Genomic DNA, 57,671 nt, shown 5'->3' on the forward strand with positions numbered 1-57,671 from the left:
AACACGATAAACGCGGGCGATTTGCATATTTTGAACACCGGGTAGTAGATTCGCTTCATAATTTTATCATTGCCACAAATATCACCGCTGCGAATGTTCCAGGACATCGTAAATTAATTGAACAAATTGAGGGATTAAAGAAATTATTTGGGAAGTATGCGGGAGAAATCGCCCTTGATTCAGGCTACTACAACGCTTCCCTCGCACGCAGATTGTTTCAACGACAATTCTTTGTCTACATATCTTATCGACGATTCACGACAAAAGACCATCCGAATTGTCGTCGTTATCACTTTACACAAGTGAACAGCGATCTTTATGCCTGTCCTTGCGGTGTACCATTTAATTATAAAACAACAAATCGTCAAGGGTATCATGAGTTCAAACCACCTAAAGGAAGCTGTCAATTCTGTCCATTTGCAAAAAAAGAAAATCAAGATCGTGTGTTACGAATTTCGATTCATCAAGACATTTACGATCAATTAAGAGAACAGCGCCTATCCATGAGAGGGAAAATTCTCCGTTCTGTTCGTCCATCTACAGTGGAACTGAGTTTCGCACATAGTAAAGAACTCCACGGTTTGCGCTATGCGCGATACCGTGGAGTTCAAAAGGTTAAAGCACAAGTTTTGATGACGGCCATCATACAAAACTTAAAAAAGTGGACCAAACTTCGCTCACTTAAGCAAGTTGGTTTACACCTAACACATCAAATTATAGAAGAAACTACTTTATAAAACAAATAGAAATCAAAGAAAATGCCAAAGAAATTTGGCATTTTCTTTGACAGAATCTTTTTTCAACAAAGTGAAAAAAGCCCTGCAAATGCAGGGCTTTTTTACTTTTCTAATACAAGTGCTTTATTATTGCGATCAATCATGCGTTGTAAGTGATGCTCGTATAGCGGTACTTCATCTACTGTCAGCTGTGACGGCGTTAATTGCGGCGTAAAACGCTGTAATGTTTGTAAAAGGCGCATCATTAAATCTTGTACAGTAATTTCTTCACCAAGTAGTTCAGATAGTGAAGCCATTGTACCTGGGACAATTTCAGGATACGTAAATCTAGTTTCTTCACCTTGAATTGCTAGGTTGTAAAAATCACGAACAAGTGCTGCACGTGCAGAGCCACTTTCGGTAGCACATAAATAAATTTGTACTGCGACACCTCCGCGAATACGGCGCTGTGAAATACCAGCAAATTTTTTATCGTTAATACTTAAGTCATAGCTTCCAGGACAGTAGGAACCAACGATTTCTTTTGCCTCAATATGAACAGGATAATCTTTCAGCATTTCTTTAATTAAATGCCACATTGTATCATAGCCAAGGTCGATATCGATACCTTTATCTGTTTCCTGGAATAGAAGAGAAATGTTTAGAACTCCCTCATCTAATACAACAGCGAGTCCGCCTGAATTGCGGACAATAACATGGAAATCTTTCTTTTTTAAAAATTCAACTCCCTGCTTTAAATAAGGTAATCGTGTATCTTGAATGCCAAGAACAATTGTATTGTGATGAACCCAAGAGCGCATTGTTGCAGTGGACGTACCGTTCCCAACTGTTGTACATAACGTATCATCCATTGCGAAAGACTGCAGCGCATGAAATTGTGGACCTAAACTTGACTGATCAACAATGCGCCACTCTGGCTGAGATAAAATCGAACGAGAATCGCTCATGTAAATAACCCCTTATCTATAAAATGACAATATTTATTATAGCAAAAAAGAGTGAGTCTATATAAATACAAGTTGAAAACAGACATAAAAGCCCTTTTCTTTTGGGAGGGTGAGAGGAACTGGCCGTGCATAGGAGCGGTCAGTGCGCTTTTCTGCCACGTACTAGGATTAAAACGAAGAGAGAAAGCGAGTGGGGGCACTTTTTATTTTGGTTAGCAGCGGCTTATAGGTTGAAAAGTCAAAATAAAAAGGATGCTATGATAGCATCCTTTTTATTCTGCAATCTTTTCTAAGTTTCCGTTTCGATCCATGCGAAATGATGTTTGTGTACGCTCTTCATCGTCCATTAATGCTAATTTACGTGCACGGTTCATAATTTTCATGAGCGTCTCGTAATCTTCTTGAACGGTTGTTGATTGCTGTTCTAATTTTTCTACTTTCTTTTCTAGTTCAGCATTTCTTCGCATATACTCAGCGATGTCTTGTTTCAATCTCTCATTCTCTCTTTCGAGTGCGGATACTTTTACATTAGAAGTTCCGAGAGATTGTAGAAAATGAATAACGTCATGCATCGCAATGGAAGAATTTGTTGGCATTGCTTGCATTGTTTGCATAGATTGCGTAGTTTGCATAGATTGAATAGGTTGCTGGGTATCAATACTAATATTCTCATCCGCTGTTACAGTAGATGAAATCGGCGGTGTATATAAAAGGCGTTTTTTTGTTTGCTCGCCCCCATTTGCACGCATTTTATCTTTGCGATGTTTCTTCGCAAGTTGTAATGCTTGATCGTAACTATAGCGTACGACAGCATTCCAGCGGAAACCGCAAGCTGCTGAGGTGCGATTTAATTTATCACCAACTTCTTCAAAGGCATTTAATTGTGTACTTCCTTCGCGGACGTGACGTAAAACGGTTTCAGCAAGAAGTAAATCATCTTCTTCAGTCCAAGCATCTTGTCTTACTTTCATAGATTCATCTCCCTTTCTTTTTATCAATATCTTATTTTTAGAATGGACAAAATGAATTACTTTTATACAAAGCTGCCAAAATTATGGTAGATTTTGAGTGAAAATATGTTTATATGCCATTTGTTTCTTACAGGAAGAAAACTTGCATCACATCGAAAAGAAAGGTAAAATACCATTTAGTGTTTATTGTTATACGTACTTGAGAAAAGTTTCAAATAGAGGAAGTGTTATATACAATGGGAAACGAATTTCGTGTGTGTGATGATTGTCAGGCAACGAATATTAAGACGTTAGTACCGCGTTTAAAGAAAATAGATGGATGTGCAGATATTCAAATTGGTTGTCAATCATATTGCGGTCCTGGTCGCAAAAAATCATTTGCATTTGTAAATAATCGTCCAGTTGCAGCGCCAAATGAAGATGAGCTAATTGAAAAAATTGAAGCAAAGTTAAACAAGTAAAAAGATACGATGTCGTATCTTTTTTTGTTTTGTGAAATGCAACAAAGTTTTATATAACAAAAATAGTGGTTGACAAATTTCAGTTCACGTTTGTAGAATAAAAGAAAGTGATATTGAGAATCGTTATCAAAAATCAAGTTATATTCTTGATTTTCTTTTTTTGCTTCTTAATGAGAATGAATTTCATTTTCTTGTTATACATATTGAAAGTTAGGATGTTGTAGATGGAAGTGGGTATGAGAAAGGTTTATGAAGAAGAATCGGTAGACAAAAAAGAGATAAAAAGCCGTCCGTTTATCGCCTTGATGATTTTAATCGTTGGAACTGCTTTATTAGCTTTAAGTATGGCAGTTTCTATTTCATTTGGTGCTGCTGATATTAGTTTGAAAACAGTATGGCAAGCTGTATTTCAGTTTGATGCATCTACTACATATCATAGTGTCATTCAAGAATTGCGTCTTCCAAGGGCAATTGGAGGAGCAGTTGTCGGGGTGTTTTTAGCAGTATCTGGTGCAATTATGCAAGGGATGACGCGAAACCCACTTGCATCTCCATCACTTATGGGGATTACAGATGGAGCGGTATTTGGCATCGCAATCATGTTTGCATTCTTTCCAAACTCGCCATATGTAATGTTTGTAATTGCTTCTTTTATCGGAGCAGCATTTGGTGCAAGTATTGTATACGGAATTGGCGCAGCATCCCCGGACGGATTAACACCAATTAAGTTAGCGTTATCTGGAGCAGCAATTAGTTCCTTACTAGGCGCAATTTCATCTGGGATTGCCTTATATTTTAATCTAGCGCAAGAAGTTAGTATGTGGCATGCAGGCGGCGTTGCTGGTGTGAAATGGACGAGTTTAAAGATGTTACTTCCAGTCGGTCTTGTTTGTCTTATTATTGCGATTATGCTAGCGAGGTACATTACGATTTTAAGTTTTGGTGAAGAAATTGCTATTGGCCTTGGACAAAATACGAAGCTCATTAAGTTTATTGGAACCATTCTTGTACTTGTGCTAACAGGTAGTGCTGTTTCCATAGCTGGGTCTGTTGGATTTGTTGGTCTTGTTATTCCGCATTTAACACGTTTTCTTGTGGGATCAGATTATCGATGGGTAATCCCATGCTCTGCTGTTTTAGGGGGATTACTTATTGAGTGTGCTGATATGATCTCACGTATCATTAATCCGCCGTTTGAAACGCCAATTGGTGCTGTAACAGCGATGGTTGGTGTACCATTCTTCCTCTACTTAGCACGTAAAGAAGGGAGAGGAAAAATGTGAGGCAAGGAATGTTAACGAGAAAAAACATCTCAGTTTTATCTAGTATTGGCCTGTTAATTTGCATCGTATGTTTAATTAGCTTACATACAGGTACGTTTAAAATTTCACCAGTTGAGGTGCTGAAAACGCTCGTTGGTCTTGGAGCAGAAGATCAAACAACGATTTTATTTGAGTTTCGGATGCCGCGAATGATTGTTGCTCTTTTAGTCGGGTCAGCTTTAGCGGTATCCGGTGCAATTATGCAAGGGTTATCACGAAATCCACTTGCCGACCCAGGAATTATTGGCATTAATGCCGGAGCGGGATTGTCAGTTGTTATCTTTGTTTATTTCTTTTTTGGAAAAGTAACGATGACTTCGTTTTTACCTGTATTCATTCTGCCGTTTTTTGCTTTAGTTGGTGCAATAGTAGCGGCGGTTATCATCTATGCACTTGCTTGGAAAGACGGTGTTTCGCCGGTTCGATTAGTTCTTGTTGGGATTGCAGTAGCAGCTGGGTTTAGTGCTGCGAGCTTAGTGTTCTCGATGAAAATGACAGCGAATGATTTCCGTTTTGCAACGATCTGGTTATCGGGAAGTTTATGGGGGACAGATTGGAAGTTCGTATTAAGTGCGCTGCCGTGGATGCTTATTTTCTTACCAATTGCTTTTATGAAGGCACACGTTTTAAATGTAATGAATTTAGGAGATGCGGCGGCAACGGGGCTCGGTCTGAACGTTGAGAAAGAACGCCGTAAGCTGTTATTTATCGCTGTTTGCTTAGCTGGTGCATCTGTTGCAGTTGCAGGAGGAATCAGTTTTATTGGATTAATGGCACCACATCTTGCCCGCCGTTTAGTAGGCGGAAAACATCAAATTATGCTGCCAACTGCTGCGTTAATCGGGACATTATTGCTACTGTTTTCTGATCTTCTTTCGCGCAGTTTACTTACAACATCAGAAATACCGGTTGGTCTTGTCATTTCAGTAATTGGCGCGCCGTATTTTATTTATTTACTTATAAAAACAAGATAAGGGAGACGGATTTGTATGCCATCTTTATCAGTTGAGTCGATATCTGTTGGATATAGTGAAAATTTAATTATTGATGGGTTATCTGTTGAAATACCGGAAGGAAAAATTACGACCATCATTGGTCCCAATGGATGCGGGAAATCCACGCTTCTGAAAACAGCATCGCGTATTTTAAAAGTAAAACAAGGTACTGTTTATTTGGACGGAAAAGCAATTGAGAAACAGCCAACGAAGGAAATTGCGAAAAAGATGGCAATTTTGCCGCAAACAGCAGAAGTGCCAACAGGTCTTAGCGTATTTGAACTTGTTTCATATGGGCGTTTCCCACATCAAAAAGGGTTCGGCACGTTATCAGAAGAAGACTATCGTTACATTCGCTGGGCGCTTGATGTGACTGGTATGAAGGAATTTGCTAATCGCCCAGCGGAGGAGCTGTCAGGCGGCCAACGTCAACGTGTTTGGATCGCGATGGCACTAGCACAAGGAACGGACTTGCTTGTGCTAGATGAGCCAACAACATATCTTGATATGGCACATCAACTTGAAGTGCTGAACTTATTAAAAAAGTTAAATGAAGAAGAAGGAAGAACAATTGTGATGGTTATTCATGATCTAAATCACGCTTCTCGTTTTTCTGATCATATGATTGCGCTAAAAGATGGGAATTTAATGAAGCAAGGAACACCAGATGAAGTCATGACATCTGAAACGCTTCGCGAAGTGTTTGAAATCGAAGCACAAATGGTTCCGTGTCCTGTTGGTGGTAAACCAATTTGCCTTACTTATGACTTAGTGACAAGTGCTTAAGCTGGTTTAAGTTTGTTCTAGCGATTAGTAAATTACTGATGATAAAGTTTAAGGTTTACTGCCTGCTAGAACGGGGGAAATTTAAAATTCTATAAATTTTTATATACGGTTGTTTTGTCGAGAGAGCTCTTGCAGCACTTTCACTACAACGGATAAGGAGAGAGAAATATGAAAAAATTCAAAGCTACCCTACTAGTTTTCGTATTAGCGATTACTTCCGTATTATTTGCTGCATGTTCTTCTGATAAGAAAGAAGAAAAGAAAGCAGACGCAAAAAGTGAAGAGCGTGTTGTAAAACATGCAAAAGGGGAAATGAAAATACCTGCAAATCCGAAGAAAATTGCGGACTTAAGTGGATCAACAGAAGAGTTATTAATTTTAGGTATGAAGCCGGTTATTACGGCAAATACGACGCAAGAAAAAATTGATCCACATATTGCAGATAAATTAAAAGGCGTACAACCAGTTGGTTCTGCTTGGGGAGATAAAATTAACATTGAAGCGGTAGCCGCTGCAAAACCGGATTTAATTTTAGTCAATAACCGCCAAGAAAAAATTTATGATCAGTTATCTAAAATTGCACCAACAGTCATGTTAAGTATTCCATTAGATCAATGGCGTCCGAAGTTTGAAGAAGTAGGTAAAATCTTCGATAAAGAACAAGAAACAGCCGCATGGTTAAAGAAATACGATGAAAAGGCAAACAAGTTACATGACCAAATCGTTGCCAAAACTGGCGACGCAAAATTCATGGTAATGGCTGCATATCCGAATGCATTCCGTGTGTACGGTGACTATGGATACGGTAGTGTTCTATTTAAAGATTTAAAATTACCAGCAGTTAATGGTACACCAGCAGACAAGCCGTTAGTACAATTACAAAAAGAAGCATTGATTGATTACAATCCGGATTTCTTATTTGTATTCACAACAGGCGACGGTAACCAGCGTCTAAAAGAGTTTCAACAAGAAACCATCTGGAAGAATATGAACGCTGTAAAAAATAACCGCGTGTATATGATTAAAAATGAAGATTTAAATAAAGGATACTTCCCGCTTGGTAAAGAGATGTTATTAGACGAACTATCTACGTTTATTTTAGGAAAATAATAATAATAGAGAAAATCACCTTCGTTTTTTGATGGTGGTTTTCTTTTTATGCAGCAATATACAGTCTTTCATTTCTTTCTGTTTCGCCTTTCGTTTATAATAGGAGTAAGAACGTATAATGGAGGGCGGTGAATTTTAATGGCATATGTAAGTGAAAAATTAAATGAAACGAAAGTGTTTAAAGACCCAGTGCATAAATATGTGCATGTGCGCGATCGCGTAATTTGGGATTTAATCGGAACGAAAGAGTTTCAACGTCTGCGTCGCATTAAGCAGCTAGGGACGACATTTTTTACATTTCACGGTGCGGAGCATAGTCGCTTTACTCATTCACTAGGTGTCTATGAAATTATTCGCCGCATGATTGATGATGTGTTTGATGGAAGACCGGATTGGAATGCTGAAGATCGTTTGTTGTGCTTATGTGCAGCGCTTCTTCACGATGTAGGGCACGGTCCTTTTTCTCATTCATTTGAAAAAGTCTTTGAATTGAACCATGAAAAATTTACACAAGCAATTATTGTCGGTGACACAGAAATTCACGAGGTGTTAAGTCGCGTTGATCGTGAGTTTCCGCAAAAAGTAGCAGATGTCATTGCGAAAACTTCTACTAATAAATTAGCGATTAGTATGATTTCTAGCCAAATTGATGCAGATCGTATGGACTATTTATTACGGGATGCGTATTTCACAGGTGTGAAATATGGAAACTTTGATATGGAACGAATATTACGAGTAATGCGTCCATTTAATAATCAAGTTGTGATTAAATATAGCGGGATGCATGCTGTTGAGCATTATATTATGAGCCGTTATCAAATGTATTGGCAGGTATATTTTCATCCAGTCACGCGTAGTGCTGAAGTGATTTTAACGAAAATTTTACACCGGGCGAAAGCGTTGCATGAACAGTACTATACATTTAAATATCATCCCGTTCATTTCTATTCTTTATTTGAAGGAGAAGTAACGATAGAGGATTATTTGAAGTTAGACGAGAATGTCATGTATTATTACTTCCAAGTATGGCAAGAAGAAGAGGATGCTATTTTAAGTGATTTATGCCGCCGTTTTATGAACCGTAACTTGTTCAAATGCGTGGATTTTACGGAAAAGCATGGATTAAACAATTGGGTAGAATTAAATAGTTTATTTAAGAAGATTGGGCTTGATCCGGAATATTACTTAGTAGTAGATTCTACGTCGGACTTGCCGTATGACTTTTACCGTGCAGGTGAAGAAGAAGAACGCTTGCCGATTTTATTGCTTATGCCAAATGGAGAGCTGCGCGAACTGTCTCGCGAGTCGGACATTGTGGAAGCAATTACAGGTAAAAAGAGAACGGATCAGAAGCTATTCTATCCGCATGATTTACTGTATGAAGATGGACGAAAAGGAAAAGTAAAAGAAAAAATTATTCGTTTATTAGAAGGAAAAGAGTAAGAGAAGCAGCTGTGCTGCTTCTCTTATAGCAATAATTACTCTTGGTCGCTTAAGCGTTTTCCACCAATTGCGTAATGATTTTTAGACATTTCTTCAATAAATACAACGATTTTTTCTTCTGGAGCACCAGTAGTTTCACTTACTGCAGCTGTTACTTTTTCAGCAAGGGCTTTCTTCTGCTCTTCTGTGCGGCCTTCTAACATTTTCACTGTTACGTATGGCATATGTATCGCTCCTTTTATGTAGATTACAGTACTATTATAACGGATTCTTGAAAAGAACAATCAGAAAATGAAAGATTTTTTGTTTGCATAATTAAGAAGGAGATGAAGTATGGATAATTTCTTTAGATACCCATTGCATGAGTTACCGTTGTTAGCTCTTGCAGTTGCAATGGCACTCTCTGTACATGAGTTTGCACATGCATATGTTGCTTATAAGTTTGGAGATTTAACGGCGAAAAACCAAGGGCGTTTAACGATATCACCCCTTTCTCATATCGATCCGATTGGTGCACTAGCATTCTTGTTTATTGGTTTTGGATGGGCGCGCCCTGTACCGGTAAACCCATATAACTTTAAGCGCCCGCGCCTTGCGGGGATTTGCGTTTCGATTGCGGGACCGATTAGTAATTTATTATTAGGGGCTTTCGGACTTGCTGCCTGGTATGGCTTGCTGAAATTTGGAGTGATTGAGGCAGTGCCAGTAGCAGTAGGGGAGACGCTATTTCAGTTCTTTCAAATTTTTATCGGGATTAATATCGTTCTATTTGTTTTTAATTTAATACCAATCCCGCCGCTAGACGGTTATCGTGTTTTGGAAGATTTAGCGCCAACCAATATACGTGCAAAAATGACGCAATATGAGAAATACGGTGCGATTCTTTTATTAATCCTTGTTATTACACCGCTAGATCGCTATACGATTCAACCAATATTTCAAGTTGTCATTCCGAATGTTTTAAGTATGTTGCATAGTATAATTGGACCATTATTTGGATTGTATTAGAAGGGGAGGTTTTCCTATGACAGAGAAAAAGAAACAAATCGGTTTTAATATTATTAAAAATGACTCTACAGATGGACACGGCGGCTTTGGGGTCGGTGCATTAAGTCTTGAAAATATTTCTCCTGTTATTATTGATGTAACAGAAGGAACGGCAGTTGTGGACGTTGGAGCTATGCATGCCCGCAGTGCTGTTGAAAAAGGAATTAAATTTTTAATCAATAAAGAAGAAGTACCAAATGCAAAACCATACTGGCTCGTTTGGGTAACGATTGAGAGAACAGCAAAAGGCGCATATTATGCAGGTGTGACTGCATGTGAAATGACGGTAGACCGTGAAATTCGCCGCGGCTATAAATCACTTCCTGAACATGTAAATAAAATGGATAAATCATTAAAGCGTCACATTATGGTTGATCATATGGATGAGCCTTCTAAAAAAGTGCTCGGAACATTCTTGAAAGAGCATAATGAAGAGCTATGGAATTCCTCTAGTGAGAAATTACGTAGTGAATTGTTAGGAGAATGATAGGACCCCCTTTCTTGTTGAAAGGGGTTTTTGTTTGTTTGAAAACGTGTTTTTCATTGAATGGTGCAGGAAAATTCTGATATTTGTCAGAAATATGTATTTAAATGGAAAATAAAGAGGTTAGAGGGTGGAAATATGAGAATGCGCGGGGATTCTATTTTTATAAAAAGTTTAGAAGCATGTGATGCAGAAGCTATGGTGCATTTGGAATCGAAAAACCGAGATTTTTTTCAACTGTATACAGCATTACGAGAGGATGAGTTTTATACGTTAGAGGGTCAAAAGGAGCGTATTAGAAAAGGGAATGAAAAGCAGGAGCTTGATGAGCAGTATTCATTTGGCATTTATCTAAATGAAACAGAAGAATTAATCGGATCTATTACATTGTCTGAAGTATTACGCGGCCCTTTGCAAGGTTGTTTTATTGGATATACCTTAGACAAACATCATAATGGGAAAGGATATATGACGGAAGCTGTTAAGCTAGTCGTGTCTTACGCATTTGATGAGTTAAAGCTTCATCGGATTGAGGCGGGCGTTATGCCACATAATATCGGATCAATAAAAGTATTAGAGAAATCAGGATTTCATAAAGAGGGAATTGCAAGGAAAAATGTAAAGATAAATGGGAAATGGGAAGACCACCAAGTATTAGCGATTGTAAATGATAAGGATGAATGAAAAAGGGAGAGATAGAATACGCTCCCTTTTTCATTCAATTTTCTTTACCACGGAAAATACTTCTTCCACCAGCTTTGTTTATTTTTGTTCTTCTCTTTTAACACTGCCTCAAATTCATCTTTCTCATCAATATGATCCATGCAGTATTCCGTTGGTTCCGTCCCTTTTACAAAATACATTTTGATAGAAACAGGGCACCCTTTCGTAGCAATTTTTCCGTTTTCAGGGTTAATGTTTAACGCGACTACATTGGCTGGTTTTTTAAAGTCTTGTTGCGGGGTTTCTTCTAACCCTTGCTCCATAATCGCGGCCCATATATTTTTTGCATAGACTTGCTCGGCTGGGTTAGAGATTGTTTTTTGTTTATCATAGCCGACCCAAACGCCTGTTACGAGCTCTGGTGTAAAGCCGATCATCCAGCTATCTGTCTCGGTTGAACCGGATTTTCCAGCGTACGTGCGTGATAACTTTGGAATCATATTTTGCCCCGTAACGGAGGCGTAGCTACTTAGCTTTTTGTTAAACATGCCCGTCATCATTTCTTCCATTACAAAGGCATTGTTCTCATCAAGAATTTGTTTGTTTTCTAAATGAGCATCATACAAAATGTTGCCGTCATGATCGACTACGCGCCGAATAAATGTTGGCTTTACTTGTTTGCCACCGTTAGCAATCAAACTATAAGCGTTCACCATTTCAAGAGGTTTTACAGGAGATGTTCCGAGCGCAAGCGATGGGACATCTTTTAATGAACTTGTAATTCCAAATTGCTTCGCTGTTTTTACGAGTGATTTTTCTCCTAAGAAAAGATGTGTTTTTACAGCGTATACATTGTCGGAAACAGCTAGTGCTTGCATCATTGTAATGAAGTCATCGGCGTAATAGTTTTTATAATTGGTCGGATTATACTTTGAAACACCGTCGCCTAATGTGAATACAGTATGCTCGCTTTTTAAGCGGGTTGCTGGTGTAAAGCCTTGCTCAAGAGCGGCGTAATATAAAAAAGGTTTAAACGTCGAACCTGGTTGCCGGTATGCCTGTGTTGCCCGGTTGAACTGGCTTTTTTTATAATCACGTCCGCCGACAAGGGACATGATTTCGCCCGTTTTTGGATTCATAGATACAATAGCTGTTTCTATCTCTGTTGTACTTGGAATGGTTTCATTTACTGTATGTTCGGCAATTTTTTGTAACTTTGGATCTAGTGTTGTGTATACGCGCAGGCCACCGCGTGCCATCGTTTGCTCATCGAGACCAGCATCATTGATGAGAGAAGCTTGCACAGCATCTTGAAAATAAGGTGCAACTTCTGCTACTTCTTCTTTTTCAAGCGAAGCGAAGCCGAGTTGTTTTTGTTTTGCCGCTGCTGCTTCTTGTTTAGTAATATATCCTTGCTCTACCATTTCATTTAAAATGATAGCTTGTCTTTCTTTTGCCTTGCTTTTATGCAAATAGGGAGAATACAAACTTGGTCCTTTTGGAATACCTGCAAGCATACTTGCCTCTGCTAAGTTTAAATCTTTCGCGTTTTTATTAAAGTAAAGACGTGCCGCTGCCTCGATTCCATAGGCACCGTGCCCGTAATAAATCGTGTTTAAATACCCTTGTAAAATATCGTTTTTATTGTAATTCACTTCTAGGCGAACGGTGTACATTGCTTCTAACAGCTTTCGCTTCCATGTTTTATCGTGATCCAAATATAAATTACGCGCGTATTGCTGCGTAATTGTACTCGCACCCTGTACTTTTCCCATCGCTTTAATGTCGGCAATCACTGCCCCGCCTATGCGCTTTAAATCAAAGCCATGATGGTTATAAAAGCGCTGATCTTCAATAGAAAGCGTTGCTTCTCTTACGTAAGGTGAAATATGATCGAGTGACACGTTATATCGTTTCTGCGTTCCGTGACTTTGCCCCATAACAGAGTCGTCATTCGCATAAAAGATAGTTGTTTGCGGAACTGCAACAGGTGGTGGTCCTAAAATTTTCGCAACAAGTAACACAATGAAAATAGTAAAAACAAAGAAAAGGACACATGATAGCAGTGCAGTAAGGAAAAAGCGCTTATATTTCGCTTGTTTTTCATTTGTCGTAAGTTCCATTTCTTTTGTCACCCCTCATAGCATACTTTTACTAGTATTGAGGTTTTGGGTTGTTTTTAAACTATATAAATAAAAGAAAAAACGGGCTTGTTAGACAACCCGTTTTTTCTTTTAGCTCTTTTTTCTTTTCGGTAAGTCAGGAGCCTTCTTCATTGTGTCAACAACATGCATGACCGCAAAACATGGATGTTTTAAAATCATTTTCGGTCCGCTCTTCTTCATAACATCCTTAACGAAATCTTTCATACCTGGTTTATAACAATGAATTTTGCAATTTTGACATGGAACTGATTCTATTGGTAGGTGGGGACAGTTTGACGCTTACTGTTATATCAAGTAATTCAGCCTTAGCGTACGGAATCCGCGTTTTATTGGTGCTATCCCATGCCCATCAAGCTAAGGATTTAGGACTACCCCAAAACGATAATTCTGTACAAATTGACACTGTATCTAAACTGACCGTTTTTGTTACTGTAAAATCATTGGTCTTCCCTTACTTCCCTATTCACAAACAAGAATTTGCCGAGAAAAGTTTCCTTTTCTTGTTACGCAGCGGTCTGTAATTTCAAATCCAATTTCTTCGATCATGTGATCCATTGTTTCGCTTGTTACAACTACTACTTTTTTTGCAATACGGCGCGCATGTTTTAAAATCGAGAATTGATCTTCTGGTGTTGCGCACGTAAATAGATTGTACGGCATATCGATAATTGCTACATCGTAGTTTGTCTGAATGTCTTCGATAGGTCCTACTGTTACGTCTCCTTCAAAACCAAAATGCGCGATGTTTTCTCTTGATCCGATTACGACAAGCGGGTTAATATCACGGCCAACGATGTCAATGCCCATAGAGAGTGCTTCTACCACTACCGTTCCAATACCACAGCATGGATCGATCGCTTTGACTCCATCAGGATTTGGCACAGCGATATTCGCAACAGCTCTCGCTACACGTGTGCTTAGTGACGTAGAATAGCTGCGTGGTTTTTTCACGTGATGGAACCAAACAGCCTCGCTTTCCATATATGTTCCGAAGTACCAACGTCCGCCAATGATTACAATGCCAAATACACGCTCTGGATGATGCACATCGGCTTCACCTTCAATATGCATGCCGATATCTCGCTCAATAAGGCGGCGTTCTCCGTATTCTATTTTTTTCGATTTATCAAGATCATTAATTTTAACGAAGATGACTTTGAACGTGGATCCAGACAAATCAATCTGTTCGACCTGCTTCAAAATATCTGGAAGTTCATCTCCTTCATACATTACGTCAATCCGTTCTTTAATAAACGGGCTTCGGCTCGGATCAATTTTGATTGTGCTTTTCAATATATTAGAGTGCGATTCCGTTCCAAAAAGTGAGCGCATCTCCATATAACATAAAGAACGTTCCTCTTCGCGAAATGCATACGTATATATATACGCCGGTGTTTGGCTATGATTATCCAATCTATTCCCATCCTTTATCGTATCAAATTGTTCTTTCTCTCAAATGATATCCGTATCATTGTGCAACGTAACGTTGCAAGCGGTAAAAAAGGACTAATAAGCCGAGGTAAAGTTGTCTCATTTTATTAGTCCTTTTTATGAGCTTTTACTTATTTAAAGAACACTTTGTCTACATTATATTTCGACTTTTGTTTATTAGCGATATATGTTTCATAAATTTCTCTTTCCATCGCGTTTTCTAAAAGACAAATATCAATTTTGATTACTTCATCTCTATGGTCTTTGATTACTGATACAGTATCTTCAAAATGTTTTTTTATTCTTGATCTTAACTTTCTTGCCTTACCAACAAACATTAGTTCATTCTTGTTGTTATAAAACATAAAGATTCCACCTTTATCTCTAGGAATTAGGTGAAAATCAGTAAACTGTAGCTTTGCAATAAAATTTGATTAAAAAATGTGTTTTAATCCTTATTTAAAAGCAAATATAAAAACTTCATTTTGAAAAAAGATTGATCAAAATGGAGTTTCTCTTTTTAACTAAGTATAAAATTTTTATAAAAAAGTTTGATTATTTTAATACTCCTTATTCCACTAACGCACCTGTTTACGGAAATGGAATATTTTGTTTTAAATTATCGAACTTTATTTTAAAACCACATTTAGGGCTATCCAATTTTAGTTAGAGTATAGCTTTAATAGTTCTTGTATTGGTAAACTATTTGTATTGTTCATCCCAACAAAATATTCTAATTGCCATTTCTGTGTTTCGATAGCTTGTTTGCTAGTGGGATTTTCCCAACTAGGGTAAACTCTAATTGCCATTTTTCCTTTTGTAGTGGCTGTTTTAAGGATATTTTGTTTTATAAGTACTTCTTTTGGAAAAACGAATTGTCCAAAATTATTATTTCTAGTAAAAGTATTGATAACCAATAAATCAGTAGCTTTTTCATATGAAAAGGCTTGGTTTTTATTATCCCCATCTTTTTCCCAAAAAGCAACAAACTGTCCTATCTTGGTAGGTGTTATTTTTGCGACTCTAAATCTAATCGATTTTGAATTTAGCTGAAATATACCAGCCCCATAATCTGAATTTTGAGCTTCTTCTCGGACAGCTTTTATGGTTAAGCGATTGGGTTCATAAAACATTTTATTTACATATGTTAACGCATTATAAAATTCATTCACTGCTTTGCATCCCCTATTTTTTATACTACTAATTCTAACGCCTTTCAAATCAATATTGTCTTAATTTGAACGTAATGTCCAAATAAAGCTATTGAACTAACCGTTTGTGGAAGAAGGAAAACTGAAATAATAACATTTCGGTTCGACTTTTTTATAAACGGTATAACTTTTTTCAAATTGACAGGTGCAAAGAAGTTAAGAAAGAACGCTTAGAATGCCATTTATATGGGCAACTCATTAGTATTTTACTCTGTTCATCGACGATGTTCAAAATGCGTCAGTTACTCTTAGATAAGAAAAAGAAAGAGCTAAGTGAATACAAATCCATCTATATGATAAAGAATTATTATCTATTGTTTTATGAGGGACTACAGAAGGGCATCCATGAATTATTAAAAATTTTATTGCGTTTGTTTTACCTGTTAGAAAAAAACGGACGAAAATCTCACTGTTACGAAAAGAAAACAGTCTTTGATATCTTAGGTGTTGTGTATGATTGTACGTTGTCACAAAGTTTCCAAGTTGCATAATATTTTTAAAAACACCTATTTAATAGGTTTATTTGTTATGCACATCTTTAGTGTAGTCGTAGAAATTTCAAAAAACACATTCACATATACCCTCTTGTCCCCCTTAGCTTGATAGCGATGTGGTGCTCCCCCTTATATAAAAAAGAGCTTCTTATTAAGAAAGAAGCTCAAAGGCACGTGTTGGCCAGTCGGTAATGATGACATCGACGCCGTAATCTATCATCTTTTGTAAATCTTCGTATTCATTAATTGTATAGGGGCGGAATATGAATCCTTGCTCTTGAGCTGTTTGTACAAACTCTTTTGTAAGTAATTCAAAGTTTGGATGGAGGCCATTAGCCTGTCTTTTCTTTGCTTCAGCAATTGGATCCGCAAGCGGTTCATCGTATAAAATTGCACGGGGAATCTCTGGTGCTAAATCTGCAAGCAGAGAAACGGATTCATGGTTAAACGAAGAAAATACAATTCGATTAGTAAGATGGAATTCACGAACAAGATCTACGACTTTCTCTTCTATGCCAGGATAACGAATGACATCTGTTTTTAATTCAATATTTAATTGCAGTGTTGTTGTAGAAAGCCAAATAAGCACTTCGCGGAGCGTTGGAATTTTCGCCTCATGAAAGGAAGAATCCTTACTGGCATCGAGTGCTTGTAATTGCTCGGCGGTTTGTTCACAGACAAGACCTGTTCCATTTGTTGTTCGGTCCACAGTTTCATCGTGAATCACAACAAGTTCGCCATCTTTTGATACATGTACATCAAGCTCAATGCCATGCGCACCAACGCGCTCTGCTTCTTGAAAAGCAATCATTGTATTTTCGGGATGTGTACTTCTCACACCGCGATGCGCAAAAATAAGTGGTTGTTTCATATGTAATGAGCTCTCCTTCTTATTTGTTTTAACTCAATTATGAAACTGAGTAATTCAAAAGACAACCTTTGTAGGAAAAATTTACAAAGGTGTAATAGTTGCATAAAAGTTAACGTTAACGTAAAATGTAATAACGTTAAGGGGGAATGGACATGTATAAAATTGAGGAAGTTACAAAACAAACGGGTTTAACAAAGCGGACTCTTCGTTATTATGAGGAAATTGGTTTAATTCATCCACCAGAGCGCAGCGAAGGGAATATTCGCTTATATACGGACGAAGATGTGGAGCAAATTAAAAAAATTGTAGAAGCAAAAGAAGTATTAGGGATTACGCTTCAAGAAATGCAGTATTTCTTATCACTTAAAGAACGGATGGAGCAAAGAAAAAATAGCGATAATCCACGTGACCGGGAAGTTATTCAAGAAATCGCAAACATGCTTGCCAATCAAATTGAGACGCTAGATAAGAAAATGTTACAAATGAAGCGTGTGAAAGAGGAATTAGAACATAGCTTGGAAAGAGCAACGAAGTTTTTAGAAAAAGGAGAATGATTCATATGGAGAGTAAACAACGACTTGGAAGACTTATTACAGTAGTCGCTACGTTTCTTGCCTTTTCGGGCATTGGAGTAGTCGATCCAATTTTGCCAATCATTGCAGAGAAGATTGGGGCAACGCATTGGCAAGTAGAAATGCTATTTACAGCTTATATTTTAACAATGGCTATTATGATGCTGCCAGCTGGTCTTCTTGCGGCAAGGTTTGGTGATAAGCGTATGATGACAATTGGTCTTGCAATTGTAACGGTATTTGCTTGTATTTGCGGATTATCACAAACCATTGCGCAGTTATCTATTTTTCGTGCCGGCTGGGGTTTAGGGAATGCGATGTTTTTTGCAACGGCGATGACATTATTAATTGCGCTGAGCAAAGAAGTACATGAAGCAGTTGGATTATATGAGGCCGCGATCGGTTTAGGGATGGCGGGAGGTCCGCTGTTAGGTGGTTTATTAGGTGGATATTCTTGGCGTTATCCGTTTTTTGCGACAAGTGTTTTAATTGCTTTAGCATTTATTCTCGTTTTCTTTTTTGTAAAAGAACCAGAGCGCAAAGCGAAACGTAAGTCAGCTGGATTGAATGAATTACTTAGCCTAGTGAAATATAAACCTTTTATACAAGGTGCCATTTCCGGGATGTTATATTACTATGCTTTCTTTGTTGTTTTAGCGTATTCGCCGCTTATTTTACATTTATCTGCTATTCAGCTTGGGTTTGTCTTTTGCGGCTGGGGTCTTGCATTAGCGTATGGTTCTGCTGTGCTTGCACACCAATTAGAAGGAAAATACGAACCAAAAATGTTACTGCGTTTTAGCTTACTTGTATTTGCTGGCTTTTTAATTTTATTATTCTTCGTACAAGTAATGTGGTTACAAATTGCACTGATCATTTTATCAGGATTAGCGTCTGGTCTTAATAATGCATTATTTACAAGTTACGTAATGGATATTTCTCCTTATGAAAGATCCATTACATCTGGTGTATATAACTTTGTTCGTTGGTTAGGCGGAGCAATTGCACCAATTTTATCTGGAATTCTCGGTCACGTGATTTCACCGCAAAGTCCGTTTTTAGTAGGAGGAATTGTGGCGCTAGTTGGATGTGTGATGATTTGCATACCAGTTCGTGAAAATGAGAGCAAAACCCTTTCCTAGGAAAGGGTTTTCTTACTGTTTTATACATAATTAACTAAATATACGAACAAAAACAATTTGTTTCAAATATATTTACGGTATTTTTATATTTTTAACTATACATTTTATATGTTTTGTTTTATTTTTGTTAGGGGACATTAATGGTGTGTCCACATTATAAATTGCAATGAAAGGCGTGATCGCACAATGGAACTATGGTTCACGGAAAAACAAACAAAGCATTTTGGAATTACAGCGCGTATTAACCGCACTTTACATACGGAGCAAACAGAATTTCAAAAGCTTGATATGGTTGAAACGGAAGAATTCGGTAACATGCTTATTTTAGATGGCATGGTTATGACAACGCAAAAGGATGAGTTCGTATATCACGAAATGGTAGCGCACGTACCATTATTTACACATCCAAACCCTGAAAACGTTTTAGTTGTTGGCGGCGGTGATGGCGGTGTTATTCGTGAAGTATTAAAACACCCAAGCGTGAAAAAAGCGACACTTGTTGAAATCGATGGAAAAGTAATCGAGTACTCTAAAAAGTACTTACCAGAAATTGCTGGTGAATTAGAAAACCCACGCGTAGATGTAAAAGTAGGCGATGGCTTTATGCACATTGCTGAAAGTGAAAATGAGTATGACGTAATTATGGTTGATTCTACTGAGCCAGTAGGCCCAGCTGTAAACCTATTTACAAAAGGATTCTATGCTGGAATCTCTAAAGCGTTAAAAGAAGACGGTATTTTCGTAGCGCAAACGGACAACCCTTGGTTCACACCGGAATTAATTTCAAACGTGTTTAAAGACGTAAAAGAAATTTTCCCAATTACGCGTCTATACACAGCTAACATTCCGACATACCCAAGTGGACTTTGGACATTCACAATCGGATCTAAGAAGCATGATCCATTAGAAGTAAGTGAAGAGCGTTTCCACGAAATCGAAACGAAGTATTACACAAAAGAACTTCATAAAGCAGCATTTGCATTACCGAAATTCGTTGGGGATTTAATTAAGTAAGAAAAGCGGAAGCGGCTTGTTCAGAATGGGAGGGGGATGGAGCTCCTGACAAAGAGGCGCTTTTTGCCTCGGAGGAAGGCGCGAAGCCACCGAGCATTCTAGCCGCTGGAGCTAGACAAGAAAAGCGGAGCCGGCTATTCAGGCCTGCTGGTTAAGGGTCTTTCCCACAGAAGGAGTTTCTTCCTTCTCGCGGGGAAGAACGTGGTAAATCGATAAAGAGGAGCAAATAGCTCCAAATTTGAGACAAAATGAAAGGTTGGGATACCTTAAGTTCCAGATAGGAGGAAAAGAATATGCGTTTTGATGAAGCTTATTCAGGTAAAGTATTTATTAATAGTCATCCAAGTTTTGAAGATGCTGAAGCGGTTATTTATGGGATGCCAATGGATTGGACAGTAAGTTACCGTCCTGGTTCTCGTTTTGGCCCAGCACGTATTCGTGAAGTATCAATTGGATTAGAAGAGTATAGTCCATATTTAGATCGTGAATTAGAGGAAGTTAAATATTTTGATGCGGGTGATATTCCGCTTCCTTTCGGTAATGCCCAGCGCAGCTTAGACATGATCGAAGAATATGTAACAAAACTATTAGATGCTGGTAAGTTTCCGCTAGGTCTTGGTGGTGAGCATTTAGTGTCTTGGCCAATTTTTAAGGCGATGGCCAAAAAATATCCGGATTTAGCGATCATTCATATGGATGCTCATACAGATTTACGTGAGTCTTATGAAGGTGAGCCGTTATCTCACTCTACACCAATTCGTAAAGTATGCGATTTAATTGGCCCAGAAAACGTATATTCTTTCGGGATTCGTTCTGGTATGAAAGAAGAATTCGAGTGGGCAAAAGAAGTTGGTATGAACTTATACAAATTTGATGTATTAGAACCATTAAAGAAAGTATTGCCAACACTTGCAGGACGCCCAGTCTATGTCACAATTGACATAGACGTATTAGACCCAGCTCATGCTCCTGGTACAGGAACGTTAGAAGCTGGCGGTATTACATCAAAAGAACTATTAGATTCCATTGTTGCAATTGCAAATTCAAATATAAACGTAGTTGGAGCAGACTTAGTTGAAGTAGCTCCTGTATACGATCACAGTGATCAAACACCAATCGCAGCAAGTAAATTTGTGCGCGAAATGTTACTTGGATGGGTGCAAAAATAAAAGCGGAGCCGACTGTTAAGGCCTGGTGGCTAAGGTTCTTTCCCGCAAAAAGTGCTTTTTACTTTTTAGCGGGGAAGGTTCTTAGACTCGAGGGCCTAGGAGGCGTAGCTGGATAAAAAAAGGCTATTTCGAATTTATTCGAGATAGCCTTTTTTTATCGGAAAATACATGATTTAACTTTCCTTACAATGATGTAAGAAAAGTGTAAGGAAAATCGATAGAGACTATCTTTTATAAATTTTATACTGAGGATAATAATAAGGAAGCGTTATGTAAGAGGTGAAAAGCTTGATGCGTATGATATTAAAAGTTGGAGCGATATTTGCTATTTTATGCGGGGCAGGAGCCTTTTATTTACAAACGAAAACAGAAGGTGTGCAAGCTTTTGTAGATAACTTTTTTTCAAGTAAGGAAGTAAAGGCATGTTATGCTGTGACAAATCAAGGTGAGAAAAAAGGAGATCGGTATTTGTACGCCTTTACTGCTTATGATGGGGAAGGAAATAAGCAAGTTGTGAAAAAAATGATAAACCGTGAACTGCGACGTGGAGAATATTTGAAAATCTATGCAAAAGGTAGTCAAGGTCAAGGATGGGCTGAATTACAAGAGAATGAAGTGCCGGCAAATGTACTAGAAAAATTGAGGAAATAATGGAACCCGAGCTTTATAATAAACTTGGGTTCCTATTATTTCACAAGAGTGATGGTTAATTAGGAAAGAAAAATTTATAAATTGTGTTGCAAATATAGCTTTCAGCAGACAGACACCATTGTTTTTTGATATGATAGAAAGAGTGTTTTATTTTTAGAAAAGCGGAAGTGGCTTGTTTAAAAGGAAGGCGTGAAGCCATCGAACATTTTGGCCACTGAAGCTTAGATAATGCTATATCTATAATATTTTGAAAGGTGTGCAAGACGTGGAGAAGCAACTTGCAGGCTTACCAGTACAGGTTCACTTTGTAACGGAAATTCGTGAAGGAACGCGAAAGGAAACTATTGCTTTTGATGCAAATGGTCTATACTATGTAAAAGGTCAAAGTACATATGTAACGTTTCAAGAGCCGAACGAACAAGGCGAAGTGAAGACAATTATTAAAATCCAAGATGATCAAGTTCTCATTATGCGTTCCGGTGCTGTTTCGATGCGCCAAACTCATAAAAAAGGTGAGTGGACAACAGGAACGTATACAAGTGAGCTTGGAACGTTTGCGTTGCAAACAAAAACGGATAACGTCCTTTTTAAATGGTCGGAAGAAAAGAAAAAGGGACAACTCTTTCTAACGTATGCATTGCTTCTAAGTGAACAAGAAGCAGGCCGATATACAGTTACCATTAATCTTAAGGAGGCACAATAATGAACTCTTTAGAACAAGTAAAAGAACTCATTAAAGAGGAAATTAAAGCTGCTGTAGTAAAAGCAGAATTAGCAACAGAAGAACAAATTACAAACGTTATATTAGAAACACCGAAAGATAAAGCAAATGGCGATTTCTCTACAAATACGGCAATGCAACTTGCACGTGTAGCGAAAAAAGCACCTCGTATGATTGCAGAAGAATTAGTTGCAAATTTTGATAAAGCAAAAGCTTCTATTGAAAAAATCGAAATTGCTGGCCCTGGTTTCATTAACTTCTATATGGATAACAGCTATTTAACAGATTTAATTCCTACAATTATTACAGCTGGCGAAGCATATGGTGAAACAAGCACAGGTAAGGGAGAAAAAGTACAAGTTGAGTTCGTCTCTGCAAACCCAACAGGTGATTTGCACTTAGGTCATGCACGTGGTGCGGCAGTTGGTGATACGCTATGTAACGTATTAGCAAAAGCTGGCTACGATGTATCTCGTGAATATTATATTAACGATGCAGGTAATCAAATTCATAACTTAGCGCTTTCTGTTGAAGCTCGTTACATGCAAGCGTTAGGTTTAGAAAAAGAAATGCCAGAAGACGGTTACCACGGTGCTGATATTATCGGAATTGGTAAGCACCTTGCAGAAGAATTCGGTGATCGTTACGTGCATGTAGATGCAGCAGAAAGCTATGAGTTCTATCGTCAGTACGGTTTAAAATATGAATTAGAAAAGCTTCAAAAGGACTTAGAAAGTTTCCGTGTGAATTTTGACGTTTGGTATTCTGAAACATCATTATATAAAAACGGTAAAATTGACGAAGCTCTTGCAGTATTAAAAGAGCGCGGTGAAGTGTTTGAAGAAGAGGGCGCAACATGGTTCCGTTCTACAACTTACGGCGATGATAAAGACCGTGTATTAATTAAAAACGATGGTTCTTACACATACTTAACGCCAGATATTGCGTATCACCGTGATAAATTAGAGCGTGGTTTTGATAAATTAATCAACATTTGGGGTGCTGACCACCACGGTTATATTCCTCGTATGAAAGCAGCAATTCAAGCGCTTGGATACGATAAAGATACATTAGAAGTAGAAATCATCCAAATGGTACAACTATACCAAAACGGTGAGAAAGTAAAAATGAGTAAACGTACAGGTAAAGCTGTTACACTTCGTGAGCTTATGGAAGAAGTAGGCGTGGATGCAATGCGTTACTTCTTTGCGATGCGCAGCGGTGACTCTCATTTAGACTTTGATATGGACTTAGCGGTATCAAAATCAAATGAAAACCCTGTATACTATGCACAATACGCACATGCACGCGTATGCAGTATTCTTCGTCAAGGTGAAGAGCTTGGTTTAACTGCAGGCGGCGATGTGAACTACAAACTAGTTGCTTCTGAGAAAGAAGTAGACTTATTAAAGAAACTTGGTGAATTCCCAGCAGCGGTTGCAGAAGCAGCACAAAAACGTCTGCCGCACCGTATTACAAGCTATGCATTTGATTTAGCAGCAGCGCTTCATAGCTTCTACAATGCAGAAAAAGTATTAAACCAAGATAACTTAGAATTAAGTAAAGCTCGTTATGATTTAATGCGTGCAGTACGTATTACACTTCAAAATGCATTAGCATTAGTTGGAGTATCTGCACCAGAGAAGATGTAATGAAGAAAATATCTGATCAGTCGATAGACTGATCAGATATTAAAATAAGAAAATTGAAAAGTCATGAGGAAACATCTTACAGATAGTTTGATGTTGAAAAACCATCCCTGGGAAATCGTTTTCAGTTTTTTGTTCTAGATATATATGTGCCGGCAAATGTGTTCTATTTCCGAAACAAGAATAGGAAATATTGCTTTATTGTAATTATTTTAGAATAATAGGCTTTGGAAATAGTTTCTGTTTAAGAGGGGTTGTTAGGAAATGACCTAATTGTTGTAATTTATGTTGTTACAACTAAGTCGCATATTTAAAATAATACTTCATCTAATCAAGTGTCTAAGCGATTAGCAAGTAACTAGGGGTTACATGTCTAAAGTATGCAAATAAAAAATGATGGAAGAACCCTCTCACTGTTTAGGTAGGTGAGGGCATTTAGCCATGCATAGAGGTGGATAAGTTTTTTTCTTGCCACATGCAAAGATAAAAATAAAGGTAGAAAGCGCGAACGCAGATCATGTTTTGTTCTGCATAACAACGACTTATATGTTGATAAATCGAAAGGAATCTATATAGTACGTGCGGTACAATTTAGTTTTTCATCATTTGATAAGGGTAATGAAAAAATATAAATCTTTCAAATTTGATATTATCATTAATTATGGGTATATGTCAATATCTCAATTCTTGGATTTGTGTCTTTTTAGAAAAACTAATGTATATAAGTTCACTTTCATTCTTCGACATAGAACCCATTAGGCGAAGTGCTTTTTCTCAATGTACATTTATATACTCCAAAAATGAAAAGATCGACATTTGTATTTCTGTATGATGCATATGAACTCGGTCGACAATTACAATCTTTTTTATTACCTCAAATTTCTAATGTATTCAGATTTGGAGGATATGACTATTATCCGTATAGATAAGTAATAAATACTTCGTCCAGAGCATTTTTACATCATATAGCGCTGAGGTTGAAATACTGCCTGTTTTCTTGCCAGTTTGTTTCGGTGTGCAGATCGGTTTTGTATATTAAACATAAGGTGTTTTAACATATGACCGATTTCAGTTCGATCCCTGATTATAGAAAACCTTCAATGAAGTTTTTTCGCACACGAATGTACTAGCACGTTTCAAGGATGTGCTTGTTTCGACGCTATTCTTCTTTAGGAGAATCATTATAGAAGTTGGCCAAATATATATTTGTTGCGAAACAGCTTGTCCATATTGCCCACATTAGATTTTTTACGTACTTAGCATTTTACGATGGATATGAAGAAGTTTTGCAATCTCTACCACATAATATCCTTGCATAATAAGACGAATGATTATGATAGATCCTTTTAAAAGTTATTCTATCGTTCGTCCATTCCTTTATTTGTTCTTGTTAAATAGTACAAATCAGCTATTTCTCCGTTTAGACATATTGAAAAAATCAGATGAGTTTATATAGAAGTAACATTTTGAGTTTCAAAGTAATAGAAGGGGTGAAGAAAGAGAAAAAGATAACAATAGTTATTCAATATATATAATGAAACAATTCAATGACATTGAGTAATAGAGTCTTTGTTATTGCCTCTTCACCCCAAAATTTATCTATATTGTAATTTAGAGGGGGGTTACCGCAAGGCATGCATTTAAAAAGAATCACTTCGATTTTCTCAATTATAATGATTTTTATGTTTACTATAGGCCAGAGTTTAATGCCTATAATCGTAAATGCACAAGAGTTAAATACATCAGGACTTGTGGATAGTTTTCAGATTGGTAAAACAAATCTACAGACCACCGAACGAACTAAAGTAACTGTAAACTTCAGTGAAAAAAATGGTCTTAGGCTGAAGCCAGGAGACACATTAACATTAACACTGCCTCCAGAATTAAAAGGATTAGATAAAACGTTTCCTTTAGATGATTATGGTACTTGTAAAGCCACTGCAGGTACTGTTGTATGTACATTTAATGATAAAGTGAATACACATCAAAGTATTAAAGGGTATTTAAACTTTTACGTGGAAGCCGCTAATGTAGGAATGGATCAAAAGAAGGAGATTGAAACCAATTTCGGTACAAATGTAAATAAGCAAACTGTAACGATTACCGGTCCAACCAGTGGTGGTGGTACAGATCCTGGAAAGCCACCGTTTTTTTATAAAACTGGTGATATGAACTCAGGTAAGGACGATGAAGTGCGTTGGTTCTTGAATATAAACTTAAATAAAGAAGAGTTAAGTCGCGATATTGTTGTGACTGATAATTTACAGGAAGGTCAAACACTTAATAAGGATAGTTTCTATATAATTATTGATGATTATCTAGGTCGTAGAAGCTTATCGCTAACAGAGTTTGAACAGAAGCGTTATGGAAAAATTACCTTTACTGGTGAAAACTCATTTCAAGTTTTGCTTTATAGGGATAAAGCGCGTCTTGCCTCCTTTACGATTGGTTATACATCTACTATAACGGAAGCTGGAAAGAAGCAAGATTATTTTAAGAATGATTATACGATTGATTACCAAGTTTATAACAAAGACACAGTTACTGAATCAGGTAGTTACCAAGTTGAAAATATGACAGCTGGTGGTGGCGCTAGCGGGGATTTACCTTCAAAAGGAACGCTAAAAATTGTTAAGCACCTTGAAGGAAATAAAGACAAAGTAATCCCGAATGTTTCATTTAAGTTGTATAAAGAGTCGGGTGAACAAGTTGGGGATCAGTATACAACAGATGAAAAAGGTATTATCGAAATCAAGGATTTACTACCAGGGAAATATTATGTGCAAGAAGTTTCAGCGCCAAACTATATTGATTTTGACCCGCAGACAAAAGTAGCGTTTGAAGTGAAAGCAGATGCTGTAAACGGAATTGAATTACCGATTTCGAATAAAGTGAAAACTACATCTGTTGCAGGAACGAAGACTTGGAAGGATAACAACGCAATAAATCGTCCAAAAACGATCAAAGTAGACTTACTACAAAACGGCACAGTGATTGCGACGCAAGAAGCAAGCGAAGCAACAGGCTGGAAGTATGAATTTAAAGATTTAACAGTATATAATACAGATGGTAAAGAGTATAAGTATGAAGTAAAAGAACAGCCAGTAAACGGATATGAATCCAAAGTGAATGGTTATGACATTACAAATACAAAAGTAGGCAAGACAAAAGTAGAAGGAACAAAAATTTGGAAGGATAACGACGCGACAGATCGTCCAATCAAAGTCCAAGTAGAGTTATTCCGAAACGGTGAAAAGATTGACACGAAAGAAGTAACAGCAATAAACAATTGGAAGTACACATTTGACAATCTAGAAGCGTACGATGCGAATGGAGTCGCATACAAGTATGAAGTGAAAGAAAAGCCAGTACCAGGATACAAATCCGAAGTAAACGGTTATGACATTACAAATACAAAAGTAGGCAAGACAAAAGTAGAAGGAACAAAAACTTGGAAGGATAACAATACAACAAATCGTCCAAGTACAATCAAAGTCAATTTACTACAAAACGGCACGGTAATTGACACGAAAGAAGTAACAGCAATAAACAATTGGAAGTACACATTTGACAATCTAGAAGCGTACGATGCAGAAGGCAAAACATATAAGTATGAAGTGAAAGAAGAACCGATAGATGGATATCAATCTGAAGTAAACGGTTATGACATCACAAATACAAAGGTTGGTCAAACAAGAGTAGAAGGAATAAAAACTTGGAATGACAACAATGCAACAGATCGTCCAAGTACAATCAAAGTAGATTTACTACAAAACGATACGGTAATTGACACGAAAGAAGTAAGTGCAGCAACAAATTGGAAGTACACGTTTGACAATCTACCAGCCTATGATGCAAATGGCAAAGCATATAAGTATGAAGTGAAAGAACAACCAGTACCAGGATATGAATCTAAAGTAAACGGTTATGACATCACGAATACAAAAGTAGGAAAAGTAATAGTAGAAGGAACAAAGACTTGGAAGGATAACAATGCGACAGATCGTCCAAGTACAATTCAGGTAGACTTGTACCAAAATGGTACGTTTCTACTTACACAATATGTGACGGCAGCGGGTGATTGGAAGTACACATTCGTAGATTTACCAGCTTATGATGCAAACGGAAAAGCCTACACGTATACAGTGAAAGAGAAACCAGTACCAGGATATGAATCTAAAGTGAATGGTTATGACATCACAAATACAAAAGTAGGAAAAACAAAAGTAGAAGGAACAAAGACTTGGAAGGATAACAACGCAACAGATCGTCCAAGTTCAATCCAAGTAGAATTACTCCGAAATGGAGAATCGGTTGACACAAAAGAAGTAACAGCGTCAACTAATTGGAAATATACGTTTGACAATCTAGAAGCGTACGATGCGAACGGAGTAGCGTACAAGTACGAAGTGAAAGAGAAACCAGTAGCAGGATATGAATCTAAAGTGAATGGTTATGACATCACAAATACAAAAGTAGGAAAAACAAAAGTAGAAGGAACAAAGACCTGGAAGGATAACAACGCAACAGATCGTCCAAGTTCAATCCAGGTAGAGTTACACCGAAACGGTGAAAAGATTGACACGAAAGAAGTAACCGCAGCAGATGGCTGGAAATACACATTCGACAATCTAGAAGCGTACGATGCGAATGGAGTAGCATACAAGTATGAAGTGAAAGAAAAGCCAGTAGCGGGATATGAATCTAAAGTGAATGGTTATGACATTACAAACACAAAAGTAGGAAAAACGGCAGTAGAAGGAACGAAGACGTGGAAAGACGATAATGCGAAAGATCGTCCGGCAATGATCAAAGTGGATCTACTACAAAACGGTAAAGTAATCGCAACACAAGAAGTAACAGCGGAAAAAGGTTGGAAATATGCATTTAAAGATTTAGCAGCTTATGATGCGAATGGAGTAGCATACAAGTATGAAGTGAAAGAGCAACCAGTAGACGGATACAAATCCGAAGTGAAAGGTTATGACATCACAAATACAAAAGTAGGCGAGACAAAAGTAGAAGGAACGAAGACATGGAAAGACGATAATGCAAAAGATCGTCCAAGCATGATTAAAGTTGACCTATTACAAAACGGCAAGGTAATCGCGATGAAAGAAGTAAGCGAAGCAACTAGCTGGAAATATGCATTTACAGATTTAGCAGCATATGATGTTGACGGAAAAGCATATAAGTATGAAGTAAAAGAACAACCGGTAGACGGATATCAATCCGAAGTAAACGGTTATGACATTACGAATACAAAGATTCCGGAATGGACAGATGAAGATCCAAAAGATCCAAACAAAGGTCCAAACGTAGATCCAAAAGATCTAAACACAAATACAGACACAAATAGTGATCCAAAAGATCCAAACAAAGGTTCAAACGTAGATCCAAAAGTTCCATCTAATAAAGAAAACGATAAGACGACAGTATTACTTCCTAAAACAGGAGGAGCACCAGCGGAGATGATTTCAATTGTTGGCGGTATGGTATTGTTCGTTATAGGTGGAATTTTATTCGCTCGTCAACGAATTAAACAATAAACAACTTTAGATGATTATTGATCGCCCCTTTTGGGAATCATTCAAAAAACTTCATGGACAGATGAAGAAAAGAATGAACCCTAAAGGGGTTTTTTCTATGTTGAAAACTTTTCTAAATGAAATCAGCGCACCCGGGTTGAGTACCTGGGCGCGCTGATTTCGTTTTTTATGACAGGGATTAAATTGCTATAATCCCTGTGTTTTTTGCTTATCCCGCTATTCGTGGGCAGTAAGACCACCACCTCAAAATCGAGAGAGAAACGTTGTCCAGCTCTAGCGGCTAGAATCTCCGGTCGTTTCGCCCCCCACTGATGGAAGTTTCACTTTATAGCTCTGTTAAAATAATCGGTTCACCGCGAGTTACAACGATTGTATGCTCGCACTGTGCAACTAGGCTTTTATCTGGTGTGACAAATGTCCAGCCATCATCGCCGCGTTCGATAATATGATCTGCCCTCATAGATACGAATGGCTCTACTGCTAAGACAAGTCCGTCTTTTAAGAGAGCATTATCCATTGGATCGAAATAGTTTAAGATATGATTTGGTGCTTCGTGTAAGCTAAGACCAATGCCATGTCCCGTTAAATTTTGAATGACTGTATAGCCATGTTTACGAGCATCATTGGCAACTGCACGGCCAATTTGGTTTTGTTTTGCACCAGCTTTTATTTTTTTCATAGCTGCCCAAAATGCACTTTCAGCAGCAGCGCAAAGTTTTTCTTTTGCTTCGTCTTGCCCAAGAACAAATGAAATACCTGTATCTGCATAGTAACCATCGAGTGCCGCAGATACGTCGACGTTTACTAAGTCGCCTTCTTTTAGAACACGGTCTCCTGGGATGCCGTGCGCAACCTCTTCATTGACGCTAATGCAAGTTGTACCTGGAAAATCATATTCTTTTTCAGGTGCAGAAATTGCACCGTGCTCATCTAATACTTTTTTACCGATTAAATCAAGCTCTTTTGTTGTCATACCTGGCTTTGCTTGTTTTTTCATTTCCTCGCGTGCAAGCGCAACGATGCGGCCAATTTTTCGTAAGCCTTCTAAATCTTGTTCATTGCGAATAATCATGAAAACCACTGTCCTTCCTCGAATGTACATCTTACATGATTGTATCATGTTTATTTTTGTCCTGCTACTGACCTAAGAAGTCACTCATTTCAAGATTTCATGACATTTGTCATATTCATGTCATGACGTCTCGTACTGTTTTCCAACTTTTCCAATTTATACAATATAAATATAAGAACGTCGGAGGTGGAGAAATGAAACAAGTAATTGAAGTAAATGGTGTTTCAAAAACATTTAAACATAAAAAAGCAGTAAATAACGTTTCATTTACAGTAGCGAAAGGGGAAATCGTTGCATTACTTGGACCGAACGGAGCTGGTAAAACGACAACTATTTCGATGATGCTCGGATTAAGGGATCCCTCGGAAGGAGAAATTTCAATCTTCGGTAAGAGCCCAAAACACCGAGATGCTCGCAATCGCCTTGGAGCAATGCTGCAAGAAGTGAGCGTCATTGATAGTGTGTCAGTAGAAGAAGCGATTGATTTGTTTCGTAGTTATTATACGAATCCGATTGCAAAAGAAACATTACTTCAGCTGTCCAATTTAGCATCAGAAAGAAAAGAGCGATGCGAAAAGCTATCGGGCGGTCAAAAAAGACGTTTAAATTTTGCACTCGCACTTGCTGGGAATCCTGATTTGCTTTTCTTAGATGAACCAACAGTAGGGATGGACATTACATCTAGAAAAAGCTTTTGGGATACAATTCGAAAATTAGCGGATGAAGGAAAAACAATCATTTTAACAACACATTATTTAGAAGAAGCGGATGCATTAGCAGATCGAATTTTATTATTTGGTAACGGCAAAATCATTGCTGATGGCACGCCGGATGAAATGAAAGCGACGATTTCTCAAAAAACAATTTCGTTTTATGTAAAAGAGGAATTGCCAAAGGGTATGCTTCGCAGCTTACCTCACGTTACAAGTGTTCAGTGGCATGAAAAACGTGTGGTGCTAACAACAGATGATACGGATGCTACGCTTCGAGAAATTTTTCATAGAAACTTGCCTGTTATGGATATCGCTGTTGAGCGCGGTAGCTTGGATGAAGCTTTTGAACAATTTGTCGCAAATCAGAAGGAGGAAATCGCATGAGAGCGTTTTGGATGCAATGTAAAATAGAAATATTACGTACGTTTCGCAATAAATTATTTATCTTTTTCTCATTACTAATGCCGGTGATGTTTTACTATATTTTCACCAATGTCGTATCAACACCAGGAAACGGTGATGCATGGAAAGCGCACTATTTAATTTCGATGGCTACGTTTAGTATTGTAGGATCAGCACTTTTTGGCTTTGGTGGTCGGTTATCCCAAGAAAAAGGGCAGGGCTGGACACAGCTTTTACAAATTACACCGCTGCCAGAAGGCGTGTATTTATTTGCGAAAATTGGTGCTCAAACGGTTGTAAATGCTTTTTCAATTGCAGTTATTTTCATCGCAGGTATATTAATAAATCATGTAGATTTAACGATTGGACAGTGGATTGGCGCTGGATTATGGTTATTAATAGGTGTGACACCATTTCTAGCAATTGGAACGATTATTGGTGCGATTAAGAAGACAGATGCTGCCATGGGCCTTGCGAACATGTTAAATATGTGTTTAGCCATTCTTGGCGGATTATGGATGCCAATAGAAATACTCCCAAAGGTGTTAAGAAGTATTGGTGAATGGACACCGACATATCATTTCGGAAGCGGCGCTTGGGATATTGTCGCAGGTAAAGCAATCAGTTTGGAAAATGTTGTGGTATTAGGAGGTTATTTTATCGCTTTTGTTGTACTATCAATATATATAAGAAAAAGACAGGAAGCGGTATAACATGGTTGAAAAGAAGCAGTTTGAAATCTTTCCAAAACATATGGGGCTTTTCCCTTATATATGGCTCGTATACTTGTTGTTTCCTCTTTACAGCTTTATGGGGCAATCAGGGTGGAAATTGATATTAGGAGGCGGTATGCTTGTCCTCTTTGTTATCGCATACCGCCAGCTTTATTTTGTGCCAAATAATTTTGTTATGTGGGCCTGCATTCAACTTGTAATTACATTCTTATTTAGTACGTATTATAACCCATATATGATTTTCTTTGGATTTTATACAGCAAATGCAATGGGATTTGCACCGACAAAAAAACAATTTCGCTTGTTGTTTTTCCTTTTGATTACAATGATTGGTTCGTTTATGTTGGTGAACATGCGCGAGTTTACAAACACGTCTGCTATAACTGCAATTCCGATGTTTATTTTAATGATTGTTACACCTTTTGGCATGCGGAATTTTAACCAGAAAAAAGTATTAAGAACACAATTAAGTGAAGCGAATGAACAAATCCGTGATTTAGTGAAGCGCGAAGAACGCCAGCGTATTGCACGAGATTTACATGATACGTTAGGACATACGTTATCGCTTATTACGTTAAAAAGTCAGCTTGTTGAGAAGCTTATCGTGAAAAATCCGGAACGCGCTTGTCTAGAAGCGAAGGAAATTACGCAAACATCTAGAACAGCGTTAAAACAATTGCGGGAATTAATTTCTGATATGCGGATGATTACTGTCGAAGAAGAGCTAGAGCAAGTAAAGGTGATTCTTCAAGCTGCTAGCATATCGCTTGAGGTGCAGCAGGAGACAAGTACGAATGTATTATCACCGCTAGAGCAAAACATTGTCGGAATGTGTTTACGTGAAGCGGTGACAAATGTTGTGAAGCATAGTAAAGCAACAGAGTGCACGATTACATTATTTGAAGAACAAGGGAAATTGATCGTGCAAGTAAAGGATAATGGTATTGGATTACAAAAAAATCACGATGGGAATGGTATTCTTGGTATGAGAGAGCGATTGGCTCTGATTGATGGAATGCTTAAATTAAATGATGTTCATAATGGAACGATGTTAACGATACATGTTCCAATTGTCATAAGAACGGGGAAAGAGGGTGCGCGTGCATGATTCGAATCATTATTGCAGAAGATCAGCGTATGCTTCGCGGAGCATTAGGAGCTTTACTGGACTTAGAGGATGACATTGAAGTCGTTGGGCAAGCAGAAAACGGAGAAGAGGCTTTAAAGCTAATTGAAACATTACAGCCGGATATTGGTATTATGGACATTGAAATGCCGATTCAAAGCGGTCTCGATGTTGCTGAAACGTTACGGAAACAGCAATCACCCTGCAGAGTTATGATTTTAACAACATTTGCTCGTCCTGGTTATTTTGAGCGCGCAATGAAAGCAAATGTGCAGGGATATTTATTAAAAGATAGCCCGAGTGAAGATCTTGCAGCGGCAATTCGTAATGTGATGAATGGAAAACGAGAAATTTCTCCTGAGCTTATGTTTGGGCTTTGGCAAGAACAAAATCCATTAACAGATAGGGAAAAGGAAGTTCTTCTATTAGCGAAAGAAGGAAAGACGACAAATGAAATCGCCAAAACGCTGTATCTTTCATCTGGAACCGTGCGAAATTATATTTCGGATGTTCTAACGAAGCTAGATGCAAAAAATCGGATTGAGGCGATTGGGATTGCCGAAGAAAAAGGCTGGATATGAAAAAAGATGTTTACCAATGTGAATCGGTAAACATCTTTTTTTACCATTTTTTCTTGGAATAATATTTCACCATTCATTAAATCAATAATTGCGTGATCACTAACGATTTGATCATTATTTTCATATATAAATGTAATAACATCAGCGTATGTGTAGTTGCCGTCTGCCTTTTTATAAATGACAGTTTCACTAGTGAACTCTTTTTCTAGCGCATCGTTTAGAATTTGAAGAGCGCTTCGTAAGGAAGTTTTTACTTCATTTTTCGACAAAAAATTTGTTATAGTAAGATTAGGTTGTTGTGCTAAATTTTGGACAATCTTGCCGCTGACAGTTGTAATTACTCCATTTTTATCTACTTTTACAATTAAGTCTTGGCCGTATACTTTGTAGCTTTATAAGTTTGGGTAAGACGTACTTTTGTTTGATTTTCTTTTGTTTTGTTTCTTTATTTGTCAGTTGGAAATCAACATTTTTTTCAGTGGTAACTTGTTCTTGTTGTGCCTTTGCCCCTTGTACTTGGTTTTTATCAATTTTTTGCGTATGAATTACTTCAGTTGATAAAGAAAGGAACAGACCGAAAGTAAGAAGGGCACAAGTCATTTTTTATAATTCATCTCTAATACTCCTAATCTTGTATTTGTATGAGATGAATTGTAAGGGGAAATTGCTGAATTCTATATAAATTATGCGATATTTCGTATCGAAATTTGTCGAAATGGCATTATTGTAGTGGTATGGCCATTTTTTTACTAAATTGCTATAAATGGGATGGTGGACGAATATGCACGCGCAAAAACTAGGAGCCGAAATTAAAAAGATTCGAGCAATGAGAGGTTTAACACAAAAGCAGTTATCTGATAACATATGTCATCAATCTGAGGTAAGTAGAATTGAATCAGGAGTAGTATATCCAAGTATGGATATATTGCAAGGAATTGCGGCGAAGCTACAAGTACCAATTATTCATTTTTATGAAGTACTGGCTTATTCCGATATTGAACGAAAAAAACAATTTATGAGCCATATTAAAGTGCTATGTAAACAAAAGAAATATGAAGAAATTTATAAAAAGGTATGGGATGAATTAAAGAAAGAGGAAGATCATCCAGAGTTTCAACAGTTTCTTCTTTGGCACCATCACTTATCAGCGTACGTGTTAAAAAAAGTAAATTATGAATACTGCATTTTGGAATTGAAAAAATTAATAAATCATCAATTAGTAGGTATCGATGTGTTTCAAAATTTATATATCGAAAATTCAATTGCAAATATTTATGCGGAAAATGGACATATTCAAAAAAGCCTCGAACTTTATCAAGATATTTTAAAACAGTTAGAGTCACTACATAGTAACGAGGAATTTGCGATAAAAGTTGGCTATAATTATGCTAAGACATTGTATTCAGATGAACAGTATGAACGAGCTCTTTATCAAGTTAAAGCAGCCATTGAAACATCATGCAGTATTGGTAACATGACACTTATTGGGCAATTATTTTATCAAAAAGGAGAATGTCTGGAACAGCTAGGGCATCCAGAAGATGATAGTAGAATTGCTTACGAAAAAGCGCTTTTCTTTTTTGAACTGTTAGACTTATACGCTTATAAAAATACGCTTTTAAATAAACTGAATGTTTAACTAGGTAAAAAATGGGTATGCACAATTGCATGTTTTATGGGTAAAATTTCATGTTATATTAGAAAAAAGACATAGGGGGAATGGAATATGAAGAAAATTCTTGTTGGAAGTTTATTAACATTAGCAATGCTAGCTGGTATTTCATTTGGCGGTACATTAGTAGATCAAAATCAAGCAGTAACAAATCATAGTGATGTAGTACAATTAGCTTCAGATTTACCATATGAGCATTAAGATATAAAAACAACCGTCTAATCAAGGCGGTTGTTTCTTTTTTAGGTTTTATTCCCCGAATAGAGTCCCCTACTCATTGAAAGAGTACTAAATCTTGATTCAATTGTTTCCATCTTGTAAAGGTCATTGTTTTTGCAGGAGAACAGTTCACAATGTAAGTTTCACTTTATAGAAAAAAAGAAAGTAACGTTCCAATCCATTCTTTTCCTTTATCCAAAAGGGATAGAGAAGAAACATCGTCCATAGAAAGTAAAACGGAAGATTCTAAATCTTGATCGATTTCTTTCTTCACTTGTTCTAAAAATGGTGAGCCATATAATATACAATTAATTTCATGGTTAATATATAAGCTTCGCTTATCAAAATTTGCTGTTCCAATATCACAAATATAGCCATCTACCATTACAATTTTCGCGTGAAAAAATCCATCTAGAAATTCGTAAATATGACAGCCTGCTTGAATAAGCTTCCGGCAATATGGAAGTTTTGCTTCGCGAACGAATGGATGATCTGCTTTTTTAGGTACGAGTATCGTGATACGAACGCCTCTTTTGTGAGCGCGCAGCAATGCGTTCGTTAGTTTTTTGCTAGGAATAAAATAGGGTGTACCAATATACAGCTCTTTCGTTGCCTTTTCAATGAGATCGAGAAAAGTTTGTTGTAAATATGCGCCGTCGGTCGGTATGAACTGATGAGAAGTTTCACCTTTTTTTAGTATTGGAAAATAATAATTTTCGTGCAATAAGTCTTCATTTGTATCATCGCGCCAATCGTGTAGAAACTGCGTTTGCAAATCTTGCACACCCTCTTCGGTAAGACGGAGATGATAGTCACGCCAAGCCCCTAGTTCTTTGTTGTGTCCTAAATATTCTTCCCCGATGTTGAAGCCTCCGATGTACCCGATTTTTCCATCGATAATTGTAATTTTTCTATGGTTTCTTTGGTTAACAGAGAAAAAGAGAAAGGGAAGGCGAATTTTATGACAAAATGAAAAGTGCACACCGCGCTCCTTTAATTTATGGATCATTTGTTTTGACAAATGATGACTGCCGATTCGGTCAAGAAGAAGGCGAACTTCAATACCTTGCTCTGCTTTTTCCATTAAAAGCTGTAAAAAGGTATGGCTAATCTCATCATTTTTTACGATAAAAAACAAAATATGTATATGATGTTTAGCGTGTTGTATATCAGTAAATAGTTCCTTATATAATGTTTGTCCGTATGTATACAGTTTAAAATTACTATGGCGTATAGGAAAGGAACGTGGTTTAAGGCTGTTTAAATGGATTTTTCTTCCGCATATAAAGTCGAAAGTTGCCCACAGTAAGAGAAAGATAAGGACGAGAAATAAAAAGCTCATGTAATCATTCCCCCCTCTATATTCATTTTTATCCCGCTATTCGGGAGATTGATTTAACTAACATCAATGAGAAATGAAAAAACCTACTGCTGAAAGTGTCGCTTTATAGTTTCACCGAAATAAAAAGCTTTATGAAAAAATATATTGTTGTATAACAAAAAACTGTTGACTGAATGCTCACTCATCATATAATGGGAGTAGGGGTAGTGAATTCAGAAAATTATTTATTTTTGAAGATTCAAAAATAAAAAGTTATACTACATGGAGAGGGGTTGGCAGAAATATGAATAGCTTATTAATTGTCAATTGGTTGGCGACAATCGCCGTCGTAGCGTATGCAGCGTATTTATTTGTGTATCTTATCCGCACACGGATTACCTACATACGATTAGGAAAGAAAGTAGAGTTTGATCGCCGCTTCAAAGAAAGATGGGATCTTATTAAAGGGAATGTCTTCGGACAAAAGAAGCTACTCAAAGATAAAAAAAGCGGTATCATGCACGTTATGTTTTTTTACGGATTTATTCTTGTCCAGTTTGGAGCAATTGACTTCATATGGAAAGGCTTAGCACCAGGATCACATCTTCCACTTGGACCACTATATTCTGCATTTACATTCTTCCAAGAAATCGTCACACTTGTCATTTTAATCGCAGTCTTTTGGGCTTTTTATAGAAGGTATATTGAGAAGCTTGTTCGTTTAAAGAGGAACTTTAAAGCAGGGCTAGTTTTAATTTTTATTGGCGGCTTAATGTTATCTGTTCTCCTTGGTAATGGAATGGGCATCATTTGGCATGGCGAGGAATTATCATGGAGTGAACCGATCGCTTCTGCAATCGCTTACTTATTTTCTGGGATTGGCGAAACAGCTGCAATTGTCGTGTTCTATTTTGCGTGGTGGCTGCATCTACTTATTTTGTTAACGTTTTTAGTTTACGTTCCGCAATCGAAACACGCGCATTTAATTGCAGGACCAGCAAATGTATACTTTAGCCGTTTAACAAACCCAGGGAAATTAGAAAAAATTGATTTTGAAGATGAAACGCAAGAAACATTTGGCGTTGGGAAAATTGAAGACTTCAAACAAACGCAGCTTATTGATTTATATGCATGCGTAGAGTGCGGCCGCTGCACGAATATGTGCCCGGCAACAGGAACTGGTAAGATGTTGTCGCCAATGGATTTAATTTTAAAATTGCGTGACCATTTAACAGATAAAGGTGCAGCAGTAACGTCACGCGCACCGTGGGTACCAACCGTTGCGTTTAACAATACAAAAGGCAACCAATTAGCGATGATGGCAGCTGGAGATGGACAACATGAATCGGCAGCAACGCTAGCATACAATCCAAGTTTAATTGGCGATGTCATTACGGAAACAGAAATTTGGGCTTGTACAACGTGCCGTAACTGTGAAGATCAATGTCCGGTTATGAACGAACACGTTGATAAAATTATTGATTTACGCCGCTACCTCGTTTTAACAGAAGGAAAAATGGATCCAGAAGCGCAGCGTGCTCTGACAAATATCGAGCGTCAAGGAAACCCTTGGGGGCTGAATCGTAAAGAGCGTGAAACGTGGCGCACGATGGAAGAGGAAGTTTCTATTCCAACTGTGAAAGAAAAAGCGAAAGCAGGCGAAGAGTTTGAATACTTATTCTGGGTAGGATCTATGGGATCTTATGATAACCGCAGTCAGAAAATTGCGTTATCGTTCGCGAAGTTAATGAATGAAGCTGGCATTTCCTTTGCGATCCTCGGAAATAAAGAGAAAAACTCGGGAGATACACCGCGCCGCCTTGGGAATGAATTTGTTTTCCAAGAGATGGCAAGTAAAAATATTGAAGAATTCGAGAAAGCAGGCGTGAAGAAGATTGTGACAATCGATCCGCATGCGTATAACACGTTTAAAAATGAGTATCCAGACTTTGGCTTACAAGCAGAAGTCTATCATCATACAGAATTGTTAGCACAGTGGGTGAAAGAAGGGCGCTTAAAGCCAGTTCACCGCGTAGAAGAAACGATTACGTATCACGATTCCTGTTATTTAGGGCGTTATAACGAAGTGTACGAAGCGCCGCGCAATATTTTAAAAGCGATTCCAGGTGTGAAGGTTGTTGAAATGGAACGTAATCGCGAAACAGGAATGTGCTGCGGAGCGGGCGGCGGTCTGATGTGGATGGAAGAGACGGCTGGTTCGCGTATTAACGTGGCACGTACCGAACAAGCACTTGCTACATCGCCGACGATGATTGGTACGGGCTGCCCGTATTGCTTAACGATGATCAGCGATGGTACGAAGGCAAAAGAAGTAGAAGAGCGCGTGCAAACGCTTGATATAACAGAGATTTTAGAGCGCTCTGTCATCGGACCGAAGAAAGAAGCAATGTAACATACAAGAATCCGTACAACTTTAGATAAAAGGAGGTGCAAATAGTGCACCTCTTTCTCACAACAGCTGCACTGAACGAGCGTTCAATCAACGCCGTAATAAAAAGAAGTGGGGGAATATGTTTTGACAAGAACAGTAATTTTAAGTGCTGCAAGAACACCTGTTGGAAAGTTTGGGGGAGCTTTAAAGGATGTAAAGGCAACGGAGCTTGGCGGAATTGCAATTGGAGCGGCATTAGAGCGTGCGAATGTTGCAGCAAGTGATATTGAAGAAGTTGTATTTGGAGCGGTTATTCAAGGAGGACAAGGGCAAATTCCATCGCGCCAGGCAGCTAGAGAAGCAGGGATTCCGTGGGAGACTCGCACAGAAACAGTGAATAAAGTTTGTGCATCCGGACTTCGTGCTGTAACGTTAGCAGATCAAATTATTCGTACTGGCGATCATTCGTTACTTGTAGCAGGCGGCATGGAATCGATGAGCAATAGTCCATATATTTTACGCGGCGCACGCTGGGGATATCGCATGGGGCATAACGAGGTTGTCGACTTAAATGTGGCAGATGGTCTAACGTGCTCATTTACTGGCGTGCATATGGGCGTGTACGGCGGCGATGTTGCGAAAGAAGACGGCATTTCCCGTGAAATGCAAGACGAGTGGGCATACAGAAGCCATATGCGTGCGATTACAGCGCAAAAGGAAGGCCGCTTTGAAGAAGAAATTGTCCCTGTATCTGTGCCGCAGCGAAAAGGGGAACCGGTAGTCGTAGCGGACGACGAAGCACCGCGCGGAGATACAACACTTGAAAAGTTAGCAAAGCTAAAACCTGTATTTGATAAGGCTGCAGCGGTTACGGCTGGGAATGCACCAGGTTTAAATGATGGAGCAGCGGCGCTCGTATTAATGAGTGAAGAGCGCGCGAAGGAAGAAGGAAGAAAGCCGCTTGCAACGATTTTAGGGCATACAGCGATTGCGATTGAGGCAAAGGATTTTCCGAGAACACCAGGCTATGCCATTAACGAGTTATTAAAGAAAACAGGCAAGAAAGTGGAAGACATTGATTTATTTGAGATTAATGAGGCGTTTGCTGCTGTAGCGATTGCAAGTGCAAATATTGCAGGCATTGATCCAGAGAAGATTAACGTAAACGGCGGCGCAGTTGCGATGGGGCACCCAATTGGAGCAAGTGGGGCGCGCATTATCGTGACTCTTATTCATGCATTGAAGCAGCGCGGCGGCGGCATCGGAATTGCTTCTATTTGCAGCGGTGGTGGTCAAGGTGACGCAATCATGATCGAGGTTCAATAAAAAAGGGGGCTATAAACATGACAGTACAAAAGATTGTTGTAATTGGTTCGGGGCAAATGGGTTCTGGAATTGCACAGGTGTGTGCGATGGCAGGGTATGACGTATATATGCAAGATTTAAAACAAGAGCAGTTAGACCGCGGAATCGGGATTATTACGAAAAATTTATCTAGACAAGTTGAGAAGGGCCGCATGAGCGAAGATGATAAGCAGGAAACGTTAAATCGTCTAACAGCAACGCTTACGCTAGATTGTGTAAAAGAAGCAGACCTTGTCATCGAAGCGGCTGTAGAAAGAATGGACATTAAGAAGCAAATTTTTGCGAACTTAGATGAATTAGCACCTGAGCATACGATTTTGGCAACAAATACGTCTTCGCTGCCAATTACTGAAATTGCAGCTGTTACGAATCGTCCAGAAAAAGTCATCGGTATGCACTTTATGAATCCAGTTCCGGTTATGAAGCTTGTCGAAATTATTCGCGGCTTAGCAACAGAGGACGCTGTATATGAAACGATCGAGGATATTACAAAAAAAATCGGCAAAGTCCCAGTTGAAGTAAATGACTTCCCAGGGTTTGTTTCTAACCGTATTTTATTGCCAATGATTAACGAGGCAATTTATACGCTATATGAAGGCGTGGCAACGAAAGAAGCAATCGATGAAGTTATGAAGCTTGGTATGAATCATCCGATGGGACCGTTGACGCTTGCTGATTTTATCGGTTTAGATACGTGTTTATACATTATGGAAGTACTGCATGAAGGATTAGGAGATAGCAAATATCGACCATGCCCGCTCCTACGTAAATATGTGAACGCAGGCTGGTTAGGACGTAAGACAGGACGCGGTTTTTACGTTTATGAATAATAAACACCTCTTTTGGTGTACTAGTGGTCTTACTAAATCGTTCAATCACAATAGAAAATAATTTGAGGTGGAGCAGATGAACTTTCAATTTACAGAAGAGCAGCAAATGATGCGGAAAATGGTTCGGGACTTTGCCGGGAAGGAAATTGCTCCCTTTGTTCCTATGATGGAACAAGGGGTGTTTCCTAGAGAAGTCCTAAAGAAAATGGGTGAGCTTGGACTAATGGGGATACCGATTCCAGCGAAATACGGCGGAGCGGAAATGGATTTTATTTCGTATATTTTAGCCATTCATGAAATTTCAAAAGTAAGCGCGACCGTGGGAGTGATTTTAGCGGTACATACTTCTGTTGGAACGAATCCAATTTTATATTTTGGAACAGAAGAGCAAAAACAAAAATATCTTCCAAAGTTGGCAGCTGGTGAATATTTAGGAGCATTTGCATTAACAGAGCCAAGTGCGGGATCAGATGCTGGGAGCCTAAAATCAAGAGCGGTTAGGCAAGGTGATGAGTACGTTATTAACGGTTCGAAAGTATTTATCACAAACGGCGGCGAGGCAGACACATATATTGTCTTTGCTTCTACGAATCCGGAGGCAGGTACACGCGGAATATCGGCATTTATCGTTGAAAAGAATACACCGGGTTTAATTGTTGGAAAAGATGAACACAAAATGGGGTTATTAGGTTCTCGTACAGTGCAATTAACATTTGAAGATATGAAAGTCCCTGCTGAGAATTTGCTTGGCGAAGAAGGTCAAGGGTTTAAAGTGGCGATGGCAAATTTAGATGTTGGTCGCATCGGTATCGGGGCACAGTCACTTGGTATCGCTGAGGCAGCGCTGGAGTGTGCTACTGATTATGCGAAAGAGCGTCATCAATTTGGTAAGCCAATTGCTGCGCAGCAAGGGCTAGGCTTTAAGATAGCGGATATGGCAACATCTGTTGAAGCAGCTCGTTTGCTTGTGTACCGCGCTGCATCATTAAGAGCACAAGGTTTACCGTGCGGGAAGGAAGCGTCAATTGCAAAATTATTTGCTTCCAAAACAGCAGTAGAAGTTGCTGTTGAAGGTGTGCAGGTGCTTGGTGGTTATGGATATACAAAAGAGTATCCTGCGGAGCGCTTCTTCCGCGATGCAAAAATATGTGAGATTTATGAGGGAACAAGTGAGATTCAGCGCTTAGTTATTAGTAGAGCGCTTTAAGGGGGAAATAGAGATGCATTTTAAACTATCAGAAGAGCACGAAATGATTCGGAAAATGGTTCGTGATTTTGCGAGAAATGAAGTGGCACCAACGGCAGCGGAGCGCGATGAAGAAGAACGCTTTGACCGCGCTTTATTTGATCAAATGGCGGAGCTTGGCTTAACTGGTATTCCGTGGCCTGAAGAGTACGGTGGAATTGGAAGTGATTACTTAGCTTATGTGATTGCAGTAGAAGAGTTGTCACGTGTTTGTGCATCTACAGGTGTAACATTATCGGCGCATACATCGCTTGCAGGATGGCCAGTTTTTAAATTTGGTACAGAGGAGCAAAAGCAGAAATATTTACGTCCAATGGCAGAAGGAAAGAAAATGGGTGCTTATGGCTTAACGGAGCCGGGTTCTGGCTCTGATGCTGGTGGAATGAAGACGACAGCAAAGCGTGATGGCGATCATTATATTTTAAACGGATCGAAAATTTTCATTACAAACGGCGGAATTGCAGATATTTATGTTGTATTTGCACTGACAGACCCAGAATCAAAGCAGCGTGGTACAAGTGCATTTATTGTGGAAAGCAGTACGCCGGGATTTTCTGTTGGAAAGAAAGAGAGCAAGCTCGGTATTCGTTCTTCACCGACGACGGAGATTATATTTGAGGACTGCCGTATTCCTGCTGAGAACTTACTTGGCGAGGAAGGGCAAGGGTTTAAAATTGCAATGCAAACGTTAGATGGCGGCCGTAATGGTATTGCCGCGCAAGCGGTTGGTATCGCACAAGGTGCACTTGATGCTGCCGCTGATTATGCGAAGGAACGCCATCAATTTGGGAAACCGATTGCCGCGCAACAAGGAATTGGCTTTAAACTAGCGGATATGGCGACGGGAGTAGAGGCGGCGCGCTTGTTAACATATCAAGCGGCTTGGCTTGAATCAGAAGGCTTGCCGTATGGAAAAGAATCAGCAATGTCGAAATTATTTGCAGGAGATACAGCAATGAAAGTGACAACAGAAGCTGTGCAAGTATTTGGGGGATACGGTTATACAAAAGATTATCCAGTGGAACGCTTTATGCGCGATGCAAAGATTACGCAAATTTACGAAGGGACGCAAGAAATTCAGCGTCTTGTTATTTCACGTATGTTAACAAAGTAGAAGTGAGAAGAAGCGTAGGAGCCTCCTACGCTTCTTCCTGCAAAATGATAGAAAGGGGTGAAGGAGATGGTTAAACACAATGTACAAGCATCTGTGAAAGATGAAAGACTCATTGCACTTCGGCGTGAACAAATGATTAAAGGTGCTGTGCAGCTCTTTAAACAAAAAGGATTTCCGCGCACAACAACGAGAGAAATCGCAAAGGCAGCAGGCTTTAGCATTGGTACACTCTATGAATATATTCGAACGAAAGATGATGTTCTTTATTTAGTGTGTGATAGTATTTATGAACATGTAAAAGAGCGCTTAGAGCAAGTGCTTTGCAAAGGAAAAGGCAATGTTGATAGTTTAAAAGCAGCGATTACAAATTACTTTAAAGTGATGGATGAATTGCAAGAAGAGGTTCTTATTATGTATCAAGAGGTTCGTTTTCTACCAAAAGAATCGCTGCCTTACGTACTAGAGAAAGAATTTCAAATGGTCGGGATGTTCGAAGATATTTTACAGCAATGTGTTCAAAATAAAGTATTTACTTTAACAAAAAAAGAGATTCAACTGCTTGCTCATAATATTTTTATTCAAGGACAAATGTGGGGATTTCGTCGCTGGGCGTTGCAGAAACTTTATACATTGGAAGAGTATACAGAGATGCAAATTCGCTATGTATTAAATGGTGCTCATATGATTCAAAATGAAAAAGGAAAATAACCTTCCACATGCAGAGGGAATCACTTTATGATTCCCTATTTTTTTTGTGGCATATTTGGTGCAGTTTTGTTTATAATAAATAGTATGGATTTTTTTGAACAGGCCTTTATATAATTAGGATATATTTTAAGAAAGGAAGTGCCGCACAAGTGAATTTAAAGCAATTTTCACCAGAAGAGCTAAAAGAATTGTCCATGATCGAAGTAGTACATAGCTTGTTAGAGGACAAAAAACAAGCAACACCGTTTCATGATCTAGTTCAAGAAATTGCTCAATTACTGGGACTATCTGAAGAACAAGTTGCTGCGAAAATCGCGCAATTTTATACAGATTTAAATATCGATGGGCGCTTTATCAACCTTGGAGAAAATCGTTGGGGATTACGTGGATGGTACCCATACGAGCAAATTGATGAAGAAATTTTACCTCAACCGAAGCCTAAGAAGAAACGTAAAGTTGAGGAAGATGAGTTAGATGACTACATCGAAGAAGATGAAGATGATTTCGAAGACGATGGCGACATCGAAGAAGATGATGTAGAAGATCTTGATGAACTTCTTGAGGAAGATGATGATCTTGATGACTTAGATGAAGAAGAAGAAAATGATGATGATTTCGTTGAAGAAGATGAATTAGAATACGACGAATCAGAAGAAGAAGAAGAGGAAGAGCTGTAGTTCTTGACTTTTCATTATCGTCCATGTAGAATCATTTTTGGGCTCTTTAAAAAAGACGATAATAACTTTTACGTGTAAATATAAAAGAAAATTGCTCCCTATTTATTACTTTTGGTGATAAAGGGAGCAATTTTCTTTTTTGTTTTTTGTTTAGAAAAATGAAAGAGTCTAACAATAAGATAAGATAAGGTAAGTGTTATCTACATACGTTGCGATTTGCAACGGTAATTATATAACAGCAAAGTAGAAGGGAGCACATTCATGACTAAGTATATTTTTGTAACAGGCGGTGTAGTATCGTCTCTAGGAAAGGGGATCACAGCAGCATCCCTTGGAAGACTATTAAAAAATCGTGGTTTAAACGTAACAATTCAAAAGTTTGATCCATATATTAACGTAGACCCAGGAACAATGAGTCCATACCAACACGGTGAGGTATTCGTAACAGATGATGGTGCAGAAACAGATTTAGACCTTGGTCACTATGAGCGTTTCATCGACATCAACTTAAATAAATACAGCAACGTAACAACAGGTAAAATTTACTCTTCTGTGCTTCAAAAAGAGCGCCGTGGTGAGTATTTAGGAGGAACTGTTCAAGTTATTCCTCACATTACAAACGAAATTAAAGAGCGTGTATATCGTTCTGGTCGCGAAACTAATGCGGATGTTGTTATTACAGAAATCGGCGGAACTGTTGGTGATATCGAGTCTTTACCGTTCCTAGAAGCAATTCGCCAAATTAAGAGCGATATTGGCCGTGACAATGTAATGTACATTCATTGTACGTTAATCCCTTATTTAAAAGCAGCTGGCGAAATGAAAACAAAACCAACACAGCATAGCGTTAAAGAACTTCGCAGCTTAGGTATTCAGCCAAATATTATTGTTGTTCGTACAGAGCTTCCTGTATCTCAAGATATGAAAGATAAGCTTGCATTATTCTGCGACATTGATACAAAAGCAGTAATTGAAGCACGCGACGCAGATACATTATATGCAGTTCCATTATCTCTTCAAGAGCAAAACATGGACCAAATCGTTTGCGATCATTTAAAATTGGGCAATCCAGCTGCAGATATGACAGAGTGGAATGCATTAGTTGAAAAAGTACGCAACCTGTCTAAGAAAACAAAAATCGCTCTTGTTGGTAAATATGTAGAGCTTCAAGACGCATACATTTCTGTTGTAGAGGCACTTCGTCATGCAGGATATAAATTTGATACTGATGTAGAAGTAAAATGGGTAAACGCTGAGCATGTGACAGCAGAAAACGTGAAAGAATTAGTTGGCGATACAGACGGTATCCTTGTACCAGGTGGCTTCGGGGACCGCGGTGTTGAAGGTAAAATCGCTGCAATTGAATATGCGCGTGAAAACAAGGTTCCATTCTTAGGAATTTGCTTAGGAATGCAACTTGCATCAATCGAATTTGCACGTAACGTATTAGGATTAGAAGGTGCGAACTCTTCTGAAATTAATCCTGACACACCTTACGCAATTATCGATTTATTACCAGAACAAAAAGATGTTGAAGATTTAGGCGGTACACTTCGTCTTGGTTTATACCCATGTAAGCTTACACCAGAAACAAATGCATACAATGCGTATAGCGAACCGGTTGTATATGAACGTCATCGTCATCGTTATGAGTTCAATAACCAATTCCGTCAAGACATGGAAAATGCAGGATTCATCTTCTCAGGTACAAGCCCAGATGGCCGTTTAGTAGAAATTATCGAGTTAAAAGAACATCCTTGGTTCGTGGCAGCACAGTTCCACCCGGAACTTGTATCTCGTCCAAACCGTCCACAACCGTTGTTCCGTGACTTCGTACAAGCTTCTATTATTAATAAAGAAAGTAAGTAATAAGAAAAGGCGTCCTACTATAGGGCGCCTTTTTTCGTTACTCATATTCATTCATAATGTCATCGATTGTAAATTTTAATCCGTGATATGCAAATAAGGCCGTCATTAAACTTGGAAAGCCATAACGAGAGCCATCATCATCTGGAATTAATGGTTTTGCAAGTTTTGTATCGATATGTGCATCGGTGAATTGTTCTAACGATAATTCGCCTTCTTGTTTAGCAGAAATACCAACAACGAAATGACCGTTTTCTTGCAATTGTTTTGCTAGTGAAATGATTTCTTCGTCTGTGGAAAAACGGCTAATCAGTAGTACGCGATCAGAGGTAGTTATGTCTGCTTGTTTACCGTCTTCAACTAGACGTTTTGCATTTTGCATAGGCTCCAATCCATATAAAGCTTCGCAAATTACGCCTTCCATTTCTTTTGTACCATGCAAATAAATGTGCCCATCTGAGACTAATGCTTGGGCAAGTAAACGAGCGCTATCTTCTATATTCATCTCTTCTTTTTGGGCAATTTTTGTGAAATAGCCACCTAGCTGAGTGGAAAAAATTTTAAACATGGTGATGCTCCTTTCTAACGTGCTTGACGGCTTTCATTATAGCTTATTTACTCACAAAGGTGCTAGCACTAGGAAATGGGAAGCAGTAAAATAAGAAAGAATAGGAAGGAATTTGACAAAAAGAAGCGAAAGTAATCGAAAGAGATAAAAACAATACAAATTATGTGTTTATTATAGAAAGGTTGGGGAGCATGGAAGGGAAAATTTTAATCGTTGATGATCAATACGGTATTCGTGTTTTATTACATGAGGTGTTTCAAAAAGAAGGTTACGAAACATTCCAAGCGGCAAATGGTTTTCAAGCCCTTGATATCGTGAAAAATGATTGTCCGGATTTAGTTATTTTAGATATGAAAATTCCAGGCATGGACGGAATTGAAATTTTAAAACATATAAAAGAAATTAATCAAGACATTAAAGTGATTTTAATGACGGCTTATGGTGAATTAGATATGATTCAAGAAGCGAAAGAACTCGGTGCGTTAATGCACTTTGCAAAGCCGTTTGATATTGATGAAATTCGAGGGGCTGTGCGAAAAGAAATTGCTGTAGAAGCGTAATCGTGAATTTTTTATTAAAAAATATGGAAAAAAGCGTTTTCATGGACTGATGAGCAGGTGAATGCGGTTGAGTTTTTGAGTACAAGTTGGTATCCTATGGAGTGTAGAAGAAAGTCCGGTATGTGATTATACATATTTTTCCTCGTCGTGGTGATACTACCACCGATAAGAACTTATCGGATACAAAAAAACGTTTTTAGGAGGATTTACCATGCCTTTAGTTTCCATGAAAGAAATGCTAAACAAAGCGCTAGAAGGAAAATACGCAGTTGGTCAATTCAACATGAATAACTTAGAGTGGACACAAGCTATCTTAGCTGCTGCGGAAGAAGAAAAATCTCCTGTAATTTTAGGTGTATCTGAAGGTGCAGCTCGTCATATGACTGGTTTCAAAACAGTTGTAGCTATGGTTAAAGCTTTAATCGAAGAAATGAACATCACTGTTCCTGTTGCGATTCACCTTGACCATGGTTCAAGCTTCGAAAAATGTAAAGAAGCGATTGATGCAGGTTTCACATCTGTAATGATCGATGCTTCTCACCACCCATTTGAAGAAAATATCGAAACTACTAAAAAAGTAGTTGAATATGCACATGCACGTAACGTATCTGTAGAAGCTGAGCTTGGTACAGTTGGCGGACAAGAAGACGACGTAGTAGCTGAAGGTGTTATCTACGCTAATCCAGAGGAATGTAAAGAACTAGTAGCTGCAACAGGTATCGATTGCCTAGCTCCAGCATTAGGTTCTGTACATGGCCCTTACAAAGGTGAGCCTAAATTAGGATTCAAAGAAATGGAAGAAGTTCGTGATTTAACTGGTGTACCTTTAGTACTTCACGGTGGTACTGGTATCCCAACAGCTGACATCAAAAAGTCTATTTCTTTAGGTACTTCTAAAATCAACGTAAACACTGAAAACCAAATCGAGTTTACAAAAGCGGTTCGTGAAGCATTAAATAAAGACCAAGAAGTTTACGATCCTCGTAAATTTATCGGACCTGGTCGTGAAGCAATTAAAGCGACAGTAATCGGTAAAATTCGTGAGTTTGGTTCTAACGGTCAAGCATAATTTTAAAAACGACTTTAGAAACCGTCTAGCCTTTTAGACGGTTTCGTTTCGTTGTATAATGAAAGCGTGAACATTTTATAGGATAGACAAATTTCTACTTGTTAGGGCATTTCAAGAGAAATATTTTTGTAATTGTGTAAAAATAAAGGAAACAAATAGCATGGATATACTCGTAAGTGTAAGACGTATCCGAAGTAGTGAACTTACCGGTTAAAGTAGGGAATAGATCGGGAAATGAATTCACAAGAAGGGGGCTTGAGATGGATAAGTTGCTGATTGAAGGCGGTGTGCCCTTACATGGTTCGATTCGTGTGAGCGGTGCAAAAAATAGTGCTGTTGCGCTTATTCCTGCGACCATTTTAGCAGAAACACCAGTTACAATTGGTGGTGTACCTAATATTTCTGATGTGAAAATACTTGGTGATTTGTTAGAGGAAATCGGTGGATCTGTCACGTATCATCAAGATGAGGAAATGACAATTGATCCTTCTAAGATGGTAGCAATGCCTCTTCCAAATGGAAAAGTAAAAAAACTACGTGCTTCTTATTATTTAATGGGAGCAATGCTCGGTCGTTTCAAACAAGCGGTAATTGGACTTCCTGGTGGATGTCATTTAGGACCAAGGCCAATTGACCAGCATATTAAGGGATTTGAAGCACTTGGAGCACATGTCACGAATGAGCAAGGTGCAATATATTTACGTGCAGATGAACTACGGGGCGCGCGTATTTATTTAGATGTTGTCAGCGTAGGTGCAACAATTAACATCATGCTTGCTGCCGTGCGTGCAAAAGGTAGAACAATCATTGAAAATGCAGCGAAAGAACCAGAAATTATTGATGTAGCCACACTGCTTACGAGTATGGGGGCTCGTATTAAAGGAGCAGGAACAGACGTGATTCGTATTGATGGTGTTGAATCGCTTCACGGTTGTTATCATTCTATTATTCCTGATCGTATTGAAGCTGGAACATATATGATTTTGGGTGCGGCTTCGGGCGGTGAAGTTGTAGTTGATAATGTGATTCCGCAGCACTTAGAATCTATAACGGCTAAGCTTCGAGAAATGGGTGTAAGAGTAGAAACACACGATGATCAAATTGTGGTAGGCGGGGATCGCCAGTTAAAAATGGTAGATGTAAAAACGCTCGTATATCCAGGGTTTCCAACTGACTTACAGCAACCGTTTACGACGTTATTAACGAAGGCTAGTGGAACGGCAGTTGTAACAGATACCATTTACGGCGCGCGATTTAAACATATAGATGAATTAAGAAGAATGAATGCGCAAATTAAAGTAGAAGGTCGTTCTGCTATCGTGACAGGCCCTATTTCACTGCAAGGAGCGAAAGTGAAAGCGAGTGACTTACGTGCCGGAGCTGCTCTTGTCATTGCAGGTTTAATGGCAGAAGGAATCACCGAGGTTACAGGGCTAGAACATATTGATCGTGGTTATGAAAATTTAGAGGACAAGCTTCGAGGTCTTGGAGCGAAAATTTGGCGTGAAAAAATGACAAGACAAGAGATTGAACAGATGAAAAACGCCTAAAGAGCTTTGTATATATAAATACAAATTGAAAAAGTGATATAAAACCTTTCTTTTGGCGCGGATGAGAGCATCTGGCCATGCAAAGTTAAACAAAGAGAGAAAGCGATATACTTGTATAAAGTGTAAGGGGAAACGTCATAAGGTAAACGCTATGGAACCTTATGTGTGTGAAATATAAATATTACGGCTTAAAGGAGAGGGATTAGATTGGAAAGAAGTTTATCCATGGAATTAGTACGTGTAACGGAGGCTGCAGCGTTATCATCAGCACGCTGGATGGGACTTGGTAAGAAGGACGAAGCAGACGGGGCAGCAACTTCAGCAATGCGCGATGTGTTTGACACAGTACCGATGAAAGGGACTGTAGTAATTGGTGAAGGAGAAATGGACGAAGCACCAATGCTGTATATCGGTGAAAAATTAGGGACTGGATATGGTCCGCGCGTTGACGTAGCGGTTGATCCGTTAGAAGGAACAAATATCGTTGCAGCAGGAGGATGGAATGCATTAGCAGTCATTGCCGTAGCGGACCATGGAAACTTGCTACATGCACCTGACATGTATATGGATAAAATTGCGGTTGGCCCAGAAGCTGTTGGTGCGGTTGATATTAATGCACCGGTTATTGATAACTTACGTGCTGTTGCAAGAGCAAAAAATAAAGATATTGAAGATGTTGTAGCAACTATTTTAAATAGACCGCGTCATCAAGCAATTATTGAGGAAATCCGTAAAGCGGGAGCGCGCATTAAATTAATTAATGACGGTGATGTAGCTGGTGCTATTAACACAGCATTTGATCGCACAGGTGTTGATATTTTATTCGGATCTGGCGGTGCACCGGAGGGAGTTCTAGCTGCTGTAGCATTAAAATGTTTAGGTGGAGAAATTCAAGGGAAGCTTCTTCCGCAAGACGAAGCAGAATTAGAGCGCTGTAAAAAAATGGGTATTAATGACATTAACCGTGTTCTTCTTATGGAAGATTTAGTAAAAGGTGACGATGCAATTTTTGCAGCAACAGGTGTTACGGACGGTGAATTACTGCGCGGTGTTCAATTTAAAGGAAGTACTGGTACAACGCACTCCCTTGTTATGCGCGCGAAATCGGGAACAGTTCGTTTTGTTGACGGACGTCACAGTTTGAATAAAAAACCAAATTTAGTTATAAAGTAAAACTTCCATGAGTGGGGTCTTACTGTCCACGAATAGCGGGATAAAATAAGAAGTGTAAAAGTGATGGATAGAGCGAAGACAAATTTTATTGTCTTCGCTTCTTGTATTTGTCTTGCAATGTATTGATTAAAATGAGGTAAAAGGGTTACAATAGTGAATATTACTCTACTTGTACTTATTGCCTTTCATTAATATGTATTAACCTTCCGAAATTTCCCTTATCCAATGAAAAAAGAGAATAATATTAAAGTGTGGTGTCCGAATGAATTTAACAATTTCAGCATTAGAGAACATGAAGTTAAAAGAGTTATATGAACTTGCAAAAGAATTTAAGATTTCTTATTACAGCAAATTAACAAAGAAAGAGTTAATTTTTGCAATTTTAAAAGCACGAGCAGAAAAAGAAGGTTTCTTTTTCATGGAAGGTGTACTGGAAATTATTCAATCAGAGGGATTTGGATTCTTACGTCCAATCAACTACTCTCCTAGTTCTGAAGATATTTATATTTCAGCTTCGCAAATTCGTCGTTTTGATTTGCGTAATGGGGATAAGGTTTCTGGTAAAGTACGACCTCCGAAAGAAAATGAACGCTATTTCGGATTGTTGCAAGTTGAGGCAGTTAATGGGGACGACCCAGAGTCAGCAAAAGAACGCGTGCATTTTCCAGCGTTAACACCGTTATATCCAAATCGTCAAATGAAATTGGAAACGGAAACGAAGAAATTATCAACACGTATCATGGATTTAATTGCACCAGTTGGATTTGGGCAACGTGGTCTTATCGTTGCACCGCCAAAGGCTGGTAAAACGATACTGTTAAAAGAAATTGCACACAGCGTTACAACAAATCATCCAGAAGCAGAACTGATTGTACTTTTAATTGACGAACGTCCAGAGGAAGTAACGGATATTGAACGTTCTGTAAAAGGCGATGTTGTAAGTTCTACTTTTGATGAAGTACCAGAAAATCATATTAAAGTAGCGGAACTTGTATTAGAACGTGCGATGCGTCTTGTTGAGCATAAAAAAGACGTTATCATTTTAATGGATAGTATTACCCGTTTAGCGCGTGCTTACAACCTTGTAATTCCGCCAAGCGGACGTACGTTATCTGGTGGTATTGATCCAGCGGCATTCCATAGACCGAAGCGCTTTTTCGGAGCGGCTCGTAATATTGAAGAGGGCGGTAGCTTGACAATTTTAGCAACAGCTCTTGTTGATACAGGGTCTCGTATGGATGATGTTATTTATGAAGAGTTTAAAGGAACAGGAAATATGGAGCTTCATTTAGATCGTTCTTTAGCAGAACGTCGTATTTTCCCAGCTATTGATATTCGTCGTTCTGGCACTCGTAAAGAAGACTTATTAATTCCGAAAGAACATTTAGATAAGTTATGGGGTATTCGTAAAACAATGAGAGATACGCCAGACTTCATCGAAAGCTTCTTGCGTAAGTTGCGTCAAACAAAGTCAAATGAAGAATTCTTGCAAAATATCCCGGCAGATTCAAAGAGATATGTCACGATGAAATGATGCTAAAAACAGGTAGTTGCAAAATGCAGATAGCCTTGTTATAATTTCATCATGTGCGTTTCATCAATACAGTTGTAATAGCAACTAACGATGAAAAAACTCTGTTTCGAAAATGATTCAGGGCGGAAGGAGATGAAAAGAATGAAAGCAGGAATCCATCCAGATTACAAGAAAGTTGTATTTATGGATACAAACACAGGCTTCAAATTCTTAAGCGGATCTACAAAAGGTTCTAACGAAACTATCGAGTGGGAAGATGGTAACACTTATCCGTTACTAAAAGTTGAGATCAGTTCTGATTCTCACCCATTCTACACAGGACGTCAGAAGTTTGCTACTGCAGACGGACGTGTTGACCGCTTCAACAAGAAATACGGCCTTAAGTAATAACAAACATAAAGCAGGCAAGTGTATATATCCGCTTGTCTGTTTTTTTTGCGAAAATATAAACTTTTACCTACTTAGAGTAAGTATATAAATCCAAATTAAAAAACGACATAAAACCATCTTTTTTTAGGTGGGCGAGAGCATCTGGCCGTGCATAGAAGCGGTCAGGGTCTTTTACTGCCACATGCGAAGTTTAAACAAAGGGAGAAAGCGAATGGAAGCTCCTTTTTTTCTGCATAGCGGCAATCTATATGTCGGAAAATCAAAATGGATTCATATAGACGAAAGGAGGAGCTCCTATGTACTTAATAAATCAACACGGTTGGCTTGAAGTGATTTGTGGAAGCATGTTCTCCGGGAAATCAGAAGAGCTCATCCGCCGTGTGCGCCGTACGCAATTCGCAAAGCAAAACGCGATTGTATTTAAACCGTGCATTGATAATCGTTATAGTGAAGAAGATGTTGTGTCGCATAATGGATTGAAAGTAAGAGCAGTCCCTGTTGCGGCTTCAAAAGAGATGTTTGAACACGTAACAGAAGATATTGATGTTATAGCAATTGATGAAGTGCAATTTTTTGATGGGGACATTGTGGAAGTGGTGCAAGAATTGGCAAACCGAGGCTATCGTGTAATTGTTGCCGGTTTAGACCAAGATTTCCGTGGTCTACCATTTGGACAAGTTCCTCAGCTTATGGCAATTGCGGAGCATGTAACAAAACTGCAAGCAGTATGTGCTGAATGTGGATCTCCTGCAAGCCGTACGCAACGTTTAATCGATGGGGAACCAGCTTCTTTTGATGACCCAATTATTTTAGTTGGCGCATCGGAATCATATGAACCACGTTGTCGTCATTGCCATGCTGTACCGATTAAATAGAGATAAAAACTCGCTACGTAAGGCGGGTTTTTTTAGAAAATGCGAATAGTTAGATGTGAATCTGTTTTTAGGTGATATCTAGTTCCGGCGGCAAGAATGGTCGGTGGCTTCGCTTCTTCCTATGAGGCAAAGAGCGCCTCTACGTCAGAAGCTCCATCCCCCTCTCATTCTGAGCGAGCCGCCTTCGCTTTTAAAATATAATTTGCGTTTTTTTTGTTATGTACCATATACTATGTGTATTAGAGACTAGGATGTTGAGGTGAATGGTGTGTTAGATCGTTTGCAAGCTGTAGAAGATCGTTATGAAAAGTTAAACGAGTTTCTAAGTGATCCAGAGGTTATTAGTGATCCGAATAAACTGCGTGAATATTCAAAGGAACAATCTGATATGCAAGAAACGGTAGAGGTATACCGTGAGTATAAAGATGTTCGTGAACAATTAAGAGATGCAAAAGCGATGTTAGAAGAGAAGTTAGATGCTGACATGCGTGAAATGGTAAAAGAGGAAGTTTCTGAGCTAGAGGGACAAGAGAAGGAATTATCAGAGCGTCTGAAAATTTTACTTGTTCCAAAGGACCCGAATGATGATAAAAACGTTATCGTTGAGGTTCGTGGGGCTGCTGGTGGTGATGAAGCGGCATTATTTGCTGGTGACTTATACCGTATGTATAGCCGTTATGCTGAGGTGCAAGGTTGGAAAACTGAAATTATCGAAGCGAGCTATACAGAACTAGGTGGATATAAAGAGATTATCTTTATGATCAACGGTAAAGGCGCTTTCGCAAAATTGAAATTTGAAAATGGTGCACACCGTGTGCAACGTGTTCCCGAAACAGAATCTGGCGGACGTATCCATACTTCTACAGCAACTGTAGCTGTATTACCAGAAGCAGAAGAAGTAGAGATTGATATTCATGAAAAAGATGTTCGTGTTGATACGTTTGCTTCTAGTGGCCCTGGTGGACAAAGTGTTAATACAACGATGTCAGCGGTACGTTTAACGCATTTACCGACTGGTGTAGTTGTTTCTTGTCAGGATGAAAAGTCACAAATTAAGAATAAAGAAAAAGCAATGAAAGTATTACGTGCACGTGTTTATGATAAGTTTAGACAAGAAGCACAAGCTGAGTACGATCAAAACCGTAAACAAGCTGTTGGTACGGGAGACCGTTCTGAGCGTATTCGTACGTACAACTTCCCGCAAAACCGTGTTACAGACCATCGAATCGGTTTAACGATTCAAAAGCTAGATCAAATCTTACAAGGTAAGTTAGATGATTTCATCAACGCCTTAGTGATGGAAGATCAGGCGCAAAAGATGGAGGCAGCTGAGTAATGCGTGTCTATGAAGCCCTGAAATGGGCTTCTTCTTTTTTACGTGAACATGGACGTGATGAAAATGCGGGAGAAATTGTCCTTTGTCATGTATTAAAGACGAATCGAACAGGTTTGATGATGAACATGCGTGAAGAATTAACGGCAGAACAAGAGCAAACTTTTACAAACTTTATTCATAAGCATGTGGAGGGTATTCCTGTTCAGTATTTAATTGGATATGAAATGTTTTATGGGCGCTCATTTTTCGTAAATGAAGAAGTGCTCATTCCAAGACCGGAAACCGAGGAACTTGTGCTAGGTGTGTTAACACGTATTCGCCGCAAATTTGGTGATAAAGATGTGCATGTGGCGGACATTGGTACTGGGAGCGGAGCAATCTCAATTACTCTTGCTTTAGAAAATCCGCATTTACATGTATACACAGTCGATATTGCCACGGAATCAATTGAAGTGGCGCAAAAAAATGCGGCAGAACTTGAGGCGAATGTAACGTTCTATCACGGTGATTTATTGTCGCCATTTCAGGAAACGAAGCAAAAACTAGATGTCGTTGTGTCAAATCCACCTTATATTCCAGAAGAGGATTGGAGAGGTCTTTCTTCTGTAGTGAAAGAGCATGAGCCAAAGCGTGCACTTGTAGGCGGTGAAGATGGGCTTGATTTCTATCGCCGCTTTATGGAGGAATTGCCAAAGGTGCTGCAAGAAGAGGCAATTGTTGCTTTTGAAGTGGGTGTAGGACAAGGTGAAGATGTACGTGCCTTACTGCAAGAAACATTCCCTCATGCGCATGTAGAGGTGGTATTTGATATTAACGGGAAAGATCGCATGGTCTTTGCGGAAATGTAATTTTAAAAGGGAGCTGAGTCAGCTCCCTTTCGTGCATTCGGCATGCCGAACATTGCTGAAGGATCTTTAAATTGTGTCGAAACGCCGATATATTTTAAAAAAACGGTCGATATATTGTGAAAATC

At 38.6% G+C, this 57,671-nt stretch carries 51 protein-coding genes and 4 pseudogenes; 42 read left to right on the forward strand and 13 right to left on the reverse strand.

Going from position 1 to position 57,671, the window contains the following annotated elements; translation table 11 throughout:
* Window positions 1-737, forward strand: a 737-nt coding sequence (locus Q9306_RS06695) for a transposase (protein WP_306196559.1), incomplete at its 5' end; no start/stop codon positions are given.
* 101 nt (window positions 738-838) lie between these two features.
* Here the strand turns inward: Q9306_RS06695 and lipL are convergent.
* Both lipL and Q9306_RS06705 read right to left on the reverse strand, forming a co-directional pair.
* The gene (lipL, locus tag Q9306_RS06700) at window positions 839-1,684 is read right to left on the reverse strand and encodes an octanoyl-[GcvH]:protein N-octanoyltransferase (protein ID WP_306196561.1); all 846 of its coding nucleotides are present in this window, start codon (window positions 1,682-1,684) and stop codon (window positions 839-841) included.
* Between the two features lie 272 nt (window positions 1,685-1,956).
* On the reverse strand, window positions 1,957-2,655 hold the full coding sequence (locus Q9306_RS06705) for an RsfA family transcriptional regulator (RefSeq protein ID WP_306196563.1): 699 nt from the start codon (window positions 2,653-2,655) through the stop codon (window positions 1,957-1,959).
* 236 nt (window positions 2,656-2,891) lie between these two features.
* On the opposite strand from Q9306_RS06705, the gene Q9306_RS06710 reads away from it, so the two are divergent.
* From Q9306_RS06710 to Q9306_RS06735, 6 genes are all read left to right on the forward strand, one after another.
* Window positions 2,892-3,116 carry a YuzB family protein gene (locus Q9306_RS06710; protein WP_306196565.1) on the forward strand — a complete coding sequence of 75 codons (225 nt, stop codon included), beginning with the start codon at window positions 2,892-2,894 and terminating at the stop codon, window positions 3,114-3,116.
* Window positions 3,117-3,352: 236 nt separating this feature from the next.
* The gene (locus Q9306_RS06715) at window positions 3,353-4,399 is read left to right on the forward strand and encodes a FecCD family ABC transporter permease (protein WP_371932339.1); all 1,047 of its coding nucleotides are present in this window, start codon (window positions 3,353-3,355) and stop codon (window positions 4,397-4,399) included.
* Window positions 4,396-5,412 (forward strand): FecCD family ABC transporter permease, encoded by a 1,017-nt coding sequence (locus Q9306_RS06720; RefSeq protein ID WP_306196569.1) that lies wholly within the window; start codon window positions 4,396-4,398, stop codon window positions 5,410-5,412. The genes Q9306_RS06715 and Q9306_RS06720 overlap by 4 nt, the downstream gene beginning before the upstream one ends.
* Before the next feature lie 15 nt (window positions 5,413-5,427).
* Window positions 5,428-6,219 (forward strand): ABC transporter ATP-binding protein, encoded by a 792-nt coding sequence (locus tag Q9306_RS06725; protein ID WP_306196572.1) that lies wholly within the window; start codon window positions 5,428-5,430, stop codon window positions 6,217-6,219.
* A 168-nt stretch (window positions 6,220-6,387) separates the two neighbouring features.
* Window positions 6,388-7,329 (forward strand): ABC transporter substrate-binding protein, encoded by a 942-nt coding sequence (locus tag Q9306_RS06730; protein ID WP_306196575.1) that lies wholly within the window; start codon window positions 6,388-6,390, stop codon window positions 7,327-7,329.
* Window positions 7,330-7,467: 138 nt separating this feature from the next.
* Window positions 7,468-8,772 carry an HD domain-containing protein gene (locus Q9306_RS06735; protein WP_306196577.1) on the forward strand — a complete coding sequence of 435 codons (1,305 nt, stop codon included), beginning with the start codon at window positions 7,468-7,470 and terminating at the stop codon, window positions 8,770-8,772.
* A 35-nt stretch (window positions 8,773-8,807) separates the two neighbouring features.
* On the opposite strand, the gene thmT is transcribed toward Q9306_RS06735, so the two are convergent.
* Window positions 8,808-8,996, reverse strand: coding sequence for a 2-hydroxymuconate tautomerase (gene thmT / locus Q9306_RS06740; protein WP_035434058.1), 189 nt, complete (start codon window positions 8,994-8,996; stop codon window positions 8,808-8,810).
* A gap of 109 nt (window positions 8,997-9,105) precedes the next feature.
* Here thmT and Q9306_RS06745 point away from each other — a divergent pair, with 109 nt between their 5' ends.
* The 3 genes from Q9306_RS06745 (at window position 9,106) to Q9306_RS06755 (ending at window position 10,987) form a co-directional block, all read left to right on the forward strand.
* On the forward strand, window positions 9,106-9,780 hold the full coding sequence (locus Q9306_RS06745) for a site-2 protease family protein (RefSeq protein WP_306196579.1): 675 nt from the start codon (window positions 9,106-9,108) through the stop codon (window positions 9,778-9,780).
* A gap of 16 nt (window positions 9,781-9,796) precedes the next feature.
* Window positions 9,797-10,306, forward strand: coding sequence for a YwhD family protein (locus Q9306_RS06750; RefSeq protein WP_306196582.1), 510 nt, complete (start codon window positions 9,797-9,799; stop codon window positions 10,304-10,306).
* A 135-nt stretch (window positions 10,307-10,441) separates the two neighbouring features.
* On the forward strand, window positions 10,442-10,987 hold the full coding sequence (locus tag Q9306_RS06755) for a GNAT family N-acetyltransferase (RefSeq protein WP_306196585.1): 546 nt from the start codon (window positions 10,442-10,444) through the stop codon (window positions 10,985-10,987).
* A gap of 44 nt (window positions 10,988-11,031) precedes the next feature.
* Here the strand turns inward: Q9306_RS06755 and Q9306_RS06760 are convergent, their stop codons facing one another.
* From Q9306_RS06760 to Q9306_RS06780, 5 genes and pseudogenes are all read right to left on the reverse strand, one after another.
* Window positions 11,032-13,089 carry a transglycosylase domain-containing protein gene (locus Q9306_RS06760; RefSeq protein WP_306196587.1) on the reverse strand — a complete coding sequence of 686 codons (2,058 nt, stop codon included), beginning with the start codon at window positions 13,087-13,089 and terminating at the stop codon, window positions 11,032-11,034.
* A gap of 111 nt (window positions 13,090-13,200) precedes the next feature.
* Window positions 13,201-13,374, reverse strand: a pseudogene (locus tag Q9306_RS06765) (nitrous oxide-stimulated promoter family protein); the annotation flags it as partial.
* Window positions 13,375-13,590: 216 nt separating this feature from the next.
* Window positions 13,591-14,544, reverse strand: coding sequence for a TRM11 family SAM-dependent methyltransferase (locus Q9306_RS06770; protein ID WP_097898858.1), 954 nt, complete (start codon window positions 14,542-14,544; stop codon window positions 13,591-13,593).
* A 149-nt stretch (window positions 14,545-14,693) separates the two neighbouring features.
* Window positions 14,694-14,972 (reverse strand): annotated as a pseudogene (locus Q9306_RS06775) (nucleotide excision repair endonuclease); the annotation flags it as partial.
* 252 nt (window positions 14,973-15,224) lie between these two features.
* Window positions 15,225-15,734, reverse strand: a complete 510-nt coding sequence (locus Q9306_RS06780) for a MepB family protein (RefSeq protein WP_306196592.1) — start codon at window positions 15,732-15,734, stop codon at window positions 15,225-15,227.
* Window positions 15,735-15,898: 164 nt separating this feature from the next.
* On the opposite strand from Q9306_RS06780, the pseudogene Q9306_RS06785 reads away from it, so the two are divergent.
* Window positions 15,899-16,264 (forward strand): annotated as a pseudogene (locus Q9306_RS06785) (IS4 family transposase); the annotation flags it as partial.
* A 154-nt stretch (window positions 16,265-16,418) separates the two neighbouring features.
* Here the strand turns inward: Q9306_RS06785 and Q9306_RS06790 are convergent.
* Window positions 16,419-17,138 carry a glycerophosphodiester phosphodiesterase gene (locus Q9306_RS06790; protein WP_306196594.1) on the reverse strand — a complete coding sequence of 240 codons (720 nt, stop codon included), beginning with the start codon at window positions 17,136-17,138 and terminating at the stop codon, window positions 16,419-16,421.
* 152 nt (window positions 17,139-17,290) lie between these two features.
* Here Q9306_RS06790 and Q9306_RS06795 point away from each other — a divergent pair, with 152 nt between their 5' ends.
* The 8 genes from Q9306_RS06795 (at window position 17,291) to Q9306_RS06830 (ending at window position 29,605) form a co-directional block, all read left to right on the forward strand.
* Window positions 17,291-17,692 (forward strand): MerR family transcriptional regulator, encoded by a 402-nt coding sequence (locus tag Q9306_RS06795; RefSeq protein WP_090916153.1) that lies wholly within the window; start codon window positions 17,291-17,293, stop codon window positions 17,690-17,692.
* Window positions 17,693-17,697: 5 nt separating this feature from the next.
* On the forward strand, window positions 17,698-18,852 hold the full coding sequence (locus Q9306_RS06800; RefSeq protein WP_306196599.1) for an MFS transporter: 1,155 nt from the start codon (window positions 17,698-17,700) through the stop codon (window positions 18,850-18,852).
* 186 nt (window positions 18,853-19,038) lie between these two features.
* Window positions 19,039-19,866 (forward strand): polyamine aminopropyltransferase, encoded by an 828-nt coding sequence (speE, locus tag Q9306_RS06805; RefSeq protein ID WP_035434078.1) that lies wholly within the window; start codon window positions 19,039-19,041, stop codon window positions 19,864-19,866.
* A 293-nt stretch (window positions 19,867-20,159) separates the two neighbouring features.
* Window positions 20,160-21,035 carry an agmatinase gene (gene speB, locus Q9306_RS06810; RefSeq protein ID WP_098310063.1) on the forward strand — a complete coding sequence of 292 codons (876 nt, stop codon included), beginning with the start codon at window positions 20,160-20,162 and terminating at the stop codon, window positions 21,033-21,035.
* 291 nt (window positions 21,036-21,326) lie between these two features.
* Window positions 21,327-21,686 carry a YxeA family protein gene (locus Q9306_RS06815; protein WP_306196603.1) on the forward strand — a complete coding sequence of 120 codons (360 nt, stop codon included), beginning with the start codon at window positions 21,327-21,329 and terminating at the stop codon, window positions 21,684-21,686.
* A 265-nt stretch (window positions 21,687-21,951) separates the two neighbouring features.
* Entirely contained in the window at window positions 21,952-22,389 is a 438-nt protein-coding gene (locus Q9306_RS06820) for a YwiB family protein (RefSeq protein ID WP_306196606.1), read from the forward strand.
* On the forward strand, window positions 22,389-24,059 hold the full coding sequence (gene argS, locus Q9306_RS06825) for an arginine--tRNA ligase (RefSeq protein ID WP_306196608.1): 1,671 nt from the start codon (window positions 22,389-22,391) through the stop codon (window positions 24,057-24,059). Before Q9306_RS06820 ends, argS begins: the two co-directional genes overlap by 1 nt.
* A 1,631-nt stretch (window positions 24,060-25,690) precedes the next feature.
* On the forward strand, window positions 25,691-29,605 hold the full coding sequence (locus Q9306_RS06830) for a Cna B-type domain-containing protein (RefSeq protein WP_306196610.1): 3,915 nt from the start codon (window positions 25,691-25,693) through the stop codon (window positions 29,603-29,605).
* A gap of 325 nt (window positions 29,606-29,930) precedes the next feature.
* Here Q9306_RS06830 and map read toward each other — a convergent pair whose 3' ends face one another.
* Window positions 29,931-30,725, reverse strand: a complete 795-nt coding sequence (gene map / locus Q9306_RS06835; RefSeq protein ID WP_306196613.1) for a type I methionyl aminopeptidase — start codon at window positions 30,723-30,725, stop codon at window positions 29,931-29,933.
* Window positions 30,726-30,871: 146 nt separating this feature from the next.
* Between map and Q9306_RS06840 the strand changes: the two genes are divergently transcribed.
* From Q9306_RS06840 to Q9306_RS06855, 4 genes are read left to right on the forward strand one after another with little or no spacing between them, the layout of a single operon-like run.
* Entirely contained in the window at window positions 30,872-31,774 is a 903-nt protein-coding gene (locus tag Q9306_RS06840) for an ABC transporter ATP-binding protein (protein WP_306196614.1), read from the forward strand.
* Window positions 31,771-32,505 carry an ABC transporter permease gene (locus Q9306_RS06845; protein ID WP_306196616.1) on the forward strand — a complete coding sequence of 245 codons (735 nt, stop codon included), beginning with the start codon at window positions 31,771-31,773 and terminating at the stop codon, window positions 32,503-32,505. Before Q9306_RS06840 ends, Q9306_RS06845 begins: the two co-directional genes overlap by 4 nt.
* Before the next feature lies 1 nt (window position 32,506).
* Window positions 32,507-33,634, forward strand: coding sequence for a sensor histidine kinase (locus Q9306_RS06850; protein WP_306196618.1), 1,128 nt, complete (start codon window positions 32,507-32,509; stop codon window positions 33,632-33,634).
* Window positions 33,631-34,233 (forward strand): response regulator transcription factor, encoded by a 603-nt coding sequence (locus Q9306_RS06855; protein WP_306196620.1) that lies wholly within the window; start codon window positions 33,631-33,633, stop codon window positions 34,231-34,233. Before Q9306_RS06850 ends, Q9306_RS06855 begins: the two co-directional genes overlap by 4 nt.
* A 38-nt stretch (window positions 34,234-34,271) precedes the next feature.
* Here Q9306_RS06855 and Q9306_RS06860 read toward each other — a convergent pair.
* Window positions 34,272-34,833: pseudogene (locus tag Q9306_RS06860) on the reverse strand (M4 family metallopeptidase); the annotation flags it as partial.
* Between the two features lie 181 nt (window positions 34,834-35,014).
* Between Q9306_RS06860 and Q9306_RS06865 the strand changes: the two are divergent.
* Window positions 35,015-35,872, forward strand: a complete 858-nt coding sequence (locus Q9306_RS06865; RefSeq protein ID WP_306196622.1) for a helix-turn-helix domain-containing protein — start codon at window positions 35,015-35,017, stop codon at window positions 35,870-35,872.
* A gap of 87 nt (window positions 35,873-35,959) precedes the next feature.
* Window positions 35,960-36,106 (forward strand): quorum-sensing peptide PapR, encoded by a 147-nt coding sequence (locus tag Q9306_RS06870; RefSeq protein WP_306196624.1) that lies wholly within the window; start codon window positions 35,960-35,962, stop codon window positions 36,104-36,106.
* 166 nt (window positions 36,107-36,272) lie between these two features.
* Here Q9306_RS06870 and cls read toward each other — a convergent pair whose 3' ends face one another.
* Window positions 36,273-37,466, reverse strand: a complete 1,194-nt coding sequence (cls, locus tag Q9306_RS06875; protein WP_306196626.1) for a cardiolipin synthase — start codon at window positions 37,464-37,466, stop codon at window positions 36,273-36,275.
* Window positions 37,467-37,749: 283 nt separating this feature from the next.
* On the opposite strand from cls, the gene Q9306_RS06880 reads away from it, so the two are divergent.
* From Q9306_RS06880 to pyrG, 8 genes are all read left to right on the forward strand, one after another.
* Entirely contained in the window at window positions 37,750-39,858 is a 2,109-nt protein-coding gene (locus tag Q9306_RS06880; protein ID WP_306196628.1) for a (Fe-S)-binding protein, read from the forward strand.
* A 123-nt stretch (window positions 39,859-39,981) separates the two neighbouring features.
* Entirely contained in the window at window positions 39,982-41,163 is a 1,182-nt protein-coding gene (locus tag Q9306_RS06885) for an acetyl-CoA C-acetyltransferase (protein ID WP_371932343.1), read from the forward strand.
* 17 nt (window positions 41,164-41,180) lie between these two features.
* Window positions 41,181-42,032, forward strand: a complete 852-nt coding sequence (locus Q9306_RS06890; protein WP_306196632.1) for a 3-hydroxybutyryl-CoA dehydrogenase — start codon at window positions 41,181-41,183, stop codon at window positions 42,030-42,032.
* Window positions 42,033-42,108: 76 nt separating this feature from the next.
* The gene (locus tag Q9306_RS06895; RefSeq protein ID WP_306196633.1) at window positions 42,109-43,239 is read left to right on the forward strand and encodes an acyl-CoA dehydrogenase; all 1,131 of its coding nucleotides are present in this window, start codon (window positions 42,109-42,111) and stop codon (window positions 43,237-43,239) included.
* A gap of 13 nt (window positions 43,240-43,252) precedes the next feature.
* Window positions 43,253-44,392, forward strand: a complete 1,140-nt coding sequence (gene acdA / locus Q9306_RS06900; protein ID WP_306196635.1) for an acyl-CoA dehydrogenase AcdA — start codon at window positions 43,253-43,255, stop codon at window positions 44,390-44,392.
* 66 nt (window positions 44,393-44,458) lie between these two features.
* Window positions 44,459-45,100: a TetR/AcrR family transcriptional regulator gene (locus Q9306_RS06905; RefSeq protein ID WP_098918744.1), complete on the forward strand. Its 642-nt coding sequence runs from the start codon at window positions 44,459-44,461 to the stop codon at window positions 45,098-45,100.
* A gap of 149 nt (window positions 45,101-45,249) precedes the next feature.
* Complete coding sequence (gene rpoE, locus Q9306_RS06910) at window positions 45,250-45,777, forward strand: DNA-directed RNA polymerase subunit delta (RefSeq protein WP_306196637.1); 528 nt, start codon at window positions 45,250-45,252, stop codon at window positions 45,775-45,777.
* 261 nt (window positions 45,778-46,038) lie between these two features.
* A complete protein-coding gene (gene pyrG / locus Q9306_RS06915) occupies window positions 46,039-47,646 on the forward strand; it encodes a CTP synthase (protein ID WP_306196639.1) in 1,608 nt (535 codons plus the stop codon).
* A 37-nt stretch (window positions 47,647-47,683) separates the two neighbouring features.
* On the opposite strand, the gene Q9306_RS06920 is transcribed toward pyrG, so the two are convergent.
* Window positions 47,684-48,211 carry a DUF2529 domain-containing protein gene (locus Q9306_RS06920; RefSeq protein WP_306196641.1) on the reverse strand — a complete coding sequence of 176 codons (528 nt, stop codon included), beginning with the start codon at window positions 48,209-48,211 and terminating at the stop codon, window positions 47,684-47,686.
* Window positions 48,212-48,402: 191 nt separating this feature from the next.
* Between Q9306_RS06920 and Q9306_RS06925 the strand changes: the two genes are divergently transcribed.
* From Q9306_RS06925 to prmC, 9 genes are all read left to right on the forward strand, one after another.
* The gene (locus Q9306_RS06925) at window positions 48,403-48,771 is read left to right on the forward strand and encodes a response regulator (protein WP_306196643.1); all 369 of its coding nucleotides are present in this window, start codon (window positions 48,403-48,405) and stop codon (window positions 48,769-48,771) included.
* Window positions 48,772-48,982: 211 nt separating this feature from the next.
* Window positions 48,983-49,840 (forward strand): class II fructose-bisphosphate aldolase, encoded by an 858-nt coding sequence (locus tag Q9306_RS06930; RefSeq protein WP_306196644.1) that lies wholly within the window; start codon window positions 48,983-48,985, stop codon window positions 49,838-49,840.
* 260 nt (window positions 49,841-50,100) lie between these two features.
* On the forward strand, window positions 50,101-51,390 hold the full coding sequence (murA, locus tag Q9306_RS06935) for a UDP-N-acetylglucosamine 1-carboxyvinyltransferase (RefSeq protein WP_306196646.1): 1,290 nt from the start codon (window positions 50,101-50,103) through the stop codon (window positions 51,388-51,390).
* A gap of 207 nt (window positions 51,391-51,597) precedes the next feature.
* Entirely contained in the window at window positions 51,598-52,563 is a 966-nt protein-coding gene (gene glpX, locus Q9306_RS06940) for a class II fructose-bisphosphatase (RefSeq protein WP_306196648.1), read from the forward strand.
* A 262-nt stretch (window positions 52,564-52,825) separates the two neighbouring features.
* Window positions 52,826-54,097: a transcription termination factor Rho gene (gene rho, locus Q9306_RS06945; protein WP_251226936.1), complete on the forward strand. Its 1,272-nt coding sequence runs from the start codon at window positions 52,826-52,828 to the stop codon at window positions 54,095-54,097.
* Between the two features lie 141 nt (window positions 54,098-54,238).
* Window positions 54,239-54,484, forward strand: coding sequence for a type B 50S ribosomal protein L31 (locus Q9306_RS06950; RefSeq protein ID WP_034635411.1), 246 nt, complete (start codon window positions 54,239-54,241; stop codon window positions 54,482-54,484).
* Between the two features lie 299 nt (window positions 54,485-54,783).
* Window positions 54,784-55,362 carry a thymidine kinase gene (locus Q9306_RS06955; RefSeq protein WP_306196655.1) on the forward strand — a complete coding sequence of 193 codons (579 nt, stop codon included), beginning with the start codon at window positions 54,784-54,786 and terminating at the stop codon, window positions 55,360-55,362.
* A 268-nt stretch (window positions 55,363-55,630) separates the two neighbouring features.
* Window positions 55,631-56,698, forward strand: a complete 1,068-nt coding sequence (gene prfA, locus Q9306_RS06960) for a peptide chain release factor 1 (protein ID WP_139207720.1) — start codon at window positions 55,631-55,633, stop codon at window positions 56,696-56,698.
* Window positions 56,698-57,546 carry a peptide chain release factor N(5)-glutamine methyltransferase gene (gene prmC, locus Q9306_RS06965; RefSeq protein ID WP_306196657.1) on the forward strand — a complete coding sequence of 283 codons (849 nt, stop codon included), beginning with the start codon at window positions 56,698-56,700 and terminating at the stop codon, window positions 57,544-57,546. The genes prfA and prmC overlap by 1 nt, the downstream gene beginning before the upstream one ends.
* The last annotated feature ends 125 nt before the right edge of the window (window positions 57,547-57,671 follow it).

This window comes from Bacillus multifaciens (genome assembly GCF_030756675.1).
In the GTDB taxonomy this organism is placed as follows: domain Bacteria; phylum Bacillota; class Bacilli; order Bacillales; family Bacillaceae_G; genus Bacillus_A; species Bacillus_A multifaciens.

What these genes read in the sequence shown, in the direction of transcription:
- Q9306_RS06920 (WP_306196641.1), bottom strand. Translation starts at nt 48,211, where the DNA reads ATGTTTAAAATTTTTTCCACTCAGCTAGGTGGCTATTTCACAAAAATT.
- Q9306_RS06930 (WP_306196644.1), top strand. Translation starts at nt 48,983, where the DNA reads ATGCCTTTAGTTTCCATGAAAGAAATGCTAAACAAAGCGCTAGAAGGA.
- cls (WP_306196626.1), bottom strand. Translation starts at nt 37,466, where the DNA reads ATGAGCTTTTTATTTCTCGTCCTTATCTTTCTCTTACTGTGGGCAACT.
- speE (WP_035434078.1), top strand. Translation starts at nt 19,039, where the DNA reads ATGGAACTATGGTTCACGGAAAAACAAACAAAGCATTTTGGAATTACA.
- speB (WP_098310063.1), top strand. Translation starts at nt 20,160, where the DNA reads ATGCGTTTTGATGAAGCTTATTCAGGTAAAGTATTTATTAATAGTCAT.
- Q9306_RS06830 (WP_306196610.1), top strand. Translation starts at nt 25,691, where the DNA reads ATGCATTTAAAAAGAATCACTTCGATTTTCTCAATTATAATGATTTTT.
- Q9306_RS06870 (WP_306196624.1), top strand. Translation starts at nt 35,960, where the DNA reads ATGAAGAAAATTCTTGTTGGAAGTTTATTAACATTAGCAATGCTAGCT.
- Q9306_RS06895 (WP_306196633.1), top strand. Translation starts at nt 42,109, where the DNA reads ATGAACTTTCAATTTACAGAAGAGCAGCAAATGATGCGGAAAATGGTT.
- argS (WP_306196608.1), top strand. Translation starts at nt 22,389, where the DNA reads ATGAACTCTTTAGAACAAGTAAAAGAACTCATTAAAGAGGAAATTAAA.
- Q9306_RS06705 (WP_306196563.1), bottom strand. Translation starts at nt 2,655, where the DNA reads ATGAAAGTAAGACAAGATGCTTGGACTGAAGAAGATGATTTACTTCTT.
- Q9306_RS06760 (WP_306196587.1), bottom strand. Translation starts at nt 13,089, where the DNA reads ATGGAACTTACGACAAATGAAAAACAAGCGAAATATAAGCGCTTTTTC.
- Q9306_RS06725 (WP_306196572.1), top strand. Translation starts at nt 5,428, where the DNA reads ATGCCATCTTTATCAGTTGAGTCGATATCTGTTGGATATAGTGAAAAT.
- Q9306_RS06755 (WP_306196585.1), top strand. Translation starts at nt 10,442, where the DNA reads ATGAGAATGCGCGGGGATTCTATTTTTATAAAAAGTTTAGAAGCATGT.
- Q9306_RS06880 (WP_306196628.1), top strand. Translation starts at nt 37,750, where the DNA reads ATGAATAGCTTATTAATTGTCAATTGGTTGGCGACAATCGCCGTCGTA.
- lipL (WP_306196561.1), bottom strand. Translation starts at nt 1,684, where the DNA reads ATGAGCGATTCTCGTTCGATTTTATCTCAGCCAGAGTGGCGCATTGTT.
- Q9306_RS06855 (WP_306196620.1), top strand. Translation starts at nt 33,631, where the DNA reads ATGATTCGAATCATTATTGCAGAAGATCAGCGTATGCTTCGCGGAGCA.
- Q9306_RS06730 (WP_306196575.1), top strand. Translation starts at nt 6,388, where the DNA reads ATGAAAAAATTCAAAGCTACCCTACTAGTTTTCGTATTAGCGATTACT.
- Q9306_RS06795 (WP_090916153.1), top strand. Translation starts at nt 17,291, where the DNA reads ATGTATAAAATTGAGGAAGTTACAAAACAAACGGGTTTAACAAAGCGG.
- rho (WP_251226936.1), top strand. Translation starts at nt 52,826, where the DNA reads ATGAATTTAACAATTTCAGCATTAGAGAACATGAAGTTAAAAGAGTTA.
- Q9306_RS06750 (WP_306196582.1), top strand. Translation starts at nt 9,797, where the DNA reads ATGACAGAGAAAAAGAAACAAATCGGTTTTAATATTATTAAAAATGAC.
- Q9306_RS06840 (WP_306196614.1), top strand. Translation starts at nt 30,872, where the DNA reads ATGAAACAAGTAATTGAAGTAAATGGTGTTTCAAAAACATTTAAACAT.
- Q9306_RS06800 (WP_306196599.1), top strand. Translation starts at nt 17,698, where the DNA reads ATGGAGAGTAAACAACGACTTGGAAGACTTATTACAGTAGTCGCTACG.
- map (WP_306196613.1), bottom strand. Translation starts at nt 30,725, where the DNA reads ATGATACAATCATGTAAGATGTACATTCGAGGAAGGACAGTGGTTTTC.
- Q9306_RS06905 (WP_098918744.1), top strand. Translation starts at nt 44,459, where the DNA reads ATGGTTAAACACAATGTACAAGCATCTGTGAAAGATGAAAGACTCATT.
- Q9306_RS06745 (WP_306196579.1), top strand. Translation starts at nt 9,106, where the DNA reads ATGGATAATTTCTTTAGATACCCATTGCATGAGTTACCGTTGTTAGCT.
- Q9306_RS06845 (WP_306196616.1), top strand. Translation starts at nt 31,771, where the DNA reads ATGAGAGCGTTTTGGATGCAATGTAAAATAGAAATATTACGTACGTTT.
- thmT (WP_035434058.1), bottom strand. Translation starts at nt 8,996, where the DNA reads ATGCCATACGTAACAGTGAAAATGTTAGAAGGCCGCACAGAAGAGCAG.
- Q9306_RS06925 (WP_306196643.1), top strand. Translation starts at nt 48,403, where the DNA reads ATGGAAGGGAAAATTTTAATCGTTGATGATCAATACGGTATTCGTGTT.
- prmC (WP_306196657.1), top strand. Translation starts at nt 56,698, where the DNA reads ATGCGTGTCTATGAAGCCCTGAAATGGGCTTCTTCTTTTTTACGTGAA.
- Q9306_RS06715 (WP_371932339.1), top strand. Translation starts at nt 3,353, where the DNA reads ATGAGAAAGGTTTATGAAGAAGAATCGGTAGACAAAAAAGAGATAAAA.
- Q9306_RS06850 (WP_306196618.1), top strand. Translation starts at nt 32,507, where the DNA reads ATGGTTGAAAAGAAGCAGTTTGAAATCTTTCCAAAACATATGGGGCTT.
- Q9306_RS06950 (WP_034635411.1), top strand. Translation starts at nt 54,239, where the DNA reads ATGAAAGCAGGAATCCATCCAGATTACAAGAAAGTTGTATTTATGGAT.
- murA (WP_306196646.1), top strand. Translation starts at nt 50,101, where the DNA reads ATGGATAAGTTGCTGATTGAAGGCGGTGTGCCCTTACATGGTTCGATT.
- Q9306_RS06735 (WP_306196577.1), top strand. Translation starts at nt 7,468, where the DNA reads ATGGCATATGTAAGTGAAAAATTAAATGAAACGAAAGTGTTTAAAGAC.
- Q9306_RS06815 (WP_306196603.1), top strand. Translation starts at nt 21,327, where the DNA reads ATGCGTATGATATTAAAAGTTGGAGCGATATTTGCTATTTTATGCGGG.
- Q9306_RS06865 (WP_306196622.1), top strand. Translation starts at nt 35,015, where the DNA reads ATGCACGCGCAAAAACTAGGAGCCGAAATTAAAAAGATTCGAGCAATG.
- acdA (WP_306196635.1), top strand. Translation starts at nt 43,253, where the DNA reads ATGCATTTTAAACTATCAGAAGAGCACGAAATGATTCGGAAAATGGTT.
- Q9306_RS06890 (WP_306196632.1), top strand. Translation starts at nt 41,181, where the DNA reads ATGACAGTACAAAAGATTGTTGTAATTGGTTCGGGGCAAATGGGTTCT.
- Q9306_RS06790 (WP_306196594.1), bottom strand. Translation starts at nt 17,138, where the DNA reads ATGAAACAACCACTTATTTTTGCGCATCGCGGTGTGAGAAGTACACAT.
- Q9306_RS06710 (WP_306196565.1), top strand. Translation starts at nt 2,892, where the DNA reads ATGGGAAACGAATTTCGTGTGTGTGATGATTGTCAGGCAACGAATATT.
- pyrG (WP_306196639.1), top strand. Translation starts at nt 46,039, where the DNA reads ATGACTAAGTATATTTTTGTAACAGGCGGTGTAGTATCGTCTCTAGGA.
- Q9306_RS06955 (WP_306196655.1), top strand. Translation starts at nt 54,784, where the DNA reads ATGTACTTAATAAATCAACACGGTTGGCTTGAAGTGATTTGTGGAAGC.